This is a genomic window from Nesterenkonia flava, from assembly GCF_031432335.1.
GTDB lineage: Bacteria > Actinomycetota > Actinomycetes > Actinomycetales > Micrococcaceae > Nesterenkonia > Nesterenkonia flava.
Genome location: NZ_JAVKGT010000019.1, coordinates 1 through 57,671, shown reverse-complemented (window position 1 = coordinate 57,671; position 57,671 = coordinate 1). Strand labels below are relative to the sequence as shown.

The 57,671-nt window shown below is 65.7% G+C and carries 52 protein-coding genes and 1 tRNA gene (1 of these 53 running past the window's edge); 19 read left to right on the top strand and 34 right to left on the bottom strand.

The annotated features are described in order from the left end of the window. From rplJ to RH857_RS08470, 9 genes are all read right to left on the bottom strand, one after another. Positions 1-289: the 5' portion of a 50S ribosomal protein L10 gene (rplJ, locus tag RH857_RS08510; protein ID WP_310537549.1), read on the bottom strand. The gene continues 233 nt to the left of window position 1, outside the view; only the first 289 of its 522 coding nucleotides appear in the window; its start codon is at positions 287-289; its stop codon lies beyond the left edge, outside the window. Between the two features lie 392 nt (positions 290-681). Continuing rightward, a complete protein-coding gene (locus RH857_RS08505; protein WP_310537548.1) occupies positions 682-2,208 on the bottom strand; it encodes a hypothetical protein in 1,527 nt (508 codons plus the stop codon). 615 nt (positions 2,209-2,823) lie between these two features. Continuing rightward, positions 2,824-3,531, bottom strand: coding sequence for a 50S ribosomal protein L1 (rplA, locus tag RH857_RS08500; protein WP_310537547.1), 708 nt, complete (start codon positions 3,529-3,531; stop codon positions 2,824-2,826). 100 nt (positions 3,532-3,631) lie between these two features. Next, entirely contained in the window at positions 3,632-4,063 is a 432-nt protein-coding gene (rplK, locus tag RH857_RS08495) for a 50S ribosomal protein L11 (RefSeq protein WP_310537546.1), read from the bottom strand. A gap of 123 nt (positions 4,064-4,186) precedes the next feature. Then, positions 4,187-4,891: a transcription termination/antitermination protein NusG gene (gene nusG, locus RH857_RS08490; protein WP_310537545.1), complete on the bottom strand. Its 705-nt coding sequence runs from the start codon at positions 4,889-4,891 to the stop codon at positions 4,187-4,189. Between the two features lie 38 nt (positions 4,892-4,929). Next, the gene (gene secE, locus RH857_RS08485) at positions 4,930-5,181 is read right to left on the bottom strand and encodes a preprotein translocase subunit SecE (RefSeq protein ID WP_374761142.1); all 252 of its coding nucleotides are present in this window, start codon (positions 5,179-5,181) and stop codon (positions 4,930-4,932) included. A gap of 109 nt (positions 5,182-5,290) precedes the next feature. Beyond that, a tRNA-Trp gene (locus tag RH857_RS08480) sits at positions 5,291-5,363 on the bottom strand. 158 nt (positions 5,364-5,521) lie between these two features. Continuing rightward, positions 5,522-5,845, bottom strand: coding sequence for an antibiotic biosynthesis monooxygenase family protein (locus tag RH857_RS08475; RefSeq protein WP_310537544.1), 324 nt, complete (start codon positions 5,843-5,845; stop codon positions 5,522-5,524). After that, positions 5,842-9,171 carry an HtaA domain-containing protein gene (locus RH857_RS08470; protein WP_310537543.1) on the bottom strand — a complete coding sequence of 1,110 codons (3,330 nt, stop codon included), beginning with the start codon at positions 9,169-9,171 and terminating at the stop codon, positions 5,842-5,844. Before RH857_RS08470 ends, RH857_RS08475 begins: the two co-directional genes overlap by 4 nt. A gap of 354 nt (positions 9,172-9,525) precedes the next feature. On the opposite strand from RH857_RS08470, the gene RH857_RS08465 reads away from it, so the two are divergent. From RH857_RS08465 to RH857_RS08440, 6 genes are all read left to right on the top strand, one after another. Continuing rightward, complete coding sequence (locus RH857_RS08465) at positions 9,526-11,250, top strand: HtaA domain-containing protein (RefSeq protein WP_310537542.1); 1,725 nt, start codon at positions 9,526-9,528, stop codon at positions 11,248-11,250. Between the two features lie 131 nt (positions 11,251-11,381). Next, on the top strand, positions 11,382-12,554 hold the full coding sequence (locus tag RH857_RS08460; RefSeq protein ID WP_310537541.1) for a heme/hemin ABC transporter substrate-binding protein: 1,173 nt from the start codon (positions 11,382-11,384) through the stop codon (positions 12,552-12,554). 2 nt (positions 12,555-12,556) lie between these two features. Further along, positions 12,557-13,618, top strand: coding sequence for a FecCD family ABC transporter permease (locus tag RH857_RS08455; RefSeq protein WP_310537540.1), 1,062 nt, complete (start codon positions 12,557-12,559; stop codon positions 13,616-13,618). Continuing rightward, on the top strand, positions 13,618-14,454 hold the full coding sequence (locus RH857_RS08450; RefSeq protein ID WP_310537539.1) for a heme ABC transporter ATP-binding protein: 837 nt from the start codon (positions 13,618-13,620) through the stop codon (positions 14,452-14,454). Before RH857_RS08455 ends, RH857_RS08450 begins: the two co-directional genes overlap by 1 nt. Positions 14,455-14,486: 32 nt before the next feature. Beyond that, complete coding sequence (locus RH857_RS08445; protein WP_310537538.1) at positions 14,487-15,698, top strand: pyridoxal phosphate-dependent aminotransferase; 1,212 nt, start codon at positions 14,487-14,489, stop codon at positions 15,696-15,698. A gap of 123 nt (positions 15,699-15,821) precedes the next feature. After that, complete coding sequence (locus RH857_RS08440) at positions 15,822-16,853, top strand: 6-phosphofructokinase (RefSeq protein ID WP_310537537.1); 1,032 nt, start codon at positions 15,822-15,824, stop codon at positions 16,851-16,853. Between the two features lie 223 nt (positions 16,854-17,076). Here the strand turns inward: RH857_RS08440 and ygfZ are convergent, their stop codons facing one another. From ygfZ to RH857_RS08425, 3 genes are all read right to left on the bottom strand, one after another. Next, positions 17,077-18,276, bottom strand: a complete 1,200-nt coding sequence (gene ygfZ / locus RH857_RS08435) for a CAF17-like 4Fe-4S cluster assembly/insertion protein YgfZ (RefSeq protein ID WP_310537536.1) — start codon at positions 18,274-18,276, stop codon at positions 17,077-17,079. Between the two features lie 17 nt (positions 18,277-18,293). Further along, the gene (locus RH857_RS08430; protein ID WP_310537535.1) at positions 18,294-18,416 is read right to left on the bottom strand and encodes a hypothetical protein; all 123 of its coding nucleotides are present in this window, start codon (positions 18,414-18,416) and stop codon (positions 18,294-18,296) included. An 81-nt stretch (positions 18,417-18,497) separates the two neighbouring features. Then, a complete protein-coding gene (locus tag RH857_RS08425) occupies positions 18,498-19,340 on the bottom strand; it encodes a hypothetical protein (protein ID WP_310537534.1) in 843 nt (280 codons plus the stop codon). A gap of 185 nt (positions 19,341-19,525) precedes the next feature. On the opposite strand from RH857_RS08425, the gene RH857_RS08420 reads away from it, so the two are divergent. From RH857_RS08420 to asd, 6 genes are all read left to right on the top strand, one after another. After that, positions 19,526-20,218: a response regulator transcription factor gene (locus RH857_RS08420; RefSeq protein ID WP_310537533.1), complete on the top strand. Its 693-nt coding sequence runs from the start codon at positions 19,526-19,528 to the stop codon at positions 20,216-20,218. 70 nt (positions 20,219-20,288) lie between these two features. After that, the gene (mshD, locus tag RH857_RS08415) at positions 20,289-21,317 is read left to right on the top strand and encodes a mycothiol synthase (protein ID WP_310537532.1); all 1,029 of its coding nucleotides are present in this window, start codon (positions 20,289-20,291) and stop codon (positions 21,315-21,317) included. A 20-nt stretch (positions 21,318-21,337) separates the two neighbouring features. After that, entirely contained in the window at positions 21,338-22,369 is a 1,032-nt protein-coding gene (locus tag RH857_RS08410; RefSeq protein WP_310537531.1) for an NUDIX hydrolase, read from the top strand. Positions 22,370-22,669: 300 nt separating this feature from the next. Next, a complete protein-coding gene (locus tag RH857_RS08405; RefSeq protein ID WP_310537530.1) occupies positions 22,670-23,479 on the top strand; it encodes a thymidylate synthase in 810 nt (269 codons plus the stop codon). A gap of 21 nt (positions 23,480-23,500) precedes the next feature. Continuing rightward, complete coding sequence (locus RH857_RS08400) at positions 23,501-24,058, top strand: dihydrofolate reductase (RefSeq protein ID WP_310537529.1); 558 nt, start codon at positions 23,501-23,503, stop codon at positions 24,056-24,058. A 52-nt stretch (positions 24,059-24,110) separates the two neighbouring features. Next, positions 24,111-25,310: an aspartate-semialdehyde dehydrogenase gene (asd, locus tag RH857_RS08395; protein ID WP_310537528.1), complete on the top strand. Its 1,200-nt coding sequence runs from the start codon at positions 24,111-24,113 to the stop codon at positions 25,308-25,310. A 26-nt stretch (positions 25,311-25,336) separates the two neighbouring features. Here the strand turns inward: asd and RH857_RS08390 are convergent, their stop codons facing one another. From RH857_RS08390 to RH857_RS08365, 6 genes are all read right to left on the bottom strand, one after another. After that, the gene (locus tag RH857_RS08390) at positions 25,337-26,176 is read right to left on the bottom strand and encodes an ABC transporter ATP-binding protein (RefSeq protein ID WP_310537527.1); all 840 of its coding nucleotides are present in this window, start codon (positions 26,174-26,176) and stop codon (positions 25,337-25,339) included. Beyond that, entirely contained in the window at positions 26,173-27,000 is an 828-nt protein-coding gene (locus RH857_RS08385) for an ABC transporter ATP-binding protein (RefSeq protein ID WP_310537526.1), read from the bottom strand. Before RH857_RS08385 ends, RH857_RS08390 begins: the two co-directional genes overlap by 4 nt. Beyond that, positions 26,997-27,887: an ABC transporter permease gene (locus RH857_RS08380; RefSeq protein ID WP_310537525.1), complete on the bottom strand. Its 891-nt coding sequence runs from the start codon at positions 27,885-27,887 to the stop codon at positions 26,997-26,999. Before RH857_RS08380 ends, RH857_RS08385 begins: the two co-directional genes overlap by 4 nt. A 4-nt stretch (positions 27,888-27,891) precedes the next feature. Then, a complete protein-coding gene (locus RH857_RS08375) occupies positions 27,892-28,863 on the bottom strand; it encodes an ABC transporter permease (protein WP_310537524.1) in 972 nt (323 codons plus the stop codon). A 99-nt stretch (positions 28,864-28,962) separates the two neighbouring features. Then, positions 28,963-30,492 (bottom strand): ABC transporter substrate-binding protein, encoded by a 1,530-nt coding sequence (locus RH857_RS08370; protein WP_310537523.1) that lies wholly within the window; start codon positions 30,490-30,492, stop codon positions 28,963-28,965. Between the two features lie 41 nt (positions 30,493-30,533). Further along, positions 30,534-31,883: an LLM class flavin-dependent oxidoreductase gene (locus RH857_RS08365; protein WP_310537522.1), complete on the bottom strand. Its 1,350-nt coding sequence runs from the start codon at positions 31,881-31,883 to the stop codon at positions 30,534-30,536. A gap of 222 nt (positions 31,884-32,105) precedes the next feature. Here RH857_RS08365 and RH857_RS08360 point away from each other — a divergent pair, with 222 nt between their 5' ends. The 3 genes from RH857_RS08360 to RH857_RS08350 are packed head-to-tail and all read left to right on the top strand — an operon-like array spanning position 32,106 to position 35,173. Continuing rightward, entirely contained in the window at positions 32,106-32,825 is a 720-nt protein-coding gene (locus RH857_RS08360; protein ID WP_310537521.1) for an alpha/beta fold hydrolase, read from the top strand. Continuing rightward, on the top strand, positions 32,822-34,126 hold the full coding sequence (locus RH857_RS08355) for an O-acetylhomoserine aminocarboxypropyltransferase/cysteine synthase family protein (RefSeq protein ID WP_310537520.1): 1,305 nt from the start codon (positions 32,822-32,824) through the stop codon (positions 34,124-34,126). Before RH857_RS08360 ends, RH857_RS08355 begins: the two co-directional genes overlap by 4 nt. A 6-nt stretch (positions 34,127-34,132) precedes the next feature. Then, on the top strand, positions 34,133-35,173 hold the full coding sequence (locus RH857_RS08350) for an LLM class flavin-dependent oxidoreductase (protein ID WP_310537519.1): 1,041 nt from the start codon (positions 34,133-34,135) through the stop codon (positions 35,171-35,173). Positions 35,174-35,186: 13 nt separating this feature from the next. Here the strand turns inward: RH857_RS08350 and RH857_RS08345 are convergent, their stop codons facing one another. The 10 genes from RH857_RS08345 to nirD form a co-directional block, all read right to left on the bottom strand. Then, positions 35,187-36,218 carry an aldo/keto reductase gene (locus RH857_RS08345; RefSeq protein WP_310537518.1) on the bottom strand — a complete coding sequence of 344 codons (1,032 nt, stop codon included), beginning with the start codon at positions 36,216-36,218 and terminating at the stop codon, positions 35,187-35,189. Positions 36,219-36,230: 12 nt separating this feature from the next. Continuing rightward, the gene (locus RH857_RS08340; protein ID WP_310537517.1) at positions 36,231-37,367 is read right to left on the bottom strand and encodes a UDP-N-acetylmuramate dehydrogenase; all 1,137 of its coding nucleotides are present in this window, start codon (positions 37,365-37,367) and stop codon (positions 36,231-36,233) included. Then, positions 37,364-38,143, bottom strand: a complete 780-nt coding sequence (locus RH857_RS08335) for an amino acid ABC transporter ATP-binding protein (RefSeq protein WP_310537516.1) — start codon at positions 38,141-38,143, stop codon at positions 37,364-37,366. Before RH857_RS08335 ends, RH857_RS08340 begins: the two co-directional genes overlap by 4 nt. After that, a complete protein-coding gene (locus RH857_RS08330) occupies positions 38,140-38,949 on the bottom strand; it encodes an amino acid ABC transporter permease (protein ID WP_310537515.1) in 810 nt (269 codons plus the stop codon). Before RH857_RS08330 ends, RH857_RS08335 begins: the two co-directional genes overlap by 4 nt. Before the next feature lie 5 nt (positions 38,950-38,954). Next, positions 38,955-39,791, bottom strand: a complete 837-nt coding sequence (locus tag RH857_RS08325; RefSeq protein WP_310537514.1) for an ABC transporter substrate-binding protein — start codon at positions 39,789-39,791, stop codon at positions 38,955-38,957. 128 nt (positions 39,792-39,919) lie between these two features. Then, positions 39,920-40,393 (bottom strand): MaoC family dehydratase, encoded by a 474-nt coding sequence (locus tag RH857_RS08320; protein WP_310537513.1) that lies wholly within the window; start codon positions 40,391-40,393, stop codon positions 39,920-39,922. Beyond that, entirely contained in the window at positions 40,390-40,866 is a 477-nt protein-coding gene (locus RH857_RS08315) for an FAS1-like dehydratase domain-containing protein (RefSeq protein ID WP_310537512.1), read from the bottom strand. The genes RH857_RS08320 and RH857_RS08315 overlap by 4 nt, the downstream gene beginning before the upstream one ends. A gap of 38 nt (positions 40,867-40,904) precedes the next feature. Continuing rightward, positions 40,905-41,216, bottom strand: coding sequence for a hypothetical protein (locus RH857_RS08310; protein ID WP_310537511.1), 312 nt, complete (start codon positions 41,214-41,216; stop codon positions 40,905-40,907). Between the two features lie 154 nt (positions 41,217-41,370). Further along, the gene (locus RH857_RS08305; RefSeq protein ID WP_310537510.1) at positions 41,371-42,192 is read right to left on the bottom strand and encodes a sirohydrochlorin chelatase; all 822 of its coding nucleotides are present in this window, start codon (positions 42,190-42,192) and stop codon (positions 41,371-41,373) included. 2 nt (positions 42,193-42,194) lie between these two features. Continuing rightward, a complete protein-coding gene (nirD, locus tag RH857_RS08300; protein WP_310537509.1) occupies positions 42,195-42,560 on the bottom strand; it encodes a nitrite reductase small subunit NirD in 366 nt (121 codons plus the stop codon). A 242-nt stretch (positions 42,561-42,802) separates the two neighbouring features. Between nirD and nirB the strand changes: the two genes are divergently transcribed. Genes nirB through RH857_RS08285 form a run of 3 tightly spaced genes read left to right on the top strand, consistent with a single transcriptional unit; the run spans position 42,803 to position 47,696 of the window. Continuing rightward, positions 42,803-45,505 carry a nitrite reductase large subunit NirB gene (gene nirB / locus RH857_RS08295; RefSeq protein ID WP_310537508.1) on the top strand — a complete coding sequence of 901 codons (2,703 nt, stop codon included), beginning with the start codon at positions 42,803-42,805 and terminating at the stop codon, positions 45,503-45,505. Continuing rightward, a complete protein-coding gene (gene cobA, locus RH857_RS08290; protein ID WP_310537507.1) occupies positions 45,502-46,485 on the top strand; it encodes a uroporphyrinogen-III C-methyltransferase in 984 nt (327 codons plus the stop codon). Before nirB ends, cobA begins: the two co-directional genes overlap by 4 nt. A gap of 8 nt (positions 46,486-46,493) precedes the next feature. Further along, complete coding sequence (locus tag RH857_RS08285) at positions 46,494-47,696, top strand: uroporphyrinogen-III synthase (protein WP_310537506.1); 1,203 nt, start codon at positions 46,494-46,496, stop codon at positions 47,694-47,696. 239 nt (positions 47,697-47,935) lie between these two features. Here the strand turns inward: RH857_RS08285 and RH857_RS08280 are convergent, their stop codons facing one another. The 6 genes from RH857_RS08280 to RH857_RS08255 form a co-directional block, all read right to left on the bottom strand. Then, the gene (locus tag RH857_RS08280) at positions 47,936-49,759 is read right to left on the bottom strand and encodes an FAD-dependent oxidoreductase (protein WP_310537505.1); all 1,824 of its coding nucleotides are present in this window, start codon (positions 49,757-49,759) and stop codon (positions 47,936-47,938) included. Then, positions 49,749-52,139, bottom strand: a complete 2,391-nt coding sequence (locus RH857_RS08275; RefSeq protein WP_310537504.1) for a molybdopterin oxidoreductase family protein — start codon at positions 52,137-52,139, stop codon at positions 49,749-49,751. Before RH857_RS08275 ends, RH857_RS08280 begins: the two co-directional genes overlap by 11 nt. Before the next feature lie 8 nt (positions 52,140-52,147). Next, complete coding sequence (locus tag RH857_RS08270; RefSeq protein ID WP_310537503.1) at positions 52,148-53,593, bottom strand: MFS transporter; 1,446 nt, start codon at positions 53,591-53,593, stop codon at positions 52,148-52,150. A 124-nt stretch (positions 53,594-53,717) separates the two neighbouring features. Further along, positions 53,718-54,560 (bottom strand): ABC transporter ATP-binding protein, encoded by an 843-nt coding sequence (locus RH857_RS08265; protein ID WP_310537502.1) that lies wholly within the window; start codon positions 54,558-54,560, stop codon positions 53,718-53,720. 106 nt (positions 54,561-54,666) lie between these two features. Further along, positions 54,667-55,554 carry an ABC transporter permease gene (locus RH857_RS08260; protein ID WP_310537501.1) on the bottom strand — a complete coding sequence of 296 codons (888 nt, stop codon included), beginning with the start codon at positions 55,552-55,554 and terminating at the stop codon, positions 54,667-54,669. Further along, complete coding sequence (locus RH857_RS08255; protein ID WP_310537500.1) at positions 55,551-56,795, bottom strand: CmpA/NrtA family ABC transporter substrate-binding protein; 1,245 nt, start codon at positions 56,793-56,795, stop codon at positions 55,551-55,553. The genes RH857_RS08260 and RH857_RS08255 overlap by 4 nt, the downstream gene beginning before the upstream one ends. A 193-nt stretch (positions 56,796-56,988) precedes the next feature. Here RH857_RS08255 and RH857_RS08250 point away from each other — a divergent pair, with 193 nt between their 5' ends. After that, entirely contained in the window at positions 56,989-57,564 is a 576-nt protein-coding gene (locus RH857_RS08250) for an MOSC domain-containing protein (RefSeq protein ID WP_310537551.1), read from the top strand. Positions 57,565-57,671 lie beyond the last annotated feature (107 nt).

The following is a 57,671-nucleotide window of genomic DNA, read 5'->3' as shown; positions in this document are numbered from 1 at the left end:
CAAAGTCACGCAGCGCCTTGGCCACGTCCACGGCATCACCGTGAACGAAGGCGATAGCGGAGGGACCCGACATCTTGCCGTCGAAGGCGTCGATGCCGACTTCCTTAGCCGCAATCTCGGTGAGCGTGTTCTTCACCACGGCGTAGTTCGCGTTCTCTCGCACGGACCGGCGCAGAGTCTGCAGCTGGGCCACGGAGAGGCCGCGGTATTCCGTGAGCACGGCAGCGGTCGAGTTGTTGAAGAGTTCCTTCAGCTCCTCGACGGCGGCAGCCTTCTCAGGATTCGCCATGGCACTCCTTCCGATGATCTTGAGGTTGCGACGTCCGGGAGACGCCACAACGTGAACCGATCGGTCAGCCTCTTAGGTGCCGGGGCTGCTGCTGCATGGCAACAAAAAAGCCCCGATGCGCAGGGGCACGGGGCTCACAGAATTCTGCTCCAGGAATGACTCCAGGGAGATTTCAGCGGCTTAGTGTCCTGCGCAGGTCGCCCGAGGAGGGTCTTTACAGCTGCGTCGCACTCCGGGAGTTCATCCCGGTGACCGCAGACTCCAGAGCCAACTGAAGACTGCACGACGACAACGACCGACGGTCTTTGGTCATCCACTACTCTACACACGCAGCGACGGCGGGACCAAATCGATGGTCCCGCCGTCGCGGAAGAAGGGAACTTAGCCAGGTCTTAGGCGTCGGAACCCCGACGTCCGAGGCGGTTCTTGTACCCGAGTGCCGCCAGGGCGCCGCCCAGCAGCAGGAGCAGGCCGGAACCGACCGCAGTGCTGGTTTCAACACCGGTCTGGGCCAGTCCGCCGGCGGCGACGGGGGCCGGGACGGTGCCTCCCTTACCGGCAAGCGGGTCCTCACCGGTGACAGCACCGGCGGGCGCCACGGGGGCTACCACGGTGATGGTCGCGGATCCCGTGAGGCCGGATTCCGCACCGGTGACGGTGATGGTGTGCTCACCGGGCTCGGTGTCCTCCGGGATGGTCACCACGGCGGTGAATGCACCGTTCTCATCGGCAGGGAAAGTGCCGAGCTCGGGGTTGAGCTGAACGGTCACGTCCTCCTCAGCCTCGAAGCCCTCGGCGTAGAGGCTGGTTTCAACACCGGGGGCAACCTGGCCGGGCTCAACAGTCAGCTCTACGGTGCCGGGATCCTGAGACTCGTCGTCGTCACCAGCGCTGTCGTCGCCAGATCCGCCCTGGTCCTCGTCTTCATCATCTGAAGGCGGAGTGACGACGTCGTCATCCTCGTCATCGTCGTAGAAGATTTCCAGATCATCATCGTTGGCGTTGCGGATGTAGTCGGTCGGGAAGTAGAAGATGGAGAAGTCGGTCTGCTCCAGCGCCGCATCCAGCTCATCACTGTGGATCAGCAGCAGCTCGCCGATGCTGTCCGGAGTGATGGTGAGGTCCTCATCACCGGGCTCCGGGTTGTTGGCGTAGCGGACCAGCGTTCCGGCCGGCACGTAGGCGACGATCTCGTCCTGGATACCCTCGGTGAAGGAGCCGTAGACCGGGGTGCGCTGCGTGGTGACCAGGAAGTTCCACGGGTCGTTCTGGTACTCCGGGGTCGCCAGCTGAACGGTCGGGGCATCCGACTCCGGAACCTCTGGGCGATCGCCCTCAGAGACGGCGGTGTCGTCGTCCACGGTCGTGATGTGATCGCTGAGGATGTAGACGAAGTCGTTACGCCCGACGCCGTCCAGGGCGCGCGCAAAGACGTGATCCCGCAGTCCCACGCTCTGCCCGGAGCGACCCACGTTTTCCAGATCGGAGGAGATGCGGATGATGGACCCGGCGGCGACGTAGGCCAGGGGCTCGGTCCGGGCGGAGTCTGCATAGACCGGGGCGTCCTCGGTCACTACCAGCACGACTTCGTCCTGGTAGTTGCTGGCATCGCGGGCTGGGAAGGTGATCACCGGCAGGTCACCCAAGTCGGGCACTGCTGGCTGTGAGGGCAGCTCATCGCTCTGCTCACCGTCCGCAGCGGGGACCACCGTGTCTCCGGAGATCCTCAGCGGGCTTGAAGCAAGCTCCAGCTGCTCCAGAATCAGGCCGTCGTTGAGGTTGTAGCTCTCCAGACCTGCGCTCGCGTTAGCGACCACCACGGCGGCGCCGGCCGGGATGTAGGCGATAGTCACGTTCTCACCGAACTCGCCAGCATCGGCCGACCAGACCTGCACGGCGGTCTCTTCGGTGGTGATCACAAACTCCTGGTCCACGCTCGTGTCACGCCGCGGAATGGAGAGGGTGAGGGGGTTCTCGGCCAGCTCGTTGATCCGGGCCTGACGCTCGTCGGCCTGGGTCTGCTGGATGGCGCTCAGGCTGGGGTCGTCATCGGCCTGCTGGGCGGCCGCCGGGACGATGCTGGTGCCGAGCAGGCCGACGGTGACAGCCGGGCCTGCGATCAGAGCGGCGGCCAGACGACCGCGGCGAGTCTTGTGAGTTCCTGCTTCCCGTTCAGGTCAGTCATGTCCGATCAAGTGAGCCTGCGCGGAAAGGGCGCGGGCAGCCTCTCTGACCTTACGAAGCCTGGGCAGGACCTACGAGGGCACTGAGTGATGTATGACATATTGCCTCAGCATGACGTGAAAGCCCGCGCTCCGCGGCACGGTGCCCCGCGGTGCGTTGCCGCAGATCAGGCCGAACCTAACCCATGGACTCCGAGGTGTCGGGAACGTTCCAGGCTGACGAACCGAGCTCCGTAACAATCCGTGGAGACATTTTTCAGGTTCTCACCAGAGTCAACTCCTGCCGGACATACGAAGGCCCCGCCCATGAATGGACGGGGCCTTCGCAGTGAAGGTGATGCGGGGACTGAATCAGCCCTCGGCAACCACCTTGGTCACGTTCGGATCCACGGCGATGCCGGGGCCGAAGGTGGTGGACACGGTGGCCTTCTGAATGTAGCGCCCCTTGGAAGCGGAGGGCTTCAGGCGCAGGATCTCCTCCAGAGCGGCGGCGTAGTTCTCCACCAGCTTCTGCTTGTCGAAGCTGGTCTTGCCGATGATGAAGTGGAGGTTGGAGTGCTTGTCGACGCGGAAGTCGATCTTGCCGCCCTTGATGTCCGTGACGGCCTTCGCGACGTCGGGGGTCACGGTGCCGGTCTTGGGGTTCGGCATGAGATTGCGGGGACCCAGGACCTTACCGAGGCGACCCACCTTGCCCATCATGTCGGGGGAGGCCACGGCGGCGTCGAAGTCCGTCCAGCCCTCAGCGACCTTGGCGATGAGCTCATCACCACCGACGAAGTCGGCGCCGGCCTCTTCAGCCTTGGCCACGTTGTCGCCCTGGGTGAAGACGACCACGCGGGCGGTCTTACCGGTGCCGTGGGGCAGGTTCACGGTGCCGCGAACCATCTGGTCAGCCTTACGGGGATCCACGGACAGGCGGAATGCGACCTCAACGGTGGCATCTACCTTCGAGGGGTTGGTCTCCTTGGCCAGGGCGATGCCCTCGGCCGGGGAGTAGACGGTGTCCACACCGATCTTCTCGGCGGCCGCCTTATATGCTTTGCTGCGCTTTGCCATCTGCGTTTTCTCCTTAGCAGTTGTGGTACGCGGACCGCGCTCGGCCCTTCCCACCGGCCCGACGTCGTCGGACCTTCCTATATGTCAGGTGTTGGCTGAATCAGCCTTCGACGGTGATGCCCATGGAGCGGGCGGTACCGGCGATGATCTTGGAAGCTGCCGCGATGTCGTTCGCGTTCAGGTCCTCCAGCTTGGTCTGGGCGATCTCCTCGACCTGCGCCTGGGTCAGCTTGCCCACCTTGTCAGTGTGGGGCACGCCGGAGCCCTTGGCCACGCCTGCAGCCTTCTTGATCAGCTCAGCGGCCGGCGGGGTCTTGGTGATGAAGGTGAAGGAGCGGTCTTCGTAGACCGTGATCTCCACAGGCACCACGTTGCCGCGCTGGGACTCAGTCGCGGCGTTGTATGCCTTGCAGAACTCCATGATGTTCACGCCGTGCTGACCGAGAGCAGGGCCGATCGGCGGTGCCGGGTTAGCGGCACCAGCCTGGATCTGCAGCTTGATCAGGCCGGCGACTTTTTTCTTCGGGGCCATGTTTCAGCGTCCTTTTCTTGCGTACTTCCTGAAGCCACAGGAGCGTGGGTTCAGGGGTGGTCGCGCCTGGCCGGAGCGACCGGATACGATGACGACGCCAAGCTCGCGTCGTCATCGCAAGTCTTAGTAGATTTTCTCGACCTGGTTGAAGTTCAGGGTCACCGGTGTCTCGCGCTCGAAGATAGAGACCAGCACGACCAGCTGACGCGAGTCGGCGTGGATCTCGGAGATCGAGGCGGGCAGGGTGGCGAACGGGCCGTCGGTGACGGTGACGGACTCGCCGACCTCGAAGTCGACCTTGACGTCGCTGGAGGGCGCTGCGGCGGGTGCTTCCTCGCCGTCGACGACCTCAACCTTCTTGTCCTCGCCGGGCTTGCCCAGGCGGTGCTCCACAAGCATGTCGAAGACCTCGTCGATGCTCAGCGGCTGGGGCTCGTGAGCATTGCCGACGAAGCCGGTCACACCTGGGGTGTGGCGGACAACGCCCCAGGAGGCGTCGGTGAGCTCCATACGGACCAGGACGTACCCGGGAATGCGCACACGGTTGACCACCTTGCGCTGAGTTCCCTTGATCTCGACGACATCCTCCATCGGAACGTCGATCTCGTAGATGTAGTCCTCCATGTCCTGGGTCTGGATACGAGTCTCCAGATTGGACTTCACGCGCTTCTCGTAGCCGGCGTAGGTGTGCACCACGTACCAGTCGCCCAGGCCGCGGCGCAGCTTAGCCTTGAGCTCGTCTGCGCGCTCCTCGTAGGACTTCTCCTCCTCGGGGGCGACGTCGACGTTCTCGACTGGCTCGCTCTGCGAGAGTTCCTGGTCAGCCACGTTTCTCCTTGTTGTCCGTGATGTTCTTCTCTGCCGTACTAGCTGCCGAAGACCAGGTCTGCGGCCCGGCTGAACACCCAGTCGAACCCGGAGACGATCAGAATCACGATGACCACGAACACCAGGACAACCAGGGTGTAGTTCGCCAGTTCCTTGCGGGTAGGAACGACGACCTTCCTCAGCTCATCGAAGACCTGGCGCAGGAAAAGCCACACCCGTGCGAAGGGGTTACGCGGGCGCTTCCCCTCGGGGTCCGGGCCCTGAACGTCAGTCACTGGTGTCTGAGACACGTAGACTCCATCTTCGTGTAAGCGGTGGCGTGATGCCTGGTCGCCAGACCAGCGATGCTGCTGATCTGAAGAGCGTGAAGCGGCACCCTCGGCGAGGGACCCGCTTCAGCAGGGCAGACAGGACTCGAACCTGCAACCTACGGTTTTGGAGACCGTTGCGCTACCAATTGCGCCACTGCCCTACGGACCTGTTTCCCCTTGCGGGGAGGCACGCCCAGTAGAGGTATCCGTAGACACCGAGGCACCAGTCTACGCGGGAGCGGGCGAGAGACCAAACCCGGTGAGGGAATTGATACCTCTCGCCCGCTGCGCAGCTGGCTCCGGGAGGGAAGGCGATGCCTTATCCGGCCGCTGCCGGCACGTAGCTCCACAGCTCCGCGTGGGTTCCTACAGGCTTCTTCTTCTGACCGTTCTCGTCCTCAGTCCGCTCATGGGCCTTGCGAAACTCCTCGGAGTTCTGCCATGAGGTGAAGGCTTGATCAGATTCCCACCGAGTGACCACGAGCCACTGCTCGCGCTCATCTGCGGGCTGAAAAAGCTCGAAACCTTCGAAACCGGGGATGTTCTGCATTGCGCCGCGAGCCTGTCGCTCCCTGAACCGCACAGCGAGTTCATCGCCGGTTTCTGCTGGAACAGTGATGGCGTTGATCTTGATGACACTCATACGTTCACCTCCTTGGAATTGCGACGGACTGCCAGGAGCCCGAGGATCAGCAGCAGAACAGACAAGGAGGCGAGGCCCAGGACTCCGGCAGCACCGGTGGCTGCGAGCGGGCCACTCTTGGCGGCCTGGGTGCCAGAGGAGGTCGGGTCCCCGTCCGGTGTCACGCTTCCCCCAGCATCCGGGGCCACCACCGTGACACCGGTCCAGCCGATGAGATCCCCACCGGCCTCATACACCGCCAGGGAATGCTCACCAAGCAAGGACTCATCCTCCGGAACCAGCACCGTGGCAACACCATCGGCATCCACCGTGACCGTGGCCAGATCAGTGGGCTCCGAGTAGAGCACCACATCAACCTCACTACCAGCGTGCTCCTCACCGACCTGGATCTGGGCCTCCTCACCCAGCACCAGCTCAGCACCACCGATCACCGCAATGAGATCCTCCAGTTCAGCAATCAGATCATCACTGGAACGACCCACACCGTCACCATCCTGGTCAGCCTGGTCACCGGCATCATCCATGTCCGAACCGGTTGGGAAGGGGCTCGAAGTACCACCCTGAGTCGGGCCGGAGGACGGACTGTCAGAGGGTTCAGCTGACGGTTCATCAGAGGGTTCACCACTGGGCTCCTCCGAAGGCGCCGGAGTCACATCATCAGAAGGACCCACCGTCGGCCCATCAGTAGGCCCAGCCGACGGATCTGCTGAAGGCTCCCCGGTGGGACCACCAGAGGGATCCACGGAAGGGTCATCAGTAGGCCCGGCCGAAGGAACCGCAGTCGGCCCACCAGAGGGATCCGTGCTGGGATCACCAGACGGGTCACCGATCGGCTCACTGGTGGGATCAGCCGAGGGATCCGCAGTGGGGTCCACAGTCGGGTCAACGGTAGGCTCAGCTGTCGGCTCATCAGTGGGTTCTGCAGTCGGCTCAGCAGAGGGAGGCGGACCCACCTCATCCGACGGTTCCAGAACGGCAGAGATGACCACCGGGTCCAGCCCTTCACCTGCGCTGTAGAAGCCGGCGAAGGCCTCCGCGCCTTCTTCCGTGAGCGTCGCCTCTGCGATTCCGGAGAGGACCTCACCGTCAAAGGTGATGCCGTCGGTGAAGACGAGGTCGGCAAACTCGGCCTGCTCATAGCTGATGGCGTTCTGATCCAGGTCTACGGACTCCACATCACCGTAGAGAGTACCCACGGCCCCGCCGCCGGTCTGAGTGAACTCCACGGTAGGGTTCTCCAACTCCACACTGAGGGCCGGTTCTCCAGGCTCGTGGTGGCCCCAGTGTCCGGTGTAGTGGACGCCACCGGGGTAGCTGATGACACCGGAGAGAGCATCTTCGGTGTCCACCACGCCGGATCCAGAAGACCAGGTGAGGATGCCATCCTCGTCAGCGGTGGTACCGTCCAGGGCCCATTCACCCCGAGCGATGCGTCCGGTGATGTAGCTGCGGAAGGATTCCTTCACACCCCAGGTGAGGTCAGCAGCGACCACGTCAAAGACGGTGGGCTCTGGATCCTCGGTGGGTTCGGGCGCCGGAGTGGGTTCCGGATCTTCGGACGGGTCCGGGGTTGGCTCCGGATCCTGGGTGGGGTCAGGGTCCTGGGTGGGATCCGTTGTGGGGTCGGTGGAAGGTGGTACCTGGCCACCCTCTTCATCCTCATCCTCATCACCGGGAGCGGTGCTTTCGGCGAAGCTGATGGGCACGGCCAGCTCGTTGACCTCCTGGACGGCGCCTCCCGCGCCTACGGTGAAGACGGCGAGCTCGGCACCTTCACGGTAGGTCTCTTCCAGGGTTTCCTGGTCGATGGTCACTTCCCACGCGAAATCAGCGGTGCCGTCGTCGTTCTGGGTCCACTGCAGGTAGGGATCATTGTTGTTGGTTCCCTGCACCCATACGGAGTAGGAGTTGGACCGCGCAGAGGAGGGCGCCCCCTCTGAGGGCCTCCAGGTCTCATCGATCCAGCCGATCTGCGCGTAGAAACCAGCGGTCAGGCCTGGAACCGGGTACAGCGCAGTGAAATCTGTGTCGAAACCTGCACCGGTAATAGTGATGGTCTCACCCGCCGGGTCGAGGTTCTCGCTGGGCTCCACGGACAGGGCCGGCTCAGCGACGACGTCGTTCTCCTCATCGTCATCCTCATTACCGGGGGCGTTGCTACCAGCGAAGGAAACCGGAACGAAGCGTTCATTGACGGCGTCGGTGTTGCCGCCACCCGGGTAGGTGTAGATGCCGAGAGTGGCGTCTTCGCGCTCACCTGCTTCGACAGCTTCTACGAGAGCCTCTGTCACCTCGATGTCCCATGCGAAGTCCGCGGTGCCATCTGCATGCTCTTCCCAGACCAGCACCTGGTCAGCGAAGTTCGCGCCGAGAACATCAGCGCTGGACTGGGGCAGCACCCACTTCACGTCCATGGTGTAACGGGCTGTACCCGGTGCACCGTCGGAAATCCGCCACGGCTCATCGAACCACCCCAAGGCCACGTAGAACCCTGACTGCCGGTTCATCAGCGGAGGGCGCGCACCGAGGCCGGAGGCGTCAAACCCGTCGCCTTCGACCCGAATGGTGTCCCCCACCGTGAGGTTGGTGCTGGGTTCCACCGTGAGAACGGGTTCGGTCACCACATCGGGGTCTGCCGCGGCGGGAGTGATGGATGCACGCAGAGCCAGGGGATCCATAGAGTCACCGGCCTGATAGAAGCCCGCGAACACCTCATCAGCCCCTGTGGACGTGAGACTCGCCTGAGCGCTGCCTTCCAGGACGCCGTCCTCCACAGTGAGCTCCTCGAACTCCAACACGGCCAGCGGAGCCTGTTCACCACTGAAGGGAGCGAGATTCTCAGGACATCCCGGGTCATACGGCCGGGATTCATAGTCGACGAAGAGCGTGCCCACTATCTCACCATCGGCACCGGCCTCGAACTCCACGACAGGGTTCTCGAGTGCGACGTCGAGCGCAGGCTCGCCTGCGCGGCAATGCCCGACGTGACCGGTGTAACTCACCCCGCCGGCGAAGGAGATTCGACCCCGGGAGTTGTCTGCTGCGACCTCGCCCTCGCCGGATGACCACGTCAAGACACCCCCGTTCTCCTGAAGGCCGGTGGTTTCCCAGCTACCGCGGGCGATAGGACCTTGAATGTAGCGGTGGAAGGAAGCCCGCACACCCCACGTCAGTGTGGCGTCATCGGCCTGCTGAGCGGGCGCCGATCCCGCAGGCGGGTCTTGAGCAAAAGCTGGGGAGTAGGCAGTGAAGGTCAGTGCCCCGATCATGGCGCAGGCTACGGCGGCACATGCCCGCCGACCCCCTGCGAGTGCAGTTGTCCTCATCAAAGTCCTTATCAGGTGGAGGCAGCCATTTCACAACGCGCGGCATGCCCTAATGACGTCTGTCAGCGGGATGTCATTGACTTAGGTCGTCCTACGTCGATTAGACATTTTCACCATAGCGATACCCGCTAGAACGTTAACATAGCAGGCATCAGCAATTGCCAACAGCCTCAACGTTCGGCCTGCTTCACACTTGATTAACAAACGAATCTGTTATTTATTAGCACTGGCTTAGTTGTACCTGGCAGAGAACGGTGCATAGTGATCCGTTCTCACCGGCGCCAACAGCAACTCAATCGGGACCGCCCTTGCTGCGGTCCCCACAAGCACCTTGACGTCATCAGGAGCGTTCTTATGAGCACAGCAACACACGCACGGCGAGGGGTCAGCGCACTCACCGCCGTTGCGCTCTGCGGCTTCCTCGCCGCACCCCAGGCACAGGCCAGCACTCTGCCGCCTGTCCCCGTGGACCTCCCCGCCGCTGTTCAGGACGTGGCCTCCACCTCTCTGAGCTGGGGTGTGCGGGAGAGCTTCCGTAACTACATCCAGGGGCCGATCGCCCGGGGCCAGTGGACCACCGAAGGCGTGACCGAGTCTGGCGGCGCCTTCACCTGGGCCTCCGCCACCGGCTCGGCCGACCCTGAGGAGTCCACCGGATCGGTCTCCTACACCGGAGCAGTACACTTCACCGGGCACGAGGGCCACTTTGAGGCCGGGGAGCCCGCTCTTTCCGTGGAGTTGAGCAACCCCACCGTCGAATGGAGCGGGACCTCCGGAACCCTCTACCTCGATGTGGAGTCCGTGGACTTGGACCAGAACTCCATCAGTTACACGCAGGTAGATTTCGCTGACCTGGAGTTCAGCAACGGTTTCACCGTGGCCGACGACACCCTCACCGGCACCGCAGAGGCACATCTCACCGCCGCAGGGGCAGAGGCCTTCGCCGGCTTCTATAACGCCGGCGAGGCACTGGACCCCGTGAGCATCAGCGTGGCCCTACTGCCGGCACAGGACGCCGAGCCGGAGCCCACACCGACTGAGACCCCCACGGAGACTCCGGACCCCAGCGACACCCCGGAGCCCACCGAGACGGCGTCGCCCACCACGGCTCCGACACCGTCACCGACTGCCACCCAGACCCCCACGCAGAGCGCAACCCCCTCGGCGACGGCAACACCCTCGGCATCACCGAGCGCCACGGCTACCCCTCGTGCCTCGGCATCGGCCACCCCCACGCCGGTGTTCGTCTCCAGCCCGACCTCCTCCCCGGAGACCTCCGCAGATGAGACAGACCCGGCACCTGTCTCCGCAGCCGAGGACGAGCTTGAGGAGACCTACACCGAGACGGTCTGCACTGCGTACGAGATCAGCGGCGGAACCCTCAGCTGGGGCCTGCGCGAGTCCTTCCGCAGCTACATCCAGGGCGGCATCGCCCGTGGTGACTGGACGCTCAACGGCATCAGCTACTCCGGCGGCGCCTACCAGTGGGGCGGCGGCACCGGCAGCTTCAACACCGAGAACGGCACCGGCGCTGCCTCCTTCGGCGGCGGCGTGCACTTCACCGGACACAACGGCGTACTGGACTTCCACATGTCTAACCCCCGCATTGAGGTCACCGGCCCGAATTCGGCGGTCCTCTACGTGGACGCCGTCTCCGATGACATGGATGGCGTGACCCACAACCTGCCTGGAGTCGCCTTCGCCACCATCTCCGGTCCCATCTCCACCTCCGGCGGCACAGTCTCCGCCTCGGGCGCTGCCGTGAACCTGACCGCGGAAGGTGCGGTGGCCTTCGCCGGCTTCTACGAGGCCGGTGAGCCGCTGGACCCCATCAGCTTCACCCTCCCCCTGGGCGCTGAGACCAACTGCGAAGAGATCACCTACGACGCCGACGGCAACGTGGTCTCCTCCACCGGCGGCTCCGGAGGAACTGTCGCCGGGGGTGCCGGCACCGGTCTGGGCACCGGCGGCGCATCCCTGGCCGCCACCGGCACCACGGTGACCGCCTTCGGCATTGCCAGCCTGGTGCTGGTACTGCTCGGGCTGGCGCTGATGGCCGCTCGCCGCAAGCAGGCCTAAGAGCCGGAAGCGGCACCGTCCGCGCACTGACCGACGGCGGAGCATGGGCACCCGGCCCCACCGGGCGCAGCCCGTGCTCCGCCGTCGTCGTCCCCTGACCCTCACCGCACGCACATGAAGGAACCGTCCCCATGGACACCCACCACAAGCTTCTTGCCGCAGCAGCCGCACTCTCACTGCTGGTCACCGGCTGCGGGCTGAACAGCGACTCCAGCCCCACCTCCACCGACGACGACGCCAGCTCCTCCCCGGCTGCGAACGGCAGCTCCGAGGACTCACCAGGAGACGACACGCAGGAGGAAGGCAGCGATTCAGCCGCGCCCTCGGAGAACTGGCCGGATCCTGCCGACGCCTCCCTGCTCACCGGGCCGGCGAGCGCAGCGGAAATCCCGGATGTTGAACCGCTGCCCGGAGAGCCGGACCCGCAGTTCCCGGTGACCATCACCGATGACCGCGGGCAGGAGGTCACCATTGACTCTGCCGATAGGATCCTGGCCCTGGACATCTACGGAACCCTCAGCGACATCACCCTGGGCCTGGGCCTGGGAGACCGGCTGGTGGGGCGCACCGTCTCCGATGAGAACCCCTCCATGGAGCACCTGCCCAATGTCACGGTCTCCGGGCACACGCTCAACGCCGAGGCCATCATGGAACTTCAGCCGGACCTCATCCTTCACGACACCACGCTGGGGCCCCGGGAGGTGCTTGAACAGCTGGAATCCTCCGGCATTACGGTGGTGCAGATCACCCCCGACCGTGAGCTCGACGGCGTCGATGACCTCATGCGTGACGTCGCCGCCTCCCTTGGCGTCCCTGAGCGCGGTGAGGAGCTCGTCTCGCAGTTCGAGACCGAATGGGACGAGGCTCAGGCCTACATCGAACACCTGGGCTCAGACACCGAGGTTCCGCCGTCGGCCGCCGTGCTGTACGTGCGCGGCAACGCTGGAGTGTTCTTCATCATGAGTGAGGACAACGGGGTGAATGACCTGCTCGGGAACCTCGGCCTGGCAGATGCTGCCACCGAAGCCGGCATCACCGGCCTGCAACCAGCCAATGCGGAAGCACTCGCCGACCTGAACCCGGACCTCATCTTTGTCATGACTAAGGGGCTCGAGTCCACCGGCGGCCTTGAGGGATTGCTCGCACGACCAGGGGTCGCACAGACCACCGCCGGGCAGAACCAGCGGGTGATCGATGCCCCGGACTCCCAGCTGCTGTCCTTCGGGCCGCGGTCGCCCCAGGCCTTGACCGCTCTGGCGGAGGCCGTCTACTTGGAGCCCCACGCCGCTGACGGGACCCAGTGACCATGCTGCAGCGCTCACCACACGCACGGGCAAGAAGACACTCGGGCTGGCGTCGTCGTGCTGTGGTCACCGGCGTCCTGCTCGCGGGGCTGGTGACCACCGTGCTGGTCTCTGCGCAATGGGGTCAGTTCACCACCAGCACCGCAGACGTCCTGGGCAGCCTGGAACGCGCCGTGACCGGGAACTGGGGGCCTGAGACACAGCTGGTGGACGCGACGCTGTGGAACATCAGGTTCCCGCGGATCGTGCTGGCCTGCATTGTGGGTGCCTGTCTGGGCATCGGCGGTGCACTCATGCAGGGAGTCTTCGGCAACCCGCTGGCCGAACCCGGGGTAATCGGTGTGACCTCAGGTGCGGCGGTGGGGGCCTGCGCCGCCATCGTCTTCGGCACCGGCACGGGACTTCAGGTGCCGGCTGCCGCATTCGCCGGCGGGCTGCTGGTCTCCGCGCTGGTCTACGCGCTCTCCCGCTCCGGACGCCGTTCCATGGTGCTGACCCTGGTACTCACCGGCATTGCGATCAACGCTGTGGCCGGTGCGCTCATCAGCTTCTTCACCTTCCTCGCGGACACCACCAGCCGTGAAACCATCATCTTCTGGCAGATGGGCTCCCTCAACGGGGCCACCTGGCACGCAGTCGCCCTCACGGGCAGCATCGGCGGGGTGGGCGTGTTCTGCGCCCTGCTGCTGTGGCGCAGGCTAGACGTCCTGGCCCTGGGCGAAAGCGCAGCACGCCACACCGGGGTCCACGTAGAGCGGCTGCGTGGTCTGGTGATTGTGCTGGTGGCCCTGACCTCGGCGGCCGCGGTGGCGTTTGCCGGACTCATCGGATTCATCGGACTAGTGGTCCCCCATGCCCTGCGTCTGGTGCTGGGGCCCTCCCACGCGGCACTGCTGCCGCTCTCGGCTCTGGGCGGAGCCGTGCTGCTGTCTGTCGCGGACGTCGTCGCACGCAATGTGGTGCCCTACGCTGACCTTCCTATCGGTATCTTCACCGCCCTGGTGGGAGGGCCGGTGTTCTTTGTGCTGCTGCGCACCACGCTTAAACGTCAGGGGGTGCTGTGATGACCCAGACTCTCGGCAGCGCCGTCTCCGAAGTCCGGAGGGAAGAACCCGTGCTGAGCGCCACTGACCTGAGGTTCTCCATCACCGGTCGGCAGATCCTCCGGGGCATCACTGCGGCCTTCCGCCCCGGGGAGCTGTCCGTGATCATCGGTCCCAACGGGGCAGGAAAATCCACGCTCATGTCGCTGCTGACTGCGGACGCCAGGCCAGACTCAGGAGAGGCCATGCTGTTCGGCCGGCCGGTGCGGCGCTACTCCCCCAAACAGGCCGCCCGGCTGCGCGCGGTGATGGGGCAGCACACCGCGGTGTCCTTCCCGTTCCTCGCCGAAGACGTCGTCGCCATGGGGCGGACTCCCTGGCGCGGCACCCCGGAGGCCGACCATGACGAAGCCGCCGTGGCCACCGCTGCAGAGGACTCTGACGTGCAGCACCTGATGGACCGCCCGGTCACCGTGCTCTCCGGGGGTGAACGACAGCGCGTGGCCCTGGCACGAGTGCTGGCGCAGCGACCGGTCTCTCCTCTGCCGCACCGACCGCCGGTCCTGCTGCTGGACGAACCCATCTCCGCCCTCGACATCAGACATCAGGAAAGGTGCCTGCGGCTGCTGCGGCGACTGGCAGACGAGGGCGCGTGCGTCGTCGTCGTGCTTCATGACCTGGACGCCGCAGCCGCCTATGCCGACCAGCTTCTGGTGCTGGAGGCCGGCGCCGTCGTGGCGGCGGGCCCTCCGCACCAGGTCTGCACTCCTGAACTGCTCAGCGAGGTCTATCGCACCCCCATCACAGTGATGACCGACGACGACGGGCGGGTGCTCCGCGTGGGCCCGTCACGGTGAGACTGCCGCCCAGGCGCGTTAGGCTTGGAGGCATGACCACACCTGCCTCACGTGTATCTGACCGGATTGCTTCGATCGCTGAGTCCGCCACCATGAAGGTGGACGCCAAGGCGAAGGCGCTCAAGGCCGCAGGTGAGGACGTGATCGGCTTCGGGGCCGGCGAGCCTGACTTCCCCACCCCGGAGCACGTGGTGTCCGCCGCGGTCGAGGCCGCCCAGGATCCCAAGAATCACAAGTACACCCCCGCCGCCGGTCTGCCCGCTCTGCGCCAGGCCATCGCGGAGAAGACCGGCCGCGACTCCGGCTACTCTGTGGAGGCCTCCCAGGTGCTGGTGACCAATGGCGGTAAGCAGGCCGTCTACGCCTCCCTGGCCGCGCTGGTCAACCGCGGCGATGAGGTCATCCTGCCAGCCCCCTACTGGACCACCTACCCGGAGGCCATCAAGCTCGCAGGCGGCACCCCTGTGGAAGTCTTCGCCGGCGTCGAGCAGGGTTTCAAGGTCACGGTGGATCAGCTGGAGGCCGCCCGCACCGAGGCCAGCAAGGTGCTCATGTTCGTCTCCCCCTCGAACCCCACCGGCGCCGTCTACTCTCCCGAGGAGACCTACGCCATCGGCCGCTGGGCCGCTGAGCACGGGCTGTGGGTCATCACCGATGAGATCTACGAGAAGCTCACCTACGACGACGTCCCCTTCACCTCCATCGCCTCCCTGCCCGAGCTGGCCGACCAGGTGGTCATCCTCTCCGGTGTGGCCAAGACCTATGCCATGACCGGCTGGCGCGTGGGATGGATGGTGGGCCCCGCCGACGTCATCAAGGCCGCCTCCACGCTGCAGACCCATCTGACCTCCAACGTGGCCAATGTCTCCCAGGCCGCGGCGCTGGCCGCCATCACCGGTCCCACCGAACCCGTGGAGGCCATGCGCGAGGCCTTCGACCGGCGGCGCAGGCTCATGGTGGACGCGCTGAACTCCGTGGCCGGATTCCACTGCCCCACCCCGGAGGGCGCGTTCTACGCCTACGTGGACGTGCGCGAGGCCCTGAACAAGGACTACGACGGCGTCACGCCCACCACATCCTCCGAACTCGCCGAGCTAATCCTGGAGAAGGCGAAGGTTGCCGTGGTGCCCGGTGAGGCCTTCGGTCCCAGCGGCTACCTGCGCCTGTCCTACGCCCTGGGCGACGAGGATCTGGTCCGCGGCATCGATCGGATCCGCGATCTGCTGGGCTCCAAGAGCGCCTAAGTTCAGCGACCTGAAGGCCACAGCACTGTCTGCGGCGCCGGCAGGTGCATAGACTAGGAACGATGAACGTCCTGCCGATGACGTCAGGCTCGTGAACACGAGAATGAAGGGAATGAGCTGCATATGCGCATCGGACTGCTGACCTCCGGCGGTGACTGCCCCGGCCTGAACGCCGTGATCCGCTCCGCCGTGCTGCACGGCGTGAAGAGCTTCGGCGACGAGTTCGTCGGCTTCAAAGCCGGTTGGCGAGGCCTTATCGAAGCCGACTACACGGAGCTGACCCGCCACGACGTGCGCGGCATCGCCCGTGAAGGTGGCACCATCCTGGGCACCTCACGCACCCACCCGTACAACCACCCCAATGGTGGCCCCGAGAATATGGCCAAGCAGCTCAAGCGCCACGACGTCGATGCCGTCATCGCCATCGGCGGCGAGGGCACCCTGGCCGGGGCGAAGCGGCTGGCCGATGACGGCATCCCCGTGGTGGGCGTGCCCAAGACCATCGACAACGACCTGAAGGCCACTGACTACACCTTCGGCTTCGACACCGCGATCTCCATCGCCACCGATGCGATGGACCGACTGCGCACCACCGGCGAGTCCCACCACCGCTGCATGGTGGCAGAAGTGATGGGACGCCACGTCGGCTGGATCGCTCTTCACTCCGGGATGGCCGCGGGCGCCCACGCCATCCTGATTCCCGAGCAGCGCGTGGACATCGACCAGGTCTGCGAATGGGTGGAGCAGGTGCACTCCCGCGGCCGCTCGCCCCTCGTCGTCGTCGCCGAGGGATTCATTCCCGAGGGCGCCGAAGAGGCCCTGGCAGGCAAGGGCCAGGAAGCCGACGGGCGTCCGCGCCTGGGCGGCATCGGTGAGTGGATCACCGCTCAGATCGAGGAGCGCACCGGCATCGAAACCCGTAACACCACGCTGGGGCACATCCAGCGCGGCGGCAACCCCACCGGATATGACCGCGTGCTGGCCACCCGATTCGGCATCAAGGCCCTGGATCTGGTGCACGAAGGCGCTTGGGGCCACATGGCCTCCCTGCGCGGCACCGAGATTGTCACGGTGGATCTCTCGGAGGCTCTGGACGGGCTGAAGGAAGTCCCGGCCGAGCGCTATGAAGAGGCGAAGATCCTCTTCGGCCGCTGATCCCGCAACCGGCAGCTGTACAGACGAAGGCCCGCCTCCCTCATGGGGACGGCGGGCCTTCGTCGTGTCACCTCACCGTTGCTTAGGCAATGTGAGTCATCCTCACCCACGAACAGGCGGCATACAGCCGCTGAGGTGACCTCAAGTGCGGAATCAACGATTCGCGGCAGCGCCGGCGGGAGTGTGAAGCGGCCTCAGCGCCGCAAGGACAAGGCCTGGTGGGTCAGCGCGGACGGCCGCGCAGGAAGTCGCCCTGCGGGCGGCCCACGGTCTGACCGGCGTCGGGACGCACAATCAGTTCCTGGGCGGCGGCGTAGAAGCTCGGACCGGAGGATTCCCCCTGCTCGTCCGTGGCCTGGGTGCTGCGATCACGGACCACCAGCTGGGCGGTGGGGTCCACTTTCCGCTTCACCAGCGCGAGCGCGATGGGGCCCATCTCGTGATGGCGGGCCACGGAGGTGACGGTACCGACGGCGCGCTCAGCCTCCATCGCCTCGGGGTCGGCCCCGTCCTTGGGGGCGATGACCTCCGCACCGGGAACCGGGAGCGTATGTTCGGATCCGTCCAGGTGCAGAAACACGAGCCGTCGGGGCGGATGTCCGAGGTTATGCACCCGCGCCACCGTCTCCTGGCCCTTGTAGCAGCCCTTGCTCAGGTGCACAGCGGTTCGGATGAGGTCCAATTCGTGCGGGATGGCCTTCTCATCCACCTCCGTGGCCAGACGGGGACGCCAGGCGGCCACGCGCAGCGCCTCGGCGGCGAAGGTGCCGGCTATGCTCCAGCCCTGGGTGCCGAGCTGCTCGACGACGTCGACGAGCCTGTCCCTCTGCACCAGCGTCAGATGCCAGCTGTAGTCGGCTCCGGGGTGCTCCTCATCGGGGACTGCCGCGTAGGAGGCTGCCCCCGGTGCCAGGCGTGGCCAGGGGTCCTGCCAACGCGCGGGCACCTGGCCGGGCAGGTCTTCGGGAAGTGCTGCGGCAGACCCCAGCACGGCGTAGTCGGCAGTGCGATCAGCGATCTCTACACGCAGCATGAACTTCATGGAGTCCAGCCAGCGCGCAAGCTCGGGGCCGTGGGAGGCCTCTGTGATGAGCCAGGCGGTCTCGCCGTCGTCAGTGATGGCAGGCGCCTGCTCGATGCGGCCGGAGATGTCCAGCAGCAGAAGCTCGGTGGAGTCCCCCGGAGCCAGGTCGGCAACCTGCTGGGAGGACAGGGTGGTCAGCCAGGAGAGCCGGTCCGGGCCGCTGACTGTCACCACGGCGCGGTGGGAGAGGTCCACCACTGCACGGCCCTGCTCGAGGGCGCGCTGCTCAGCGGTGAGATTGCCGTAGTGCGCCGCCACCCCGGCGTCGCTGCCGGAGGCGGGCACGGCACCATCGCGCCGCAGCAGGGGCGAGAGACGAGGCTCTGCGGGTTCGCTCACGTCGGAGACGGAATCCCTCAGCGCTGGCCCTTGTAGAGGCGGGAGAGCACCACAAAGGCAATCCAGCCGATGATGATGGTCACGGTCACCAGCAGGCCGATGAAGAAAATCTCCAGCGCGAGAATCTGTGCTTCACTCATGCCGGACAGTCTAACGCGTGTGGCTTGCAGCACGCGTGCCTGTTGCGATCAGAAGTCCTTGAGCCGGCTGCCTCAGGCGGGTCACACGAACAGCAGTCGTTCGGTGAAGTAGACCAAGGCCCCCATGGAGGCCACGGGAGCGGCCCCGACGGCCATGCCGGAGAGCACCGAGCCCGGGGCGCCGTGCTGGACGAGGAATCGGCGGAAGCAAGCCAGCAGCACACCGGCGGCAACTCCGAGCACGCCGGCGAACAGGAGCGTGAGCTCGCCCCAGAGGATCGCGATCGTCAGAGCGGCGGCGGTGGAGACCACTACGGTCGCCGGGAGCACAATCGCTTCACGCAGCGGCAGACACGCCACCAGAGAGCCGGCAAACAGCGCTGAGGCTGCCAGAGCCACCACCGAGAGCTCACCGCCCGGGCCGGTCACGTTCAGCACCGTCCAGTCCTCGTAGTGCAGCAGTCCTCGCACATGCAGCAGCCCCAGGACGTCACCCCCATTGGTGCCGGCAAGCTCTGCGGGGTAACGAAGACCGGCCACCCACCCGGCGGCCGTCGTCGTGATCACTACACCGGTGCACGCACCCAGGGTGGATTCCAGGCGGTGCGGCCGGCCCGTGCCCCGCAGCACTTGGATGACGAAGACCGTCATCACGCCGAAAGCCAGCGCCACCGAGGACCAGAAAAAGAGGTTCTCCGTCTTCGCCACCAGAGCCGCGCCGACGGCGGCGATGACTCCAGCGGCCAGGATCACCATGGACAGCGACTTGCGCGCCGTGACGCCCATCAGCTGCGGCCAGCCCACCGCCACCACCACGCACAGGGCGCAGACCGCGACGGTGAGCGCAGCAGTGCCCGCCCAGGAGAGGGCGGCAATCAGCAGCGGGGCGGCGAGCGCCATGAGGGCGACCGGGAAATACTTCATCGGAGTCCATCCTGCCAGAGGGCGCTGAGCGTCGTGGCTATACTCTTCAACGGATCACTCAAACACCATTTCGCATAGCGGAAAAGAATACGGTTGTGACAAGCCTCGCCCCCGGGTGTTCGGCTAGGGGTGATCCGGGCGTACGGCTAGACTTCAGGGCACGCGAGATTGAGGGAGGGATACCGATGGCTCAGGTGCTGCTGCTCTCTGATGCCCCCGAGGACGCCCTGCCCTCACTCGAGCTGCTCAACCACCGCATCCGCCAGTTCCCCGCCGAAGCCTCGAGCATCGTGCGCGCTCCCAATGCGGATATCACGCTCATCGATGCGCGCAGCAACCTGGCCCATGCTCGCTCCTTGTGCCAACTGGTGAAATCTTCGATGCTCTCGCCCGTCATTGTGGTGGTGACCGAGGCCGGACTCCCCACACTGAACGAGTCCTGGCAGGCCGATGACTTTGTCCTCGCCGAAGCGAGCCCCGGAGAGGTTGATGCCCGCATCCGCATGGCGGCAGTAGAGACCGAGGCAGAAGCGCCCGCCGGGGAGATCCGCGCCGGGGCCATCGTCATCGACGAGACCACCTACATGGCCACCATCAACGGCAAGCTTCTGAACCTCACCTACAAAGAGTTCGAGCTGCTCAAGCACCTGGCCCTGCACCCCGGCCAGGTCTTCACCCGCGACCGCCTTCTGCACGACGTGTGGGGCTATGACTACTTCGGCGGCACCCGCACCGTGGACGTCCACATCCGCCGCCTGCGCGCCAAGCTCGGCTCCGATCACGAGTCACTCATCGGCACGGTGCGCAACGTGGGCTACCGCTTGGTGGTCAGCGGCACCGAGAACACTGAATCCAGCGACGACATCGACGCCGCCTGAATCCGTCACGCCGCGCTCGATCGACACCCCACCCTCTCCACACCGGGGACCCAAGCAGTAGGCTGAGCCCATGGCTGCCCCGAACCTTCAGGTTGAGCAACTGACCGATGGCGTCTCCGCTGAGATCGTCACCGCGCTGGAGACGCTTGCCGACGTCGCGCAGAAGACCGACGGCGCCCCACCCTTCTCCGAGCAGACGCTCGTAGAGCTGCACCAGGCCGCGCGGCTCACCGCCGAACAGGAGGATGCGCCCTCCCCCGTCGCCCTGGTGCTGGCCTGGATCACGGGTGAGGAGGAGCCCGAACTTGCCGGGGCCGGCGTCGTCGTCCTGGGATCTCGAGAGTCGGACCCGGAGAATCCCCGCGGTGAGACTGAGCCTGATGTGTTGGAGCTGGTGGTCCATCCCGAGCACCGCCGACGCGGTGTTGCCACTGCGTTGGCTGAATCTCTGAGTGCGACGCTTCTGTCCCCCGACTCCGGCGGGGTCTACCGCGCCTGGGCCCATGGCGGACACGAGGGCGGCCCCGCTCTGGCGCAGCGCTTCGACTGGACCCCGGCTCGCGAGCTGTGGCGCATGCGCCTGGAGAACTCGGTGGAGCTGCCTGAGCGGCTTCTGCCCGAAGGCGTGCGGATCCGTAGCTTTGTGCCCGGCGAGGACAATGAGGCGTGGTTGCACGCCAATGCGGCTGCCTTTGCCGACCACCCGGAGCAAGGGCGACTGACGGAGGAAGATCTACAGGCCAGGATCGACGCCGACTGGTTCAGTGCCGAGGGTTTCCTGCTGGCCGAGGACACTGAGACCGGTGAGCTGCTGGGCTATCACTGGACCAAGATCCCGCCCGCGGAAGCCGGCGAGGAGCGCCTGGGCGAGGTCTACGTGGTGGGCGTTACCCCTGCCGCTCAGGGCCGGGGGCTCGGGGCCGCTCTGACGCTGGCGGGGCTGAAGCATCTGCGGGAGAAGGGCGTCGATGCGATCATCCTCTACGTCGACGCCTCTAACACTCCGGCCGCCCAGCTGTACAAGAAGCTCGGCTTCACGGTGTGGGATGTGGATACCCAGTACGAGCCGCTGATCACCTCGACTGCAGAGCCTTCCTGACTCACTGGTATCTTTCAGACGTGAATTCCTCGCAGACCACGAGCCCCGCGACGATGCGACATGTTCCCCGCCGCGCCAGCGAGACACTTTCCGATGACGGCATCGAGGCCGAGGTTCTGGCGGCCGGTGCGCTCGTGTGGCGTCTACACCAGGGAAACCTTCAGGTCCTGGTCATCCACCGCCCCCGCTACGACGACTGGTCCTTCCCCAAGGGCAAGCTCGACGACGGCGAGACCCTACCCGAATGCGCCATCCGGGAGGTGGCCGAAGAGGTCCAGCTCAAGATCCGGCTCGGCGCCCCGCTGCCGATCACCCGCTATGACGTCATCAAGACCGTCAGGGGCGAACGAGTCTCCGTACCCAAGGAGGTCTGGTACTGGGCAGCCGAGGTCCTCGACGGCAAGCCGACCCCCGACGGGGAGGAGACGGACGAGACCCGCTGGGTGACCCCGGACCAGGCGCGCGAGATGCTGAGCCAGCCCGGAGATCTGGAGCCTCTGGCGGAACTGGAGAGGCTGCACGAGGAGCGCAAACTCGCCACCGTGCCGTTCGTGGTGCTGCGCCACGCCAAGGCTAAGCCGCGCTCGTCCTGGTCCAAGGCCGAGTCTGAGCGCCCCCTGGCTGCCACGGGCAAGCGGCAGGCCAAGGCGGTGGAGCGACTCATCACCGCCTGGCGCCCCCGGCACCTGGACTGCAGCCCGTGGAAGCGCTGCCAGGAGACCCTGGCTCCGTATGTGAAGCAGCATCGGCACAAGATCAAGTACCGCAAGTCACTCACGGAGAAGCGCGCGAAGGAGGCGCCAGGCAGGACTGCCGGCCGCACGCGCAAGACCCTGGACCTGCTGCAGCCCGCACTGGTGTGCACCCACCGGCCCGTGCTGCCGATCGTCCTGACCGAGCTGCGGGGACGGATCCCTTACGAGCAGGTCAGCGCCGCTCTGCCCGCCGCCGACCCCTACCTGAAGCCGGGCGCCGTCGTCGTCGCGCATCGGGCCGTGGACCGGGGCGGAGAGGTCATCGCTTTGGAGCTCTACGAACCTTTCGACGACTGAGTAGGTTCCGGGGTGCGCACATGTCGCGCCGCCTCTGGGCGAACTCACCCACGTCCTCATGCCTGAAGCTGCTCCGGGGGCGGGAAACCCGGTCACGTCCGGCCGGTGGCCCGCGCGCCCGCTCACACCAGCACCGTCCGCTCACACCAAGCACCAAAGTGTCGGATATGCGGCGCCTTAACCGGCGAGGTCCGCGAGAAGGCACCGTGAATCCGACATTGTTTCGTGGCGACGCCGGCACTCGGCAACGCGCGCCGCAGGGGTCCGGATCTCCAGACTGCCGGGCTAGACTGGCTGGCGATGAGTGAGACCATACCCACCCCGTATGAGGACCTGCTCGCCGATGTGCTGAACACCGGCGCCCAGAAGTCTGATCGCACCGGAACCGGCACCCGCAGCGTGTTCGGCCGTCAGATCCGCTTTGACCTCTCCGAGTCCTTCCCGCTGATCACCACCAAGCGGGTGCACTTCAAATCCGTGGCGCTGGAGCTGCTGTGGTTCTTGCGCGGGGACTCCAACGCCCGCTGGTTGCAGGAGCGCGGGGTGCGGATCTGGAACGAGTGGGCTGATGAGAATGGCGAGCTCGGCCCTATCTACGGTGTCCAGTGGCGCTCCTGGCCCACCCCTGAGGGCACCAGCCTCGACCAGATCTCCCAGCTGATCCAGCAGCTGAAGGACAACCCTGACTCCCGGCGTCACGTGGTCTCCGCGTGGAATCCCGGACAGATCGAGCAGATGGCGCTGCCGCCCTGCCACATCCTGTTCCAGTTCTACGTTGCCGAGGGCAAGCTCTCCTGCCAGCTCTACCAGCGCAGTGCTGACATGTTCCTAGGCGTGCCCTTCAACATCGCCTCCTACTCCCTGCTGACCCTGATGGTGGCCCAGCAGGTGGCCCTGGAACCGGGCGAGTTCATCTGGACGGGCGGCGACTGCCACATCTACGACAACCACGTGGAGCAGGTGCGCGAGCAGCTCTCCCGCGAGCCCTACCCCTACCCTCGGGTGCGCATTAACCGCACCCCGGAGTCGATCTTCGACTACGCGTTGGAGGACTTCGTGGTGCTGGACTATCAGCACCACCCCGCTATCAAAGCCCCCGTGGCGGTATAGCCCACCGCAGGAGGGAATCCCATGCCGACCGTTGGAATGATCTGGGCCCAGACGCCGGGGCGCGTCATCGGACGCGACGGTGCTATGCCCTGGCACGTGCCCGAGGACCTGGCTTACTTCAAGACCGTCACCCAGGGGGCGCCCGTCATCATGGGGCGCAAGACCTGGGAATCCCTGCCGGAGCGGTTCCGGCCGCTGCCGGGACGGGTCAATGTGGTGGTCACCCGGGACACCAGCAAGACGCTGCCGCTGGCGGAGGGGGGTGCGCTGACGGCGTCGTCGTTGGAGGATGCCCTATCACTGGCCGGTGAACACACCTACGACTCCCCTGCTGTGTGGATCATGGGCGGAGGGGCCATCTATTCCGAGGCGGTGGAGAAGGGGCTGGCGGAGATCGCTGCTGTGACCCAGATTGACCTGGACGTCGACGGCGACACCTTTGCTCCCCAGCTGGATCCCCAGGAGTGGACGCTCGTCTCGGCCATGCCCGAGCAGGGCTGGGAGACCTCTCAGAGCGGCACCCGGTACCGCTTTGAGACGTACCGGCGCATGCGCCCGGCACCGCATGCGCCGGCGTGACGAGTCCCTCTTCTGATCGCGCCCGCGGGGCAATCTCGTTACGCTGGTGTCTATGACTGCTGCTCCCGCTCTGACTTCCGCCCTGTCCTCCTCCGCCGGAACCCCCTCTGTGGGCCTGATCGGCTGGCGTGGCATGGTGGGTTCGGTTCTCATTCAGCGCATGCTGGATGAGGGCGACTTTGCGCACTTCAACCCCGTCTTCTTCTCCACCTCCAATGCCGGCGGCGCCGCCCCGGAGTTCGACGGTGTGCAGCTGGAGGAGACCACGCTTCAGGACGCCTACGACGTCGGCACCCTGGCCAAGCTGCCGGTGATTGTCACCGCCCAGGGTGGGGATTACACCAAGGCCGTTTACGGCAAGCTGCGGGAGGCCGGGTGGAAGGGCCTGTGGATTGACGCCGCCTCCACCCTGCGCATGGAGGACAGCTCCATCATTGTGCTGGACCCCATTAACCGCGACGTGATCGACGCCGGCCTGGCAGCCGGGGTGAACGAATTTGTGGGCGGAAACTGCACCGTCTCCTGCATGCTCATGGGCCTTGGCGGCCTCTTCAAGCAGGACCTCGTCGAGTGGGGCACGGCAATGACCTACCAGGCCGCCTCCGGCGGCGGCGCCAAGCACATGCGCGAGCTGCTGACCCAGTTCGGGGATCTGCACAGCACCGTGGCTGAGGAGCTGGCCGACCCGGCAGCAGCCATCCTGGAGATCGACCGCAAGGTGCTGGCTTCCCAGCGCGGCGAGCTCGACGCCTCGCAGTTCGGTGTGCCGCTGGCCGGCTCTTTGATCCCCTGGATTGACGCCGACCTGGGCAACGGCGTGGCCAAGGAGGAGTGGAAGGCCGGTGTGGAGACCAATAAGATCCTCGGCCGCGGCGAGAACGTGGCCCCCGGCGTGGTCTCCAAGGGCGGGAAAATCCCGTTCGACTCGCTGTGCGTGCGCATCGGCGCGCTGCGCTCCCACTCCCAGGCGCTGACCCTGAAGCTGCGCGAGGACATTCCCGTGCCGGAGATCGAGAAGATCGTCGCCGAGGGCACTGAGTGGGCCAAGGTGGTCCCCAACGAGAAGCAGCCGACCATGGACCAGCTCACGCCCGTAGCCGCCACCGGTGGCCTGGAGATCCCCGTAGGCCGCATCCGCAAGCTGGAGATGGGCCCCGAGTACATCAGCGCCTTCACGGTGGGCGACCAGCTGCTCTGGGGCGCGGCCGAGCCGCTGCGCCGTATGCTGCAGGTCGTGCTGGGGCGACTGTAGCCCTGGGGGTCAGGACCGGCCGGGCCTCAGAATGCTGCGAGCTCCTGCCGCAGGGCGTCGCGTTCCTTGCGGTCCAGCGCTACGGCCGCCAAAGTAGGCGCCGATCCGATAAGCAGCTTGGTGTAAGGGTGCTGAGGGGAGTTGATCACCTCACGGGTAGTTCCCTGTTCCACCAGGTCACCACGGTAGAGCACCAAAGTCCGGTCCGTCATACCGGCTACGGAACCCAGATCGTGGGAAATGAAGAGCAAAGAAATACCCCGTTGCCGCAGTTTCTCCAGCAGCTGAAGCACCTGCACTCGGTTCGCTGAATCCAGAGCGCTCACCGGCTCATCCAGAATAAGAAGTTTGGGCTCGAGGATGAGGCCCCGGGCAACGGCAACACGTTGACGCTGTCCTCCAGAGAGTTCTGCAGGATATCGGTCCAGCAGCTCAGGTGCGAGGTTGACATCAATGGCAAGCTCCTCGGTCTTTCGCCGGATCTCCTTGCGCGAGAACCGTCCCTGAATATGCAGGGGCTCAGCCAGGGATCGGCCCAGTGTCAATTCCGGGTCGAGGCTACGAAGGGGGTCCTGAAAGACATACTGGAGGGACCCCTTCCTCCGGAATATATTCCACTCCTTGACGCTGAACCCACTCAGTCTCTGCCCGTCAAAGGTGATCTGCCCGTGGGAGGGTTTCACGAGTCCCAGCAGCGTGCGTGCAATGGTGGATTTCCCTGATCCACTTTCTCCGATGAGTCCCACCGATTCCCCAAGGCGAAGGGAGAAGCTCGCGTTGGTGATGATCTGCCGGCGGGAACGAAGGGAACCGAGGTGAACATCAAGCTGTTCGACCTCCAGCAGGCGCTCTTTGGTGTTATTCATCCTGCGCTCCTTTCCGCAGCCAGAAAGCGGTCAAGCCCATACACCTGGTGCTCACTGACCAACAGCCGGGTGTACTCATGGGCAGGCTCAAACAGCACCTGGCGGGTGCTGCCCTGGTCGATGATCTGTCCATGACGCATGACAAGGATCCGGTCACAAAGTCTTCCGACCACGGCCAGATCATGAGAAACAACCACCAGAGCCACCCCTGTCTTTTCCTTCAGCTCCTCGAGCAGGTCAAGAATCTCGGCCTGCACCGTCACATCCAGCGCCGTGGTGGCCTCATCCGCGATGAGAACCTCCGGCTCCAGGGCCAGTGCTCCGGCGATGAGAATTCGTTGCAGCATTCCACCGGAGAGTTCATAGGAGTAGCGCTGGTATAAGTCAGCAGGGTCAGCCAGATGCACGGAGGCAAAGAGATCCAGGACGCGTTCCTTGGCCTCTCCTCGCTTCAGGCCTCGCCGGACCCGGAGCGGCTCCGCAATCTGTGGACCTACCCGGATGGAGGGATTCAGATATGACCCGGGGTCCTGAAATACCGCCCCCACCCGGACACCCCGGATGCTGAGCCATCCTTTGGCCGAAAGGTTTCGGAGGTCCTGCCCTAAGACTTCAGCTGTTCCTTCCGTGATATCGAAGCCGCGGGGAAGAATCCCCAAGATGGAACGGCAGGTGATCGACTTTCCGCTTCCCGACTCTCCGACGATGCCCAGCACCTCACCTCGTCGGAGCGAAGCGGTGAAACCATGGACGATATGCTCACCGGTCATCCTGTTCGCAATCGTGACCTCGCGATAATCGAGGAGCCTCTCATCAGAGTTCATCGCAGATTGACCTCCCCCGCCTTGACGCTCTTCTGCACAGTGGAGGGAACCGCTTTGCCTCGCGTGGCCAGGCGCTGGCCCGATTCCCCGGAAACATCCCTGATGCCATCGGCCAAGGCATTAAGAGCCCATACAGTGGCCATGATCAAGGCGATGGGAAAGAAGGGGGCGTAGGGGCGGAAATGCAGATATCCCAGGTCTGAGGCCAGTACGCCTCCCCATGTAGGTTCCGGAGGCTGGACGCCGATACCGATAAAGGTCAGGCTGGCAATCACCACCAGACCAGCCCCCATCGTATTGGCCAGTGCCACCCCCAGCGCAGGTAGCACCTTCCCCCAGATGTGGTGACGCACCACCCACCAGGTGGACGCTCCGCTGAGTACCGCCGCCTCCACATACTGCGAACTGACTGCTTCCAGCGCTGCTGCCCGGGCAACACGGTAGAACACCGGAGAGACAAGCAGTCCGACGGCGATCATAGCCTGGTGCACTCCGTTACCGAGCAGGGCGGTCATCGCTACTGCGACCACAAGGAAGGGCAGAGCGATCAATGTGTCGATCACCCGAAGGGTCACCCACTCGAAAACACGTCCCAGATAGACCGAAAGAATTCCTGGAAGAGCCCCGAGCACCAGCGCGATGACCGCCACTTCCACCGCTCCCAGGACACTAATGGTGGACCCGGTCAGGATCCTGCTCAGGACATCACGGCCCATATAGTCCGTTCCCAACCAGTGCTCCGCGGAAGGATGCGCCAGGATATTGGGGCTGCGTTCGAGGGGCTCGAAAGGTGCCACCACTGGGCCGATGATGGCCAGCCCCAGCACCAGCAGCAGGAAGGCACCCGCTATCCGCACACTCCATAGCGCCAAGAGATTCCGCAGCATACCCTCAGACTCCTCTCTGCGAGGCGGGAACCAGGCGATTGAGGATGATATTCACCAAGACGTTGAAGACCACCACGAGCACCACTGCTACCACCAGCACTCCTTGGACAGCCGGGACATCCCCCCGAAGGGCCGATTCACTGGCGAAGAGGCCATAGCCGGCCAGACCGAAGATCGCCTCGGTCACCACTGCTCCGCCCAGCAGATTGGGGAACTTCATACCCAGAATGGCGATGGAGGGGCTTGCCCCGTTGCGCAGCACATGGACGAAGAATGTGCGGCGCGGGCTCAGCCCCCGGACCAGTGCCCCGGTGGCATAGTTCTGCCGCTGAGAGGAGACCAGCCCCGTGCGAAGCTGCCGGGCGACGTCGGCAATAGTGTCGAAGCTCAGCGCCAATGCTGGCAGGATCAGATAGCTCAACCAGGGTCCGAGACCTGCGCTGAGGGGGACGTAGCCTGCTGCGGGGAGCCAACCCAGGCCCACGGCGAAAATGGCCACTAGCCCGATCCCCACCACGAAGGGTGGCATGGTGGAGATCATCGTGGTGAAAGCAGTGATGCCACGATCCACCCATGTTCTTTGCAGCGCGGCGGCCAGGGCCCCCAGAAGAAAGCCGAAGACCACTCCGATGAGGAGGGCCAGACCTGCCGCTGACATGCTGACGATGGCACGCCCCCAGAGCAGGTCCGAGACTCCCTGGTTGTTGTACCAGCTTGTTCCCAGATCACCGGTGAGCAGAGAGCCAAACCAGTCTGCGTACTGCACGAGGAAGGGCCGGTCCAGCCCCCATTCGCTCTCCAGCTGGGCAGCCAGGTCCGGGGTCGCGGATTCTCCCAGCTGGACATAAGCGGGACTCAATCCGCTGAGATGTCCCAGCAGGAAGGTGAGGAACGTTCCGAGCAGAAATACAGGGAGGAAGACGCCTGCTACTCGGCCGATGCCGTATAAAAACCGTTTCGTCCGCAGTGCTGCCACGGAACCCCGGGCATCTTTCCTCCCGCTCCGCAGGGGACGGTGTGTTGGCTCTTGGCGCTTGGGGGGTGCTTTCTCCACAGTGGCCGTAGACATGAATGGTCAGTCCTCGATGGTGACGCCGGTCCAGTGAATCTGCCCTGGGACCTGTGGCAGTTCAGAGACGCCCACTTTTCCGAAGATATTGGGCAGGCTGTAGGTGAAGATGGTGGGGCTGTTGAGCGCTCCCGCCTCTGTTGCGGCGTGGAGGTTGTCCACATAGTCGGGGGAATCCAGCGGCGTCTCGCGTGCCACCGCCACGGCTTCGAAGAACTCATCGTTCTCGTATTCTCCCGCCAGGTTCAGAGGGCCGTCAGGGCCGAAGTGAGCTGTCAGTGTCTGCACCGGGGATTCCCGTCCTGTAGTGGAGTAGGTAGAAATGGGAAGCTCCTTGCTGAAGAAGGGCTGCTCCCAGTTGGTGGTCACCTGCAGATTCAGGATGATCCCCACATCAGCAAACTGTGACTGAACGATTTCATTGACCGGCTCGTCATCGCGCACCACGAAATCCACCACAATGTCTCCCTCCTCGTATCCGGCGTCCGCCAGGACCTCTCGGGCAAGCTCAGGATCATAAGGCCATGGATCCTCGAGTTCCGGACTCCAGGCGAGATAGTCCTCGGGGAAGGGTTGTGCGGTCACGCTGCCGTAACCGAAGGTGATGGAGTCAACGAACTCCTGCCGGTCAACGGCATGACGGGCCGCCTCCAGCACAGCCGGGTCATCGAACGGCTCCAGATTGTGGTTGATGGCGATGTTCGCCGCATTGAACCCGGGGTGAGTCACCACTTCCACCTCGGTGCCTTCAGCCGCCTGCGCCTGTTGCGGGGGGAGGTCTGCAAAGTTATAGGTCCCGGTCTGCAGGGCGGGCACCACGGACGCCGTGTCGATACCCCAATGGATTTCCACTCTGTCGATGTGAATTTCGTCCGCATTCCAGTAGTCAGGGTTCTTCTGGAAGTAGGCATGGGAATCCGGCACGATTTCCAAGGGAGTGAAGGGGCCAGCGCCGACAGGGAACTGCTCAAGATCCTCGGGGTCTGCTGCCGGTGAGGTGATGAGTGCCACCCGGCGCCCCAGAAGGAGGGGAACCTGATGATCCACCTGGGTGAGGTGGAAGGTCACCTCCAGCTCGCTGTCTGCGGTGATGTGATCGATGGAGTCCAAATCATTGGCCAGAGCAGAGTCTTCCTGCCCAATAGCTCGTTCTACGTAGAGCTTCACGGCCTCTGCGTCGACAGGTTCTCCATCCTGAAAGGTGAGGTCTTTCCGCAGAGTGAAGGTGACGGCGTCCCCAGCCTCGTTGTACTCCCAGCTTTCAGCCAGCCCTGGCTGGGCCTCACCGTTCTCATCGATTTCAGTGAGAGAGGCATAGGCCAGGGAAAGCTGGTTGAACTGGAATCCACTTCCCTGCACGATAGGGTCCCAGCTCCAGGGAGAGACCCTCGGGGCCCAGCTCAGTACCTGTTCCCCTCCATCTGCTCCCCCCTGGCCTCCGGCATCTGCGCCGCAGGAACTCACCAGCAGAGCTGCACTGAGCACGGTCACAGCCCCGACTCTCCAGGGCTTACGGTCACGAGATGTTGTGAACATCATTTCTCCTCTTGTCTGTGCGCAATGAAGCGATCAGTGCACTAGGTGCCGGTGGGGACGGCTTCCCGCTGCAGGTGCCGGTTGGCGATGAAGGGGAGACCGAGATGCTCCCGCAGAGTGCTTCCCTCGTATTCCGCACGGAAGAGACCACGCTCCTGCAGGAGAGGAACGACCTCCTCGGTGAATCGGGCAAACTGGCTCAGAGTTCGGATATGGATGTTGTAACCATCCACAGCTCCCGCCTCGAACCATTCCTGAAGCGTGCTGGCCACGGTCTCTGCACTGCCCACGAAGGGCGAGGGCTGCGGCGCAGTGAACCGCTCCACTGTTTCCCGGAGAGTCAGGCCCCCTTCCCGGGCGGTTGTCTTGATCTGGTCCGCGCGGGTCTTCCAGTCACGGTCACCCAGGTCTCCCAGGTCAGGAAATGGCGCATCGAGGTCATACTGGTTGAAATCGTGCCATCCGAAAGGACGACCGAAGAGTTTGACGGCCCTGGTGAAGTCAGCGTCCTGGTCCTGGAAATACTGTTCGATCTCGCGGGCGTGCTCATCGCTGTCACCGACAATGACTTTGATGCCCGGAGTGATAAGCACATGATCAGGGTTCCGGCCTGCTTTCTCGGCCCGCGCCTTAATGTCCCGGGAGAAGGCGATGCCAGCTTCGATAGTGGGCTGGTGCGTGAAAACGCCTTCAGCAATGGCTCCAGCCAGATTGCGCCCGTACTCCGAATCACCGGCCTGGAAGATGACCGGCTGGCCCTGGGGAGAGCGTGAGATGTTCAACGGCCCCTCCACGGTGAAGTACTTGCCGCGGTGCTCCACCGGATGCAGCTTCTCGACGTCGACAAAGGTCCCGGTCTCCACATCACGCGGGAAAGCCTCGTCTTCATAGCTGTCCCAGAGCTTCTGCACCAGCTGGACATGCTCCAGAGCCCGGCCATAGCGATCTTCATACTCCAGATGCTGGCCACGCCCGAACAGCTTGGCAGTTCCCCCGTCGCCAGTGGCCACCACGTTCCATCCTGCGCGGCCGCCACTGATGAGATCGATGGAGGCGAGGCGGCGTGCGACATGGAACGGCTCCTCATAGGAGGTGGAGATCGTTGCGACTAGGCCGATATTCCGGGTCTGCACCGCCAGCGCTCCCAGCAGAGTGAACGGCTCCAGACGGTTCAGGTAATGCGGGGGCGAGTCGGGGGTGATGTAGAGACTGTCCACCACAAAAAGGTGGTCAAACTTTCCCCGCTCAGCCAGCTGAGCCTGCCGGAGGTAGTACTCAATGTTGATACTGGCGTTTCCGGGGATCTCTTGCTCTTTCCACGCACCGTGTTCCCCGGGACCTCCTGCTCCACCGAGCACGGCACCCAGTCGGATCTTCCGTGACTGTGACATCTTCATCTCCTTGTTCTTCATCACCTCTCGCTGCGGATTCGCAGGGGTGAATCACCTAGGCACAGTCTCAGTATGAACACTTTCCCTAAAGAGTGAACATAGAGAGAGATTTTTGTGTCCTAGTGTTTCTTGATGTGACGAATATTGGGGAGCTCAGCGCAGCTCGCGTAACGTCTACTGCATCATATTGTTCTTAACTATGTTCACACATTGAGGAAAGTGATGACAGAGACGGTCCAGGAAGCTCCCGAGACGGAGACTGTGCATCCCCCGGGCACAGTCCGCGGACATGCTGTGGTCTTCCAGGGAAGAGGTGACTCCCCGGCCCACTACCGCCGACTCAGTGCCCGGTTGGCGGTAGACGGCTATACCGCCCATGTGCCCACCACAGCCCCCCGGTCGCCCCAGGAGGCTGCAGACCTGTGGAACAGACTTGCCACGGGCTGGGCCCCGGAGCTTTCCACAGTGGCCATAGGCGCCGATACGGCGGCAGGATTCCTGGCCGAGGCCGACCAGCAAAAGCTGCTCTCCCCCGCTCCCGGCGGCCTGGTGCTTGCCGGAGCCGCTGTCGCCGGAGCCACCCCCTCCGCAGAGGATGAGCTGACTCTGCGCAGCGCTTGTCCCGTGCACCGGGGTGTGGCGGAAGAAGCCGGTGCGGAGAGCATCCGCACCTCGTCCATCCTTCCCACCTGGTCCATCAACGCGCCCAGCATCCCGGTCCTGGCAATTCACGGCGAAGCCGACCGCATCTCCCCTCTCCCCGAGGTCCAGCATCAGCTCCATGGCTGGAGCGCTGAACTGACCACTGTGGCCGGCGGGCTACACGATGTGCTCAATGATGTCCATCACCGCAGCGTGGCCGCGGAGATCATCACCTTCGTGGAGCGTCTACGCCTGGACCCCACGGCCACGCCCATCCTCCGCCGGAAGGTCATTGCATGACCGGTCTCTCCACCCGCCAGATTCGCTCAGGCACCTCGCCTAGCCGCCCGCAGAATCCGGTGACCGTGCCGATCTATCAGACAGCCGCCTATGAGTTCGAATCCTGGGAAGCTGCCCGGGATATCTTCGCCCTGCGCCGCAAGGACAACCTCTACAGCCGCACCGGCAACCCCACCCAGATCATCCTGGAAGAGCGCCTGGCGGCCCTCGACGAGGGGGTAGCGGCCCTGGCCACCGGTTCCGGCCAGTCAGCTGTGGCCGTAGCCCTGCTCGCCCTGGCTAAACAGGGAGAGCACATCGTCTCCTCAAACACGCTCTACGGGGGCACGGTGGACCTGCTGACCGATACCTTCCGGGATTTCGGCATCGACTCTACGCTGGTGGATCCTGCAGACCCTGAGGCCTGGCGTGCGGCCATCCGCCCGGAGACCCGAGCCCTGTTTGCCGAAAGCATCGGCAACCCGACGGCAAGTATTCTGGACATCCGCGCATTGGCAGATATCGCTCATGAGGCCGGGGTCCCCCTGATTATCGATAACACCGTGGCCACTCCCGCTCTGCTGCGACCCAAGGAGCACGGCGCGGATTTTGTGGTCTACTCCGCCACCAAACACCTGGGGGGACACGGCACCTCCCTGGCTGGAGCTATCGTGGATCTGGGCACCTTCGACTTCGGCGCTGAGCCGCACCGCTGGCCGCAGTTCACCAAGCCCTATCCGCGGGTGGGGGATGTGGTTCTCTGGGAGCGGTTCGGCCGTGGGGGCAGCGCCTTCCTGGTCTACGCGAAGACCAAGCTGGTCCATGACCTAGGCCCTGCACTCTCGCCCTATAACGCCCACCAGATCCTTCTGGGGGTTGAGACACTGGATATACGCCTGGCACGACAGTCGAGTTCGACAGCTGCCGTCGTCGCTTTCCTGGACCGGCATGCGGGCGCCTCCACCGTGCATCATCCGCGGGCCACCGGTAGTCCCTATGCCGGCCTGGCAGATCGTTATCTCGAGGGGACCCCCAGTATCCTCTCCTTCGACTTGGCTGCCGGCACCGAGGCCATCCCTGCCTTCGTGAATGCGCTGGAGCATTTCACCCTGGCCGCCAATATCGGGGATGCCCGCTCCTTGATCATTCACCCGGCCACCACCACACATTCCCATTTTGACGACGCCCAGCTAGCTTCGGCCGGGTTCTCCGCCAGTACGCTGCGGCTCTCGATCGGCTTGGAAGACCCCGAGGATCTCATGGCCGACCTGAAACAGGCCTTCGAGTTCGTCGAGGCTTTTCAGCGGAACCAGAAAGGCTGACACACCATGCACTTCGGATATTGGACTCCCGTCTACGGCGGATTCCTCCGCAACGTCGGTGATGAAGGAATGCCCGCACGCTGGGAGACGATTCGCGAGATTGCGCTCACTGCCGACCGCCTGGGTTACCACACCACGCTCATCCCGGAGCTCTACCTCAATGACCGAAAAGGCCCGACAGCGCCGAGCCTGGAAGCCTGGTCTCTCACCTCCGCTGTGCTCGCCATCACCGAGCAGCTACGCGTCATGACTGCTATCCGGCCTGGGTTCCACCTTCCTGCGGTGGCTGCCAAGCAGATGTCCACGATCGATTCGATCGCCCCCGGCCGGCACTGCATCAACGTGGTGGCTGCATGGTGGGCAGAGGAGGCCAAGCAGTTCGGAGGCGTCTTCCCGCCCCATGATGAACGGTATGACCAGGCCCGTGAATTCGTAGAAGTCATCACTGGAGCGCTGAGGGAGTCCCCCTTTGATTACCAGGGCCGGTACTTCAGTGCCCAGGGCACCACTGTCGAACCGAAGCCGAAGCAGGAACCCGGCATCTTCGCCGGGGGAGAGAGCGAATCAGGCCGGGAGGCTATCGCCTCCTTCGCCAATGCCTACGCTATGCATGGAGGAACGCTAGAGGAGATTCGGGAGAAGGTCGCCGATCTGAACCGGCGACGTGAGGAGAAGGCTGGCGAAGCGATGCGGGAATTCGCTATGTCCGCCTACGTGATCGTGCGGGATACTGAAGAGGAGGCCCAGCTGGAGCTGGAACGGATCACCGCAATCCAACCGGATTCCCCAGGCTATGCCTCTTTCAGAGAGTTCACCGCGAACTCCGCCCTGAACGTGAAGGTCTCAGCCAAGGAGTACGCCGTCGGAACCCGGGGGCTGCGGCCGAATCTGGTGGGCACCCCTGAACAGGTGGCAGAGAAGATTCGCGCCTATCAGGAGTCGGGACTGACCCTGCTGCTCATCCAATCCTCACCACTGAAGGAAGAACTGGAACGGATCGCCGAACAGGTCTTCCCCCTGGTGGAGGGAGTACAGGGAGCCTCTTAACCGGCCTGATCCGTCAGGCCCGCGGGAGGAGGCCCTCACGGCCTCCGCTGACCCAGTTCGGGTCAAAGCTGCGGTCCCCGCGGACCTGCTCAGCCAGGGCGTCGAGTGCACTCACGGCGTCGTCGTCCAGGGCTTTCTCCAGACCGGTGGCCAACTCATCCCAGTGCTCGATGTAGCGGGTCCCGGGAATCACCGACAGGTTCACGCCCAGCTGGCGAGCCTTGGCGTAGAGCCAGGCCATGGCTGTGGCCCCGGTGCTCAGGCCCGCGCCCTGACCAATCTCGCCCACGCGCTGGACCAGCTGCCGGTTCGCAGGAAGGTTCTCCGAGGAGAACCATGGGAAGGTGCGTCGAACATCGTTCTCAGCCACCGCATCAAAGTCGAACCGGTCGGTGATCAGGCCGCGTCCCACCGGAGAGTAGGCGACAAAGCCGATGCCGAGCTCGCGGCAGGCGCCGAGCACATGCGTTTCGACATCGCGGGCAAAGACGCTCCACTCGGACTGCACCGCCGTCACCGGATGCACCGCGTGGGCGCGGCGGATCTCCTCGGCGGTGGCTTCCGACAGGCCGATGGTGCGCACCTTGCCAGCCTCCACCAGCTCGCCCAGGGCTCCGGCGCTCTCCTCGATCGGCACCTCGGGGTCCACACGGTGCAGGTAGTACAGGTCTACATAATCTGTCCCCAGGCGCTTCAGGGAGCCGTCGATCTGCTCGCGAATATAGGCGGCGTCTCCGCGGGCGCGCCGCTTGCCCGGACCTCCGCCCTTGACGATGCCAACCTTGGTGGCGATGGTGACGTCATAGCGCCGCCCCTTCAGGAACTCCCCCAGGCGCAGCTCAGACTCACCGTCGCCGTAGACGTTGGCCGTGTCCAAGAAAGTGATGCCGCGGTCATAGAGGTCGTGCAGCAGCGTCTGCGAATCCTGTTCGGCAATGGCGCCGTAGGCCCCAGCGATCGACATGGCACCGTAGCCGAGCTCGGTCACGGTCAGCGCGTGATCCTCGGCGCCGAACTCAACATCGGAGGCTGCAGGAAACGTCATGGGCCTATCCTCTCAAAGTGAGCAGCCGATGAGGATCGGCTCGGGGTGCAAGTCAATGCCGAAACGCTCGCGCACCTTGGCCCGTGCTGCGCGGGCCACGGTCAGCAGGTCCTCGGTGGTGGCCGTGCCGCGGTTGGTCACTGCCAGAGTGTGCTTCGTGGACAGCGAGGCGCGTCCTTCCACCAGATCCGCACCGAACCCCTTGCCGCATCCGGAGTTGTCGATGAGCCAGGCCGCAGACAGCTTGACCAGCTCAGCGCCGTCCTCGGCGACTCCAGCGGGAAACTGCGGTGCGCCCTCGGGCAGAGAAGCCGACGACGACGCCGGCACGATCGGGTTGGTGAAGAACGAGCCCGTCGACCACGTGTCATGGTCTTCCGGATCGAGCACCATCCCCTTGGAACCTCTCAGCGCCAGCACCTTCTGACGCACCTGCGCCAGGGGTGCTCGCCGTTCACTCTCCGGCAGCTGGGGATCCAGTCCGAGACTGCGCGCCAGTTCGCCGTAGCGCACCGGGGAGGACATCGGCTGGCCCGGAGCGTGGCGGAGACGGAATCGTAGGGAGAGCACCACGTAGCGGACAGAGCCGGCAATGGTGCTGCGCTTCAGCAGAGAGTCTCGGTAGCCGAAGTCCAGGTCCTGGGCTGTGAGGGTCACTTCCTCGCCCTCGGCCCGGTCCCAGGCCCGGAGGTCCACCAGAGTCTGGGAGACGTCAGCGCCGTAGGCCCCCACGTTCTGCACGGGCGTCGCGCCGGTGGCGCCGGGGATGCCGGAGAGAGCCTCAAGCCCGGCCAGGCCGCGCTCCACGCTCCAGGCGACGACGTCGTCCCAGTCATGTCCCGCAGCCACGGTCACGTCCACCCCGTCCTCACCCACGGGTTCCGCGCTCACGCCGGTGAAGCCCAGCTGCAGCACGGTGCCCGCAAAACCCTCCTCGGCGACCAGGAGGTTGGAACCGCCTCCGAGCACCAGAAGCGTGTCGCGACCCGCGGCGCGCTGGTCTTCAGTCGGCAGTGGGTGATCCGCCAGGACGTTCAGGGCCTCAGCCTCGCTGGTAGCGGTGATCCACTCCCCTGCGGGCCCTCCGACGCGGGCGGTGGTGTGTTCGGCGAAGGTTTTCATCGCTCCCACCTTACTGTGGGCGCTCACTCTCCCAGGGGGTTGAGCACGCGTCGCAGGAAGTCCTGGGTGCGGGGCTGGGACGGGTTGCTGATGACCTGCTCGGCGGGGCCTTCCTCCACCACCACGCCCTGGTCCATGAAGACCACGCGGTCTGCTACTTCCCGGGCAAAACCCATCTCGTGGGTGACCACGATCATGGTCATGCCGGCCTCAGCGAGCTGCCGCATGCTGGCCAGCACATCACCCACGGTCTCGGGGTCCAGTGCGGAGGTGGGCTCATCAAAGAGCATCAGCTGCGGCTTCATGGTCAGCGCCCGGGCGATCGCCACGCGCTGCTGCTGACCGCCGGAGAGCTGATCCGGCTTGCGATCCGCCAGGTGCTTCAACCCCACCTTGTCCAGCTGCGCCAGGGCCTCAGCCTCAGCAGCTTCCTTAGACTGCTTCAGGACCTTGCGGGGGGTCACGGTGCAGTTCTCCAGGACGCTCAGGTGCGGGAAGAGGTTGAACTGCTGGAAGACCATGCCGATCTGCCGCCGCATAGCGTCCAGGTCCACATCGGGGTCGGTCGCCTCGAACTCCCCAACCATGATGGTGCCCGCGTTGGGGTCCTCCAACCGGTTGACGCAGCGCAGCAGGGTGGACTTTCCGGAACCGGAGGCACCAATGAGGCAAACCACCTCTCCGGGTGCCACGGTGATGTCGATGCCCTTAAGCACCTCGTTGTCCCCGTAGGACTTGTGCAGCCCCGTGATGGTCACTCCCGAGGCCGCCGGGGCCTCGGGCTGAGTATTCTGCTGCGTCATGCTTTGGCCTTCTTCCTGCTCGACCGTGCCGAGCTGCGGTTCTCCAGACGGCGGGCCAGGATGGACAGCGGTACCGTGATGATCAGATAGCAGACGCCCGCCACCACGAGCGGGGTCAGACCCGCCTGGTAGACGTTGATGCCATCGCGTCCCATCTTGGTCAGCTCAGCTGCGGAACCGGCCATACCCACCACAAAGATCAGGGATGAGTCCTTGGTCAGCAGGATGGCCTCGTTCGTCAGCGGGGGCATCACAATACGGAAGGCCTGCGGAATCTGGATGGTGATCATCGACCGCCAGGCCGGCATACCCAGGGCGCGGGCGGCCTCCATTTGCCCCTTGGGCACAGCCTGAAGGCCCGCACGCAGCGTTTCCGCGATGTAGGCGCTAGAGACGATAGCCAGCGCCGAACCGGCGATCTGCAGTGTGGAGAGGTTCCATCCGAAGGCCAGGGACGCACCGAAGCCCAGGGCGATGAACACCAGGATCGCGGGAATCCCGCGGAAGAACTCCACGTAGACGGTGGCGATCCAGCGGTAGACGGGGAAGCTGGCCATCCGCATCAGCGCCAGCACCGTGCCTCCCAGCAGGCCAAAGACGAAGCCCACCGCGGTGTACTGCAGGGTGTTCCACAGTCCGATGAGGAAGATGTCCGGGAACATCGGACCGATGTTGCCGAAGTTGAAGAAGCTGCGCTGAATCGCCGCCCAGTCCACAAAGATCAGCAGCAGCAGGACGGCACAAGCGAAGACGGCCGCCTGAATGCTCAGGCTAAGCCGTCTCCGGTGTCGGGTGGTAAGAGCCATAGAGTTTAGTCGTCGCCCTCGTCATCAGCCTCGTCCGGGGTCTCATCCGAGTGGAACCACAGCTGCTCGAGCTCATCGAGCTCTCCGCTCTCCTCAAGCTCGGCCAGCACACGGTTCACCTCGTCAATGAGCTCCTGGTTCTCCAGCTCAGCGGCGATGCCCAGCTGCTCGCCGGTCTCGATCTCATCCACGAAGAACAGATCGTCCGACTGTGCAGCCTGGTAGGCGAGGATAGAGATATTGCCAAAGGCCGCCTCGATCTGGCCGGACTCCAGGCCCTGAAGCAGCAGGCCGGAGTCGGTGTACTCGCGCAGCTCCAGACCGCGCTCCTGCGCCTCTACAGAACCGGTGGTGTCCGCCTGGGCGCCCACGGTGCCGTCAAAGCCCTCGAGGTCCTCAAGCGTGGTGATTCCGGTGTCCTCACGGGTCAGCACGGCAAGGTTGTCATCCAGGTAAGGATCCGAGAAGAGCATGTTCCCGGCACGCTCCTCGGTGATGGTCATACCGGAGATCGCCAGGTCGCACTGGTTGGCATTCAGCGCCACGCCGGACTGGATGCCTTCGAAGCCGGTCTGGACGATCTCCAGCTCCAGGTCAAGATCATCAGCGATGGCCTGGGCGATGTCGATGTCGAAGCCGACCTCGTTGCCGTCCTCGTCGATGTACTCGAAGGGTGCGTAGGGCAGGTCTGAGCAGACCTGCAGGGTGCCCGCACTGACGAGGGACAGGCCGGATTCGTCGGCGGACTCGTCGTCACTGCCGCAGGCGGTCAGGGCCAGGCCCGCGACGCCGGCCGCGGCGATCCCCTTCAACCAGGGGGAGGTCATGTCAAAGCTGGTCATTGAGCATCCTTACATCAAGGGGTCAGATGGCGTGGTGATCACAGTCAGGCTGCGAAGCATCACAGGTGCGTCGTGAAACGTCGGGAAATTATACGCCGAGGACCTATTACAACAACGTGTTGAGCAGGTCACTGGAGCTTCACGAGCGCCTGAGTCTTGGCCAACACCTTGGTCCGGGTCTGCTCGCCGGCCTCATCGGTGCTGATCAGCTCGACGGTGAGATCCACACGCGCGGTGACGTCGTCGGGGTTCAGCGCACCGATCTTTCCGGTGACTTCCAGGACGGCGGTGGGCGTCTCCGGTGAGCCCGCCGGGGCGTCAGGTACCGGAACCGGCTTGGTGAAGCGCGTCTGGTAGTCGATGATCGCGCCGGGGTCACTGGCCCATTCCACGGCGAGGTCTGCCGCGATTCCCATGGTCAGCATGCCGTGGGCAATCACGCCCTCCAGCCCCACCTCACGGGCAAAGCGTTCGTTCCAGTGGATCGGATTGTGATCCCCGGACGCCGCCGCATAGCGCAGCAAATCGGCGCGGGAGAGCTCCACGGTGCGGGAACCAATGCTCTGGCCCTTCTCCAGCTGATCAAGAGTGGGGCGGCTCATGCGGAGGCCTCCTTGGCGTCGTCGTTCTCATCATCGGAGCGCACCAGCAGCGAGGAGCTCACCGTGGACTTGGCCTCGCCGGACTCGGCGGTGATCTCCACCCGGGTGGTCACCATGGCACCGGCGCCCATGACCCGGATCCGCTCCAGAGTCGCCTGGGCGTGAAGTGTCTCCCCGGCGAAGATGGGGGCGTGATGCGTGAAGCGCTCATCCGCGTGGACCACGCGGGAGAAGTCGATGCCGGCCTCCTCATCATTGATCACGGCGGCCTCGGCGCGCTGGGCGATCACCACCGCGAAGCTCGGAGGCGCCACCAGGTCTGGATGTCCCAGCTCGCGGGCGGAGTCCACCTCGTAGTGGGCGGGATGGGCGGCCTTCACGGCGTGGGCGAACTCCCGGATCGCCTCGCGGCTGACCTGATAGGGCTGCGCGGGCGGATAGGTGTGCCCCTGGCGTTCAGTATTAATGCTCACTGGTGATCTCTTTAAGGGTTGGGCTCGTGGTGGATGTCTTAGCGCTCGTCGGTGTCGTTGCTGGCTGAGTCTCTACGGGCGCGGATGATCTGGGCCGCCTGACGCTTGCGCAGGCCGATGGAGACCACGTGCGTCAGAAGTCCGGCAACGATGAGGTACAGCCCCACGGTGCGCAGGGTCGAGGCCGCCTCGGCACCGACGAAAGCAGCCGCCAGCACCGCGAGGATCCCCGCAAAGGTCAGCCCCATGCCGCCGACCAGCGTGACACGGTAGGCAGGGGTGCCTGTGGTCCAGGGGTCCATCTGTCCGCGGTGGCCCGGCCGGCCGCCTGACTCTGGTGCTGTGCTCATCGCCGCCATCCTACCGGCCGTGTTGCGGGAGGCTGCGGGAATGCGGCGAGGCTGGACTCCCGCGCTGCATCGGTTCGGCGATTCTCACTACGTCGACCCATCGATAGGGCCGCCAAAGGAAGGGAAAGCCCAACTAGCTCTGGAACGAGCGCTGTCAGACCAGGGAGGCCAGCGCCTCACGGTAGCGGTCCAGCACCAGCTCGCCCAGGTCCGACGGGATATCCGGCTGCTGCTTGGCACCCACCCGCAGCAGGGGCTGGGTCACGACGTCGGCACCGTGCTCACGGGCCTGCCTCTCTAGCAGCGTCTGGAAGTAACCGGGCGCCAGGAGATAGCTGGCCACGACGACGCGTCGGCCGGGATGGCGCTGGCGCGCCGTGGTGACCGCCTCCGCGACTCTAGGTTCGGCGAAGGAGAGATACGCCTCCTGCACCTGCCCGGCCTGGTCTGCACCGAGCCGGGCGCTGAGCATTCTGGCAGTGGCGCTCACATCGGCCACCGCCCCGGGATCGGAGGAGCCGGCGGCACCCAGGACGACGACGTCCCCGGCGCTCCACCCCGCCTCCACCAGGCGGTGATGGAGGGCCTCGACCAGGCGTGCGTCAGGGCCGAGGGCACCGGCGATCGCGGTGGGGCGAGTTGAGGTCGTGGTCACTTGCCTCATGTCCACCTTGACGTGATAGCCCGCCGAGAGCAGCAGGGGTACCAGCACCGCAGGAGCACCGTCGGGCAGTGCCTCGAGGGTGGCGGGGATGTCCGGCTGCTGGACGTCCACGTGCCCCAGGAGCACGGGCCCGACGTCGGGTCTCTGTCCGGCCGCAAGACGCACCCGCTCGGCGAGCGCCCGGACCACCGCCTGACCTGCTGCGGACGAGGTGCCGTGGGAGATGGCGGCCAGGGCCGGCGTCGTGCTGGCTGCAGGCTCCCGTGTCTCATGGCCCGCAGCCGGCTGCGTGCTCGCCGTCGCAGCGCTCATGGTCAGACCTTGATCTCGATGTGGTCGCGGACCACGCGGACGGGGTAGGTGCGCAGGCGCAGCCCCTCTTCGCTGAGGCATTCCCCGGTCTCCAGGTCATAGACCTGCTTATGGATCGGGGAGGCCAGTGTGGGCCGGCCCTGCCGGGAGCCCACGATGCCGCGGGCCATCACATTGGCCTTCGCATAGGGGTCAAAGTGGTCTACGGCGAAGAGGCGGTCATCAGGCAGCCGCACGAGGGCGATCTGCGTGCTGCCCACCAGGGCTGCCTCGCCCCACATGGGCTCCAGCTCGCCCAGGGGGCAGATCTGGCGCCATCTGCTCTCCTGCCTCACCCTCTCCAGTGTCGCCGTCTCCTGCTGAGTCACTTGCTGCAGCCTCCTTATCTCCGTAGGGATGCTTACTGCTCTGATGCCAGCCTAGGGGCCCGGGATTTCCCGCGTGGGGCCACGGCGTAAACCGCGGATCACACTCACCTCACACGTGTCCCGCACCCTCGTGAGGACACTGTCACATCGGCCTCACATCTCAGATACGGCGGGGAAACCGCCTCCCCCTAGCGTGGTGTGACACCTGATCCGTGAAGTGGATACCCGTGGAAGGTCGCCCCATGTCTACACCTCTCAGCCCCGAAGCACCCCAGCGGCACATCGCCGTCGTCGGGGGTGGCCCGGCCGCCCACAGGCTGGTGGAGGCGCTGCTGGCCCGCGATCCCCAGGACATGCGCGTCACGCTCTTCAGCGAGGAGGCCCTGCCCCCGTATGACCGCGTGGGTCTGTCCAAGCGGTTCGAGGATCCCACCAATGACCTGCTGCTCGGGGACCCCGCGATGTGGGAGGACCCGCGCGTGAGCCTGCGGACCTCCACGCCGGTCACCGGCCTGAACCCCGCGGCTCGCACCCTCACTACCGCCTCCGGGGAGCAGGTGAGCTATGACGACGTCGTCCTGGCCACCGGCTCCTCAGCTCCCCGCCCCCCGGTGGAGGGCGCCGAGCACGTTGCGGTCTACCGCACCCTGGACGATGTCGACTGGCTGACACGCAGGGTGCATCAGCTCCGCGAAGAGCTGGGCCGACGGCCCCACTGCGTGGTGATCGGCGGCGGGCTGCTGGGCCTGGAGGCTGCCGGAGGGCTGAAGGGGCACGACGCCGAGGTGACCATCGTCCACTCCCGCCAGTACCTGATGAACGCGCAACTGGACGAGGGCGGCGGCCGCGTGCTGAACCGTCTGATCTCCCGGGCGGGCTATCACCTGAAGATGGGAGAGCGCCCCAGCGCAGTGACCGCCAACGGGGGCGGCGCCTACCCCTACACCCTGAACTTCGCCGCAAGCGACGACGTCGCCGCTGACCTGGTGGTCGCCGCGATCGGCATCACCGCCCGCGATGAGCTGGGCCGGGACGCCGGGCTGGAGCTGAACCCCCGGGGAGGGATCTTGATCGACCAGACCTGCGCCACCTCCGCCGCGCATGTGTGGGCGATCGGCGAGGTCGCGAACTTCCAGGGCATCTGCATGGGCCTGGTAGCCCCGGCCAACGCGATGGCCGAGGTGGTCGCGGACCGGCTCTGCGGAGGCGAGGCGAGCTTCGAAGGCTTCGATACCGCAGCCAAGCTCAAACTGGCGGGCATGGATGTGGCCAGCTTCGGGGACACCTTCGGGCAGACTCCGGGCGCACTGGAGGTGGTCTACGCCGATGCGATCGGCGGGATCTATCAGAAGCTGGTGGTCACCGATGATGCGAAGACTCTGCTGGGCGGGGTGTTCGTGGGAGACGCCAGCCCCTACACCGCGCTGCGCCCTCTGCTTGGCCGCGAGCTGCCCGCTGAACCAGGCGCCTTCCTCACGGCCTCCGGTGGCGGGGAGGTGGACATGGACCTGCCTGACGACGCCGAGGTCTGCTCCTGCAAGGCCGTCTGCGCCGGTGATCTCCGCCGCGCGGTCCGCGGCGAGACCACGGGAGAACCGGTCACGGCGGTGGGCGGACTCAAGGCCTGCACCAAGGTCGGCACTCAGTGCGGCTCCTGCCTGCCCCTGACCAAGAAGGTCATGGAGAAGGAGATGCTCACCCAGGGCATGGAGGTCTCCCAGGCCATGTGCGAGCATTTTGCCCACTCCCGTGCCGAACTCTTCGAAGCCGTCCGTGCCACCGATCTGCGCAGCTTCACTGACGTGGTGGACCGCTTCGGCACCCCGGCAGACTCCGGCGCAAACTTTGGCTGTGACATCTGCAAGCCAGCTGTAGCCTCCGTGCTTGCCGCCATGCACAGTGAGCACATCCTCGGCGGTGGCCGAGGCGGTCTTCAGGACACCAACGACCGAGCCCTGGCGAATATGCAGAAGAACGGCACGTACTCCGTCATGCCGCGCATTCCCGCCGGGGAGATCACTCCGGACAAGCTGGCGGTGATCGCCCAGGTGGCCAAGGACTTCGGTCTCTACACCAAGATCTCCGCCGCCCAGCGCATTGATCTCTTTGGGGCCCGTCTGGAGCAGCTGCCCGATATCTGGCGGCGCTTGGTGGACGCCGGTTTCGAGTCCGGCCAGGCCTACGGCAAGGCGCTGCGCAACGTGAAGTCCTGTGTGGGCACCACCTGGTGCCGCTACGGGCTGCAGGATTCGGTAGCCATGGGGATCCGTCTGGAGACCCGGTATAAGGGGCTGCGCTCGCCGCATAAGATGAAGTTCGGCGTCTCCGGCTGCGCTCGCGAATGTGCCGAAGCGCGCGCCAAGGATGCCGGAGTCATCGCCACCCCCGACGGCTGGAACCTCTATGTGGGCGGCAACGGCGGCGCCACTCCCGTGCACGCCCAGCTGCTGGCCAAGGACCTTGATGATGAGACCCTGATCAAGTACATGGACCGCTACATCATGTACTACGTGCGCACCGCCGACCGGCTTCAGCGCACCGCCCACTGGATCGCCGACCTGCCCGGCGGGGTGGAGCACGTCTATGACGTCGTCGTCAACGACTCTCTGGGCATCGGAGAAGACCTGGAGGCTGCCATGGCCCGTCACGTGGATCGCTACGAGGATGAGTGGGCGGCTACGCTGAAGGACCCGGAGAAGCTGCGCCGGTTCCGCAGCTTCATCAATGCCCCCAACGCTCCCGACACCGATCTGAAGTACATCGTGGAGCGGGACCAGATCCGGCCCGCCACCGAGGAGGAGCGCGGAAGCAGCGCAGTGCTGCTGGGGCCCACCATCCCGGTGCGCAGTGCCGAGGAGGACTATCACGTCCCCGAGGCACCCGCCGAGGATGGGGAGCCTGCCCTGGCGATTGTGCCCGAGCCCGAAGGAGCTAGCCTGCGATGAGCACTGAGCAACCAGCCGGCAAGCGGATCATCAGCGACGACGCCTTCTGCGCCGGTGCCACCTCCCCCGGCATCCATCCCGCCGTGGAGGGCGGAAGGGCCATGGGCGAGGTAGCCCTGGTGGGCGGAGGTCCCGGCGCCGCAGACCTCATGACGGTCCGGGCCCGCGACGTGCTGGCCGCCGCCGACGTGGTCTACTACGACCGCCTTGCTCCTACTGACGAGCTGCGCGCCTGGGCGCCGCAGGCCGCACTGTTCGACGTGGGTAAAAGGCCCGGTCACCACCGCATCACCCAAGAGAACATCCACGCGATGATGATCGCCTCCGCCCGGGCGGGCCAGCGCGTGGTCCGTTTCAAGGGCGGGGACCCGTTCGTGTTCGGCCGCGGCTGCGAGGAGGTGGCGGCCTGCCGCGAGGCCGGCATCCCAGTGACTGTGGTGCCGGGGGTGACCTCGGCGGTGGCTGTCCCTGCCGCCGCAGGCATTCCGGTCACCGCCCGCGGCGTCACCCGTGCCTTCAGCGTCATCTCCGGTCATGATCCCCTCTCCGAGGAGGAGTTCGCCTCACTGGTGGGTCTGGGGGGCACCATCGTGATCCTCATGGGCGTGGGCACCCTGGGCCACACGGTGGAGGGCCTGCGTCGCCACGGACTCCCGGCCACCACGCCCGTGGGCATCGTGGAGAACGGCTACAGCAGGCAGCAGCGCGTCAGTGTGGCGAGCCTGGAGGATGTCCTCGGGGTGGCGGCCTCGCGGCGGGTCTCCTCCCCTGCGGTGCTGGTGATCGGTGAGGTGGTGCGTCTGGCAGCGCCCGGACCGCTCGCCGGGGAGGCCGTGGTGGACCGCTACGCTGCGGCGAAGACCCGTCACGCTATTCTGGAGGCTGCGGCAGCGGCCGGCGTCGGAGAAGGCCGGGCCTTTCCCGCGGCGGATCATGCTGCTGCACCACAGTGGACCCCCGACGTGAGAGCTGGAGCGTGAGAGACGGCGTGAACCCCTCCCTGCCGGCCTCCTCAGGCGCGCCCTCCCAGGAGGCGATCCCTGAGGTCCCCAGCACCGGCAGCCCTGAGCCTGTTCCCGCACCCAGCCTGCCGCAGACGCTCTCCGGATTCCGGATCGGGGTGACCGCCGACCGGCGCAGTGAGGAGCTGATCTCCGCCTTCCAGCGCCGCGGCGCGGAGGTCATCCACGCCCCGGCCCTGCGGATCGCCTCGCTCACCGAGTCCATCACCCTGCAGCACGATACGAACAAGGTCATCGCCTCCGCGCCGGACTACGCGATCATCACCACCGCCTATGGAATGCGCCGCTGGGCCGAGGCCGCCGACTCCTACGGGGTGTGGAACGAGCTCTATGAGGCGTTGGAGGGCGCCAGCATCCTGGTGCGCGGGCCCAAAGCGCGCGGGGCAGTGCGGGCCTCCGGGCTCGATGACGACGGTGCGGCCGAGGACGAGCGCACCGAAACCGTGCTGGACATGCTGTTGGAGAACGATCTGCGCGGCAAGACCGTGGCGTTCCAGCTTCACGGTCTGCTCAACCATGATCAGATTTCCCGGCTTGAGCGTGCTGGGGCCACCGTGGTCACGGTGATGCCCTACACGTGGACCAAGCCGCCGGAAGACTCCGAGCTGCTGAAGATGATCGACGCCGTCATCGAGCGCCAGCTGGACATGGTCACCTTCACCGCTGCTCCGGCCGTTGATGCGTTCCTGGGAGTCGCCCAGCAGTATGGCAAGCGCGCCGCTCTGCTGGAGGCCCTCCAGACTGACGTTCTCACCGCCGCGGTGGGCGGCGTGACCGCCGCGCCGCTGACCGACGCCGGCATCGAAGCCGTCGTCCCCGACCGCTGGCGGCTGGGCGCCATGATCAAGAAAGTCTGCGATCACCTGGAGAATCACCACACCATTCGGCTGGAGACCCAGTACGGGCCGGTCGAACTGCGCGGGGCTCAGCTGCGTACCCCGGAGCTCTCCGCCGATCCCGTACGCCTGGCACCGGGGCCCCTGGCACTGATGCGCACTCTCATGGAGGCCGGGGGGCAGACACTCTCTCGTGAGGCCCTGCTCGAGCAGGTCCGCTACTGCGATTCCGGACATGCCCTGGAGATGTGGGTCTCCCGTCTGCGCAAGGTGCTGCCGGTCAGCGACCTGGTCCAGACCGTGGTCAAGCGCGGCTACCGCATCAAGACCTGAGCCCGTCCGCGGTCAGGGACACGCGCTCGGGCAGTACACCTCGCCACCGCCCGAAGAAGGCCCGTGAGGATCCGGCCCCGATGGTCCCCTCATCCCGCCCTCCGCCTTCAGCCCTGGTCTCCAGCGAAGGACAAAGTGTCGGATACGCGGCGCCCGCATCGCGAATCGCCCCGCACAGGCGCGCTTAATCCGACTATTTCAGCATGTCCACACGATCAGTCCCCTCAGGAGCACCGCGCTCAGGCGAGCGGAGCCGGTACCGAAGCTGCCCGGGCCGTCTCCCGCGCACCGTCCTGATGAGCGTCATCCTGGCGAGCGGAGACGGCGAGGATCTTCTCGATGCTCTTATGGCATGTGCCGCAGCCAGTGCCCGCGCGGGTCTCTGAGCTGATCTCTCCGACCGTTCTGCAGCACGACGCCGCCGCCTCGGCCACCTGCCCCACCGTGGTCCCCGCGCAGCGACACAACACATCCTCCGGTCCCAGCTCGGCCTCCTTGGTGGCGTGCTCGGCAGCCAGCAGCGCAGTGCGATCCGCCGCAGGGAGTGTGCCGCGGCTGGCATGCATTGCCAGTTCGGCAGCGGTTCGCGGCATCCCCACCGAGACAAAACCCAGCAGCCGCTCGCCCTCAGTGACGATGCGCAGGTACTGACCGTGCTTGGGATCCGACCAGGTCGAGACCTCCGGAGCATGCGGGTCCCAGGGGTCCACGTCGGTGGTGCCGGCGCAGGCCATGTTCAGGGTCTTGGACTTCACCAGGATGACGTCCAGTCCTGCGCCGCCGACGTCCTCCCCTGCCTCAGGCGTGGAGGTCTCCTCGGCCAGGGCTTCTTCGGGGATGCCGTCGGCAGCCGGGCGCACCGGGTCGGGGGCGAACTCCACAGGGACCCCTGCCGCGTCCACCTCCACCTCCGGTACGATCCCGAGGTCCTTGCGCAGGGCGGCGGCGGCCGCCTCGGCCTGCAACCAGCCCGGGGCGATGAGGCCGCTGGTCCCCCGTCCGTGAACCGAGGAGCAGTCGCCGATCGCGAAGACGTCCGGGTTCCCGGTGCTGCGCGAATCCTGATCCACGGTGATCCCCCAGGAGCAGGGCAGCCCCGCCGCCTTGGCCAGCCCGTCGCGGGGCGTGATGCCGACGCAGGTGATCAGCAGGGCGGCAGGAAGCCGCTCCCCCAGGCTGGTGCGCACTGCGGTGAGCCGGCCGTCGTCGGAGACCACCTCGGTGACATCGGTGGCGGCACGCACCTCTACCCCGCGGTGAGTGAGTTCGCGGCGCAGCAGCATCCCGGCGTCGGTATCCACCGCCCGCCCCATGGGCACGTTGCCGCGGTGCAGCAGCGTCACCGGCCGGCCGATCTCCGCGACGGCGAGCGCCGCCTCCACCCCGAGCACTCCGCCTCCCAGGACCACGACCGGCTGCGGGCTCTGTGCACTGAGCACCTCGCGCACCCGCAGGGCATCCTCCATGGTCCGCAGGGACATGACCCCCTCGGGATAGCCCTCGGCCCGCAGCTCAGCATCGAGGGCTCCACCCCGGCGCAGCTCCACCCGCATGCGCGGCACAGCGGCCTCCGCACCGGTGGCCAGCACCAGCTTGTCGTAGGTCAGGGTCTCGGGAACGGACGGGGACGGGTGGGGATCCTCGGAGAATTCACCCGAGGAAGGACCCTGAGCTGCTGGTCCCTGGCCCACTGGCGCTGCTGGCCCCTGACCCACCGGTCCCGGGTCCGTGGCGCTCAGGGTGAGAGTGCGCGCGGCGGGATCCACGGAGGTGACCTCGGTGCCCAGGTGCACGGTGACGCCGTCGTGCCTCAGTGCCTGGACGGAGTCCATCATGAGATCCTCGGGGGCAATCCGGCCCACACTGACATCGCCGATGCGGATGCGCTGATAGGCCGGACGCTCTTCCGCCCCGATGACCGTCAGCGCAAGAGCGCCGCTGCGCGCCTCGGGCAGCAGCTCCTCAAGCAGCCGGGACGCGACCGGTCCGAATCCCACCACCACCACGTGCGGGGGTCTCTCCCTTGCCTGATGGTCACCGGAGTCGTGGTCGTTATGCCGCATTTTTCGCCTCCATTCCGGCAGAAACTCCAGAGTCATCGGGGACACGGCCGTCCTGAGCGGTGACCGGGCGGATCGTCACGGGAGTCGATTTGAACTCCGGCATCGAGCTGTGCGGATCCGTCAGGCCCCGGGTCAGCAGGTTCGCGGTGCCCGACCCGGAGAAGTGGAACGGGGAGAAGATCGTGTCAGCGCGAATACCGTCGGTGACGGCAACGCGCGCAGTCATCCGCCCTTGGGGCGATTCGATCAACGCGTACCCGGTGTCATCGAGCCCGAACTGCCGGGCGGTGGCGGGATGAACCTCAACGAAGACTTCCGGATGCGCCTGCTGCAGGGCAGGCACGCGCCGGGTCTGCGTACCGGACTGATAGTGCTCCATGAGCCTGCCCGTGGTGAAGGTCAGCTCTCCAGCCGCACGCGGCTGATTCTGGCGCACGGGTCGTATGGCGCTCAGCCGCGCTCTGCCGTCTGGGTGGGCGAACGCCCGGGTGAAGACCCGCGGGGTACCCACGATCGGCTCCCCCGTCTCGGTTCGCGAGCCGCTCTCCGTCCGCTGCGGGGTGGAGGGCACCGGCCAGTAAGCGGCGGTGCCGTCGTCGTCGAGGCTGGCATAGTCCAGACCCGAATAGTCAGCCGCGGCCCCTGCAGTGGCACGCCGGATCTCCTCGAACACCTCGACGGGCTCAGCGGACCACGTTCCGGGAGCATTCAGACGCCGGGCCAGCTCCGCGAAGATCCACAGCTCAGACCGTGCCCCGGCTGGGGGATCCACGGCCCGACGACGCCGCAGGACCCTTCCCTCCAGGTTGGTCATGGTGCCCTCCTCCTCGGCCCACTGCAGCACCGGCAGCACCACGTCGGCCTCCTGTGCGGTCTCCGAAAGGAAGAAATCGGCCACCACCAGCAGATCTAGGGCACGCAGGTTCTCCACCACCCGTGAGGCGTCAGGGGCAGAAACCGCCACGTTGGAGGCGTGGACGAAAAGAGCCTTCACCCCTGCCGGGCGCCCGTCCTCGCCGGTGGTACCCATGCGGTGCAGCAGCTGGGTCGCGGGGATGCCGGGTCCGGGAATCAGCTCGGGCTCCACACCCCATACGCCGGCGATGTGCGCACGGTCCTGCGGGTTGGCGATCATGCGGATTCCGGGCAACTGATCAGACTTCTGCCCCATCTCGCGCCCGCCCTGGCCGTTGCCCTGGCCGGTGAGCGTCCCGTAACCCCCGCGCCAGCTCCCGTCGGGCTCCCCGCCGGTGACTCCGCCGCCGGGAAGCCCCAGCAGCAGGGCCAGACTAATGGCAGCCCGCGCGGTGTCGGTGCCGTCACGGTGCTGCTCCACACCGCGTCCGGTAAGGATGAACACCGGCGCACCACCGGAGCGTGCGGCGCGCGCGGCGTGCCCGAGCTTCCGCGCCAGCAGGCGGATCTGATCCGCCCCCACCCCGGTGGCCGCCTGGGCGCGTTCCGGCCACCAGTGGGAGACGGATCGCCGGAAATCCTCCAGGCCCGCGGTCCGGGCGGCGAGGTACTCCTCATCCGCATAGCCTTCTTCCAACACCACCTGAGCAACCGAGAGCAGCAGCACCAGATCCCCACCCGGGGCGGGCGCGATGTGCATCCCGGCACCGTCGGCAGTCAGCTCCGCCGTGGCCGAACGCCGGGGATCCACCACCAGGAGCCCCCCGCGGGAGCGCGCGCCCTCCAGGTGCTGGACGAACGGGGGCATGGTGTCTGCCACGTTGGAGCCCAGCATCAGAATGGTGCAGGCCTCATCAAGATCCGTCAGCGGGAAGGGCAGCCCCCGGTCCAGCCCGAAGACCATGGTTGAGGCCTTCGATGCCGAGGACATGCACCATCGGCCGTTGTAGTCGATCTGCGAGGTGCCCAGGGCCAGACGCGCAAATTTGCCCAGCGCATAGGTCTTCTCGTTGGTCAGCGCCCCGGACCCGAAAACGCCGACGACGTCGGCACCGTGGGTCTGCTGCAGACCACGCACCTTCTCGGCGATCACATCCAGCGCCTCGTCCCAGGTGGCCTCGCGGAACCGTGCCGTCCTCCCCCGACCCGCCCGGGCGCCGTCGGCCGAACGTTCGCGAATCAGCGGGGCGGTGAGCCGGTCACCGCGCCGGGTGAGAAGCTCCGCGGCGGTGTTGCCCTTGCGGCACAGCCGGCCACGATTGGTGGGGAAGCTTGCACCCTTCACGGTGAAGGACAGAGGGGGCTGTGAGGCTCCTGCCCCAGAGGGCGGGGCGCCGTGGCCCTCGGCCGGCGCAGACGCTTCCGAGACCGTCAGATCCATGGCGCACTGCAGCGCACAGTAGGGGCAGTGGGTGCGGACGGTCTCGGCTGAGGCATCGGCGTGCTGAGGCGTCGGCGTCGTCATGGTGCTCCTCAGACTCTCGCCGAGGCGAAGATCGTTCCCGGACGCATGTAGACCGCCCAGGTCAGGAACGCGAAGCCCACGTAGGCCGCGGCGAAGCACCAGAACGCGGCTTCGAAGGACCCGGTGAGCTCGTTAGAGGCATTGAGGACCTGCGGGATCGCGAAACCTCCGAAACCACCGATCGCGCCGATGAAACCGAGAGCCGCCGAGGCCTTGCGCTCGTGGCCGACACGGTCCCCGGCCGGCACGCTCAAACGGAAGACCAGGGGGATCATCCGGTAGCTGGACCCGTTGGCCACCCCGGTAATGGTGAACAGGAGCAGGAAGAGTCCCAGGTAGAGCCAGAAGCTGGACCAGCCCAGCGTGCTCACCACCACGACCGTCACCGCCGCCATGGCCGCGAAGCAGAGCACCGTGACCCGGGCCCCGCCGACGCGGTCGGCCAGCCGCCCTCCGTAGGGGCGGGCCAGGGAACCCACCAGGGGCCCGAGGAAGGCCAGCGACAGAGCAGCGCCGAGCACCTGGAAGCTGGAGAAGTCCGGGAACTGAATGCTGATGAGGGTGGGAAAGACTGAGCCGAAGCCCATAAAGGAGCCAAAGGTCCCGATGTAGATCACCGCGCTGATCCACAGGTGCTTCTCCCGCAGCGCGGCGAGTGTTCCGCGCACATCGTTCTTCGCATGAGTGAGATTGTCCATGTACCGCCACGCGCCCCAGGAGGCCAGTAGGATCAGCGGAATCCACATCAATCCGGCCGCGGACAGGTTGGGGCCGAACGTCCCGAACGCGAAGAGCGTGACGGCGATAGGGACCGTCAGCTGGGCCACGGCCACGCCGAGGTTGCCCCCGGCGGCGTTGATGCCCAGGGCCTGGCCCTTCTCCCTGGCCGGGTAGAAGAACGTGATGTTGGCCATCGAGGAGGCGAAGTTGCCCCCTCCGAAGCCGGCTGTGGCCGCGATGAGGTACAGGACCCAGACTGGCGTCTCGGGGTTGGCGAGCGCAATGCTCATGGCCACGGTCGGCATGAGCAGCAGCAGCCCGGAGATCACCGTCCAGTTGCGTCCCCCGAACATGGCCACCGTGAAGCTGTAGGGGATGCGCATGGTGGCCCCCACCAGGGGCGGCAGGGAGACCAGGAGGAACTGCTGGGAGCTGGAGAGGTCGAAGCCTGCGGCCGGAAGGAAGACCACGGTGACTGACCAGAGCTGCCAGACCGCGAAGCCCAGGAACTCGCAGAAGACGCTCCATACGAGGTTCCTGCGGGCGGTGAGCCGGCCGGGGCCGTTCCAGAAGCGCGGATTCTCGGGCTGCCAGTTGCTGATCCACCGTCCCCGTTCCACCACCAGACGGTCGGTGGGGGGCGCGTCGGTCCCTGCCGCCTCAGTGCGGCCAGGTGATGCCGCGGGCGATGCGGGACGGGTCAGGCTCGTGGAGTGCGGTGTGGTGGTGGACATGTTCCTCATGCTCCCAACTGCATGTTTCCGCTCACCGGCACAGATGTTTCCGTCAGGAAAATCGGACTTCACCCCGCACCGATGGACCTGTGAGGCGGCCTGCCGGAACTGGCTGGCTGTGCCTCTACCCGGCGGCCCCGACCGGCTGACGCGGCGCCACGCTGGTGTCCTTGGGCGGCATCTTCTCGCGCTCGTTCGGGGTGGTGGTCAGCAGGTACATCATGCGTTCCTGCACCGCCCGGTAGCGCTGGTCATCGATGATCGAGACCCGGTCGCGCGGACGCGGCAGGTCCACCTCGATGATCTCGATGATCGAGGGGTTCGGCGGTGCCCCCATCACCACAATGCGGTCGGACAACAGGATGGCCTCGTCGATGCCGTGGGTAACCATGACCACGATTTCGGTGTCGGACTCCGACTTCCACAGTTTGATCAGCTGATCCTGCAGCCGCGATCGAGTCAGCGCGTCCAGCGCACCGAAGGGCTCATCTGCCAGCAGCACCGTGGGCTCCACGGCAAAGGCCCGAGCCACCGCAGCACGCTGCTGCATGCCGCCGGAGACCTCTGAGGGCTTCTTGTCCTTCTGCTCCCAGAGGCCCACCGCGGTCAGGTACTTCTCGACGCCGTCGTCCACGCGTTGCTTGGACCAGTCGGGCCGGGCCTCCCGGACGGCCACCGCAACGTTCTCCGCCAGTGAGAGCCGAGGCAGCAGGGAGTAGTTCTGAAACACCATGGCCCGGTCCGGACCCGGTCCGGTGATCTCATCCCCGTCCAGGGTGACTCGGCCACCGTCCACGCTGCTCAACCCTCCGAAGGTGTTCAGCAGAGTGGACTTTCCGCAGCCCGAGTGACCGATGAGGCTGACGAACTCGCCGCGCCGGACCTCGAGGTCCACTCCTCGCAGCACGGACTGGACGCCGCGTTTGGTGCTGTAGGACTTCCAAATGCGATCAACGCTGAGGCTCATGCCCTGTTCTCCTCTGTGCTGGTTCCGGCGGCGCGCTCATGTCGCGCCGCCTCTCGGCCGGCTGCCGCGGCGCCGGCCTTCACGCCTGAAGAGGCCGTTAGCGAGCTCATGCCCTGTTCTCCTTCTTGGTGAGGAATCCGACGGCTTTGAGGAAGAGAAAGTCCACCAGCAGGCCGATCAGGCCGATCCACACGATGTTGGCCATCATCTGGTCGAACCGGGAGCCGTTGTAGGCGTTCCAGGTGTCATTGCCGATGCCTGTGGCGGTTCCGAGCATCTCCACGGCCACGATCACCAGCCACGCCATGCCGAAGGCCAGCCGCATGCCGGTGACGATCGCAGAGAGCGTGTTGGGCAGCAGCACGTGGCGGATATAGGCGGCGCGACCGAACTTGAAGACCTTGGCCACCTTCTTCTGATCCTCCGGGATCTCCGCAGCACCAGCGGCAGTGTTGATGGCGATCGGCCACAGGGCCGTCACAAAGATCACCCAGATGGAGGCCTGCTCGGAATTCATGAAGATCACCGCAAAGATCGGGAACCACGCCAGCGGCGAGACCGGGCGCAACAGCTGCACCACCGGATTGGCGGCGTTCCACCACCGCAGCGAGGTACCCATGGCCAGGCCCAGGGGAATTCCGACGACGGCGGCGAGCGCAAATCCTTCCAGCACGCGCCCCAGCGAGGCTCCCAGCAGCACGGCGATGCCGTGCTCGTTCGTGGCGGAGTAGAAGGGGTCGGAGAGGTCCTCCAGCAGACGTGCGCCGACGTCGAACGGTCCGGGAAGGCGATCGGGGGCGAAGAGACCCCAGACCATCACCAGGACGGTGAAGCCGACCGCTCCCCAGCCTGCCGCCGAGGCGTAGGTGAGCCCGAGGCTCTCTTTCTTGGGAGCCGGCGGCGTTTCGGCTCCTGAGGATGCCGGCGGGGCGGCGCGCCCAGACCCGGCCGTGGTCGTCAGCGTCTCTGGTTCTTTCAGCGCAGTGGGCGTCATGGCCGTGCTGCCTCCTCATCGGGGTTGTGGGGATCGAAGGTCACGCCGTCGAGGACCACCTCGAACGGCTCCATGTCGTCGTCGGGAATCTCAAGACCTTCAGCCTCGGCCACCTCGTGATAGAGGTCGGTGAGCATGAGCTCATCCACCATCGAGTAGTCGGGGGCCTCGTTGAGGTACCCGAACCGCTGGTACTGGGCCAGCGCCCAGAGAGCGTGGGACTTCCGGGGCAGGTTCACGAAGCCCTCCGAGTGGTACATCATCTGGGTGGCGTCGAACTGACCGGTGGTGCCGTCTCCGAAGTCATAGGCGCCCAGCAGCCGGGACTCGATGTCCTCCACCGGGGCGTTGACCCAGTCCTGCGGGGAGATCAGCTCCGCCGCCTGAGCTCGGTTGTCCAGATCGTCCAGCCAGGCGGAGGCCTGCAGGATGGCCCCCATGACATCGCGCAGCACGTCCTGCCGCTCCTCAGAGAACCGCTGATTGACCACCAGCGCCTTTTCCGGGTGGTGAGTCCAGAGGTCCTGGGTGGCCAGGTGGGTTCGTCCGATGTCCCGAGAGACAGTGACCCCGGGCCAGGGTTCGCCCACGCAGTAGGCGACCATCTCGCCGCGCTCCGCGTTGGCGACCATCTCCGGGGGCGGAGTGGTCTCCAGGGTGACGTCGGTGCGGGGGTCCAGTCCCATGGCCTTGAGCCAGTACTCGATCCACAGGTCATGGGTGCCGCCGGGAAAGGTCATAGCCAGAGTCGGGCTGCTGAGGCGGCGCAGCACCTCTGCAGCAGCGTCGATGTCCCCGTAGCCGACATCGGGGAAGTGCTCGTGGGTGAGGCTGATCGCCTGGCCGTTGTTGTTCAGCATCATGGCGATCCGCATGTCCCGGGCGCCGTTGCCGCCGATCCCGCAGGCCACCGACAGCGGCATGGAGTAGAGGCAGTGGGCCCCGTCGATCTCCCCGGACTGCAAGTTGTCACGGGTTGTGGCCCACGAGGTCTCTTTGCGCACCAGCACGTTGAGGTCGCGTTCTGCGAAGTAGCCGTTGATCTCCGCGACCGCCAGCGCGGCGAAGTCGGTCAGCGCTATGAAACCTAGGGTGACGTTCCGGGCGCCGTCGCCCGCCCGCTCCCCGGAGCCGCCGCCGTCGGCGCCGGTCAGACCAAACGCCCTGCATCCGGTGAGCAGACCCGCCAGTGAGACCGCGCCCGTGCCAGCCAGAAATCCTCGCCGAGAAAGTGCATCCATACGGCAACACTAGGGAGGCGCTATTTCACTGCCGTCTCTGTCAGGTCACCAGCCCTTGACGGTTTCTTCACGCACCTCTAATCCGCATGTGAGAGGCTCCTCACATCCCAGTAGCATGAGCATCATGCACCCACCACACCCCGGTGAAGAGCCCCCGATGACTCCCGCGGCCAAGCCCCAAACTCAGCCGCGAATGGGCCTGCGGGGCACGGTCGAGGCCGTCTGCGTGGTGCACCAGCTGGTCTCCGATCCCGGCCAGGTGGGGGTCACCGCCATTGATAAGCGACCGGTGCAGGGGCCTGTGCGAGTCCGAGCGCTGGGACTCCACGGCGATGTCCAGGCCGACCGCAAGCATCACGGGGGTCGGGACAAGGCTGTCTACGCCTATTCCCAGGACGACGCCGACTGGTGGGCCGCCCACCTCAGCCAGCCGGTGCCGCCGGGTCGCTTCGGTGAGAACCTGCGGGTCAGCGGGATGGACGTCGATGCCGCACGCGCCGGCGAGCGCTGGAGGATCGGGGAAACCGTGGTGCTGGAGGTCACGCGTCCTCGCATCCCGTGCGCTACTTTCGGACGGTGGTTGCAGGAGAGAGGCTGGGTGAAGCGATTCGTGCGGGCAGGCCGTCCCGGGACCTATCTGAGGGTCATCACCTCGGGCGAGATCCAGGCAGGGGACGCCGTCGTCGTCCTCTCCGAAGGACCGCCGGGACCCACTATGCGCGAGACGGCCCTGGCCAAGGGCCCTGCGACGGCGCGACCACACGACTGAGCCGAGGCCTCCGACTGTCCGTGGGCTGAAGGCGCCATGCGGGGTCACGCTCCGTGATGCCTCACGGTCAAGTCCCCGGGAAGTGATCCCCCGTGCCTCATGTAAAA

Bases quoted from the DNA above. Each gene is read 5' to 3' on its own strand.
- rplA (WP_310537547.1), bottom strand. From the start codon at position 3,531: ATGGCAAAGCGCAGCAAAGCATATAAGGCGGCCGCCGAGAAGATCGGT.
- rplK (WP_310537546.1), bottom strand. From the start codon at position 4,063: ATGGCCCCGAAGAAAAAAGTCGCCGGCCTGATCAAGCTGCAGATCCAG.
- RH857_RS08475 (WP_310537544.1), bottom strand. From the start codon at position 5,845: ATGAGTGTCATCAAGATCAACGCCATCACTGTTCCAGCAGAAACCGGC.
- RH857_RS08470 (WP_310537543.1), bottom strand. From the start codon at position 9,171: ATGAGGACAACTGCACTCGCAGGGGGTCGGCGGGCATGTGCCGCCGTA.
- RH857_RS08465 (WP_310537542.1), top strand. From the start codon at position 9,526: ATGAGCACAGCAACACACGCACGGCGAGGGGTCAGCGCACTCACCGCC.
- RH857_RS08460 (WP_310537541.1), top strand. From the start codon at position 11,382: ATGGACACCCACCACAAGCTTCTTGCCGCAGCAGCCGCACTCTCACTG.
- RH857_RS08455 (WP_310537540.1), top strand. From the start codon at position 12,557: ATGCTGCAGCGCTCACCACACGCACGGGCAAGAAGACACTCGGGCTGG.
- RH857_RS08450 (WP_310537539.1), top strand. From the start codon at position 13,618: ATGACCCAGACTCTCGGCAGCGCCGTCTCCGAAGTCCGGAGGGAAGAA.
- RH857_RS08445 (WP_310537538.1), top strand. From the start codon at position 14,487: ATGACCACACCTGCCTCACGTGTATCTGACCGGATTGCTTCGATCGCT.
- RH857_RS08440 (WP_310537537.1), top strand. From the start codon at position 15,822: ATGCGCATCGGACTGCTGACCTCCGGCGGTGACTGCCCCGGCCTGAAC.
- RH857_RS08430 (WP_310537535.1), bottom strand. From the start codon at position 18,416: ATGAGTGAAGCACAGATTCTCGCGCTGGAGATTTTCTTCATCGGCCTG.
- RH857_RS08425 (WP_310537534.1), bottom strand. From the start codon at position 19,340: ATGAAGTATTTCCCGGTCGCCCTCATGGCGCTCGCCGCCCCGCTGCTG.
- RH857_RS08420 (WP_310537533.1), top strand. From the start codon at position 19,526: ATGGCTCAGGTGCTGCTGCTCTCTGATGCCCCCGAGGACGCCCTGCCC.
- mshD (WP_310537532.1), top strand. From the start codon at position 20,289: ATGGCTGCCCCGAACCTTCAGGTTGAGCAACTGACCGATGGCGTCTCC.
- RH857_RS08405 (WP_310537530.1), top strand. From the start codon at position 22,670: ATGAGTGAGACCATACCCACCCCGTATGAGGACCTGCTCGCCGATGTG.
- RH857_RS08400 (WP_310537529.1), top strand. From the start codon at position 23,501: ATGCCGACCGTTGGAATGATCTGGGCCCAGACGCCGGGGCGCGTCATC.
- asd (WP_310537528.1), top strand. From the start codon at position 24,111: ATGACTGCTGCTCCCGCTCTGACTTCCGCCCTGTCCTCCTCCGCCGGA.
- RH857_RS08390 (WP_310537527.1), bottom strand. From the start codon at position 26,176: ATGAATAACACCAAAGAGCGCCTGCTGGAGGTCGAACAGCTTGATGTT.
- RH857_RS08385 (WP_310537526.1), bottom strand. From the start codon at position 27,000: ATGAACTCTGATGAGAGGCTCCTCGATTATCGCGAGGTCACGATTGCG.
- RH857_RS08380 (WP_310537525.1), bottom strand. From the start codon at position 27,887: ATGCTGCGGAATCTCTTGGCGCTATGGAGTGTGCGGATAGCGGGTGCC.
- RH857_RS08370 (WP_310537523.1), bottom strand. From the start codon at position 30,492: ATGTTCACAACATCTCGTGACCGTAAGCCCTGGAGAGTCGGGGCTGTG.
- RH857_RS08365 (WP_310537522.1), bottom strand. From the start codon at position 31,883: ATGTCACAGTCACGGAAGATCCGACTGGGTGCCGTGCTCGGTGGAGCA.
- RH857_RS08360 (WP_310537521.1), top strand. From the start codon at position 32,106: ATGACAGAGACGGTCCAGGAAGCTCCCGAGACGGAGACTGTGCATCCC.
- RH857_RS08355 (WP_310537520.1), top strand. From the start codon at position 32,822: ATGACCGGTCTCTCCACCCGCCAGATTCGCTCAGGCACCTCGCCTAGC.
- RH857_RS08350 (WP_310537519.1), top strand. From the start codon at position 34,133: ATGCACTTCGGATATTGGACTCCCGTCTACGGCGGATTCCTCCGCAAC.
- RH857_RS08345 (WP_310537518.1), bottom strand. From the start codon at position 36,218: ATGACGTTTCCTGCAGCCTCCGATGTTGAGTTCGGCGCCGAGGATCAC.
- RH857_RS08335 (WP_310537516.1), bottom strand. From the start codon at position 38,143: ATGACGCAGCAGAATACTCAGCCCGAGGCCCCGGCGGCCTCGGGAGTG.
- RH857_RS08330 (WP_310537515.1), bottom strand. From the start codon at position 38,949: ATGGCTCTTACCACCCGACACCGGAGACGGCTTAGCCTGAGCATTCAG.
- RH857_RS08325 (WP_310537514.1), bottom strand. From the start codon at position 39,791: ATGACCAGCTTTGACATGACCTCCCCCTGGTTGAAGGGGATCGCCGCG.
- RH857_RS08320 (WP_310537513.1), bottom strand. From the start codon at position 40,393: ATGAGCCGCCCCACTCTTGATCAGCTGGAGAAGGGCCAGAGCATTGGT.
- RH857_RS08310 (WP_310537511.1), bottom strand. From the start codon at position 41,216: ATGAGCACAGCACCAGAGTCAGGCGGCCGGCCGGGCCACCGCGGACAG.
- RH857_RS08305 (WP_310537510.1), bottom strand. From the start codon at position 42,192: ATGAGCGCTGCGACGGCGAGCACGCAGCCGGCTGCGGGCCATGAGACA.
- nirB (WP_310537508.1), top strand. From the start codon at position 42,803: ATGTCTACACCTCTCAGCCCCGAAGCACCCCAGCGGCACATCGCCGTC.
- cobA (WP_310537507.1), top strand. From the start codon at position 45,502: ATGAGCACTGAGCAACCAGCCGGCAAGCGGATCATCAGCGACGACGCC.
- RH857_RS08280 (WP_310537505.1), bottom strand. From the start codon at position 49,759: ATGCGGCATAACGACCACGACTCCGGTGACCATCAGGCAAGGGAGAGA.
- RH857_RS08275 (WP_310537504.1), bottom strand. From the start codon at position 52,139: ATGACGACGCCGACGCCTCAGCACGCCGATGCCTCAGCCGAGACCGTC.
- RH857_RS08270 (WP_310537503.1), bottom strand. From the start codon at position 53,593: ATGTCCACCACCACACCGCACTCCACGAGCCTGACCCGTCCCGCATCG.
- RH857_RS08265 (WP_310537502.1), bottom strand. From the start codon at position 54,560: ATGAGCCTCAGCGTTGATCGCATTTGGAAGTCCTACAGCACCAAACGC.
- RH857_RS08260 (WP_310537501.1), bottom strand. From the start codon at position 55,554: ATGACGCCCACTGCGCTGAAAGAACCAGAGACGCTGACGACCACGGCC.
- RH857_RS08255 (WP_310537500.1), bottom strand. From the start codon at position 56,795: ATGGATGCACTTTCTCGGCGAGGATTTCTGGCTGGCACGGGCGCGGTC.
- RH857_RS08250 (WP_310537551.1), top strand. From the start codon at position 56,989: ATGGGCCTGCGGGGCACGGTCGAGGCCGTCTGCGTGGTGCACCAGCTG.